The 56459-nt window shown below is 56.1% G+C and carries 54 protein-coding genes and 2 pseudogenes (1 of these 56 running past the window's edge); 26 read left to right on the forward strand and 30 right to left on the reverse strand.

Translation table 11 applies throughout. The features are described 5' to 3' along the window. The first annotated feature begins 48 nt into the window (after window positions 1–48). The 6 genes and pseudogenes from IPM21_03130 to IPM21_03155 all read left to right on the forward strand — a co-directional run bounded on the left by IPM21_03130 (window position 49) and on the right by IPM21_03155 (window position 4623). Window positions 49–1222 (forward strand): annotated as a pseudogene (locus tag IPM21_03130) (GIY-YIG nuclease family protein). Between the two features lie 266 nt (window positions 1223–1488). Beyond that, window positions 1489–1899 carry a hypothetical protein gene (locus tag IPM21_03135; GenBank protein ID MBK9162893.1) on the forward strand — a complete coding sequence of 137 codons (411 nt, stop codon included), beginning with the start codon at window positions 1489–1491 and terminating at the stop codon, window positions 1897–1899. Window positions 1900–2206: 307 nt separating this feature from the next. Beyond that, window positions 2207–2575: a DUF3037 domain-containing protein gene (locus IPM21_03140; protein MBK9162894.1), complete on the forward strand. Its 369-nt coding sequence runs from the start codon at window positions 2207–2209 to the stop codon at window positions 2573–2575. A 220-nt stretch (window positions 2576–2795) separates the two neighbouring features. Next, window positions 2796–3068, forward strand: coding sequence for a hypothetical protein (locus IPM21_03145; protein ID MBK9162895.1), 273 nt, complete (start codon window positions 2796–2798; stop codon window positions 3066–3068). Between the two features lie 104 nt (window positions 3069–3172). Next, the gene (locus tag IPM21_03150) at window positions 3173–3508 is read left to right on the forward strand and encodes a hypothetical protein (protein ID MBK9162896.1); all 336 of its coding nucleotides are present in this window, start codon (window positions 3173–3175) and stop codon (window positions 3506–3508) included. A gap of 611 nt (window positions 3509–4119) precedes the next feature. Continuing rightward, window positions 4120–4623 carry a hypothetical protein gene (locus tag IPM21_03155; GenBank protein MBK9162897.1) on the forward strand — a complete coding sequence of 168 codons (504 nt, stop codon included), beginning with the start codon at window positions 4120–4122 and terminating at the stop codon, window positions 4621–4623. Between the two features lie 165 nt (window positions 4624–4788). On the opposite strand, the gene IPM21_03160 is transcribed toward IPM21_03155, so the two are convergent. From IPM21_03160 to IPM21_03200, 9 genes are all read right to left on the reverse strand, one after another. Further along, window positions 4789–5175 carry a helix-turn-helix transcriptional regulator gene (locus IPM21_03160; GenBank protein ID MBK9162898.1) on the reverse strand — a complete coding sequence of 129 codons (387 nt, stop codon included), beginning with the start codon at window positions 5173–5175 and terminating at the stop codon, window positions 4789–4791. A 105-nt stretch (window positions 5176–5280) separates the two neighbouring features. Further along, window positions 5281–5661: a four helix bundle protein gene (locus IPM21_03165; protein ID MBK9162899.1), complete on the reverse strand. Its 381-nt coding sequence runs from the start codon at window positions 5659–5661 to the stop codon at window positions 5281–5283. A 138-nt stretch (window positions 5662–5799) separates the two neighbouring features. After that, window positions 5800–6969 carry a molecular chaperone DnaJ gene (gene dnaJ, locus IPM21_03170; protein MBK9162900.1) on the reverse strand — a complete coding sequence of 390 codons (1170 nt, stop codon included), beginning with the start codon at window positions 6967–6969 and terminating at the stop codon, window positions 5800–5802. A 94-nt stretch (window positions 6970–7063) separates the two neighbouring features. Then, window positions 7064–9004 (reverse strand): molecular chaperone DnaK, encoded by a 1941-nt coding sequence (gene dnaK, locus IPM21_03175; protein ID MBK9162901.1) that lies wholly within the window; start codon window positions 9002–9004, stop codon window positions 7064–7066. 182 nt (window positions 9005–9186) lie between these two features. Continuing rightward, a complete protein-coding gene (locus IPM21_03180) occupies window positions 9187–9618 on the reverse strand; it encodes a hypothetical protein (protein MBK9162902.1) in 432 nt (143 codons plus the stop codon). A 294-nt stretch (window positions 9619–9912) separates the two neighbouring features. Then, window positions 9913–10101, reverse strand: a complete 189-nt coding sequence (locus IPM21_03185; GenBank protein MBK9162903.1) for a hypothetical protein — start codon at window positions 10099–10101, stop codon at window positions 9913–9915. Next, window positions 10098–10358, reverse strand: coding sequence for a hypothetical protein (locus IPM21_03190; GenBank protein ID MBK9162904.1), 261 nt, complete (start codon window positions 10356–10358; stop codon window positions 10098–10100). Before IPM21_03190 ends, IPM21_03185 begins: the two co-directional genes overlap by 4 nt. A 4-nt stretch (window positions 10359–10362) precedes the next feature. Beyond that, on the reverse strand, window positions 10363–12108 hold the full coding sequence (locus tag IPM21_03195; GenBank protein ID MBK9162905.1) for an ABC transporter ATP-binding protein: 1746 nt from the start codon (window positions 12106–12108) through the stop codon (window positions 10363–10365). 9 nt (window positions 12109–12117) lie between these two features. Then, window positions 12118–12828, reverse strand: a complete 711-nt coding sequence (locus IPM21_03200; GenBank protein MBK9162906.1) for a hypothetical protein — start codon at window positions 12826–12828, stop codon at window positions 12118–12120. 69 nt (window positions 12829–12897) lie between these two features. Between IPM21_03200 and IPM21_03205 the strand changes: the two genes are divergently transcribed. Together IPM21_03205 and IPM21_03210 are read left to right on the forward strand one after the other, a co-directional pair. Then, window positions 12898–13635: an SGNH/GDSL hydrolase family protein gene (locus tag IPM21_03205; protein MBK9162907.1), complete on the forward strand. Its 738-nt coding sequence runs from the start codon at window positions 12898–12900 to the stop codon at window positions 13633–13635. Then, window positions 13629–15092 (forward strand): hypothetical protein, encoded by a 1464-nt coding sequence (locus IPM21_03210; GenBank protein MBK9162908.1) that lies wholly within the window; start codon window positions 13629–13631, stop codon window positions 15090–15092. Before IPM21_03205 ends, IPM21_03210 begins: the two co-directional genes overlap by 7 nt. A gap of 14 nt (window positions 15093–15106) precedes the next feature. Here IPM21_03210 and IPM21_03215 read toward each other — a convergent pair whose 3' ends face one another. The 6 genes from IPM21_03215 to IPM21_03240 all read right to left on the reverse strand — a co-directional run bounded on the left by IPM21_03215 (window position 15107) and on the right by IPM21_03240 (window position 21473). Beyond that, window positions 15107–16129: a hypothetical protein gene (locus IPM21_03215; protein MBK9162909.1), complete on the reverse strand. Its 1023-nt coding sequence runs from the start codon at window positions 16127–16129 to the stop codon at window positions 15107–15109. Further along, complete coding sequence (locus IPM21_03220) at window positions 16126–17874, reverse strand: carbamoyltransferase (protein ID MBK9162910.1); 1749 nt, start codon at window positions 17872–17874, stop codon at window positions 16126–16128. Before IPM21_03220 ends, IPM21_03215 begins: the two co-directional genes overlap by 4 nt. Window positions 17875–17883: 9 nt before the next feature. Beyond that, entirely contained in the window at window positions 17884–18783 is a 900-nt protein-coding gene (locus IPM21_03225) for a class I SAM-dependent methyltransferase (protein ID MBK9162911.1), read from the reverse strand. Window positions 18784–18915: 132 nt separating this feature from the next. Continuing rightward, window positions 18916–19614, reverse strand: coding sequence for a response regulator transcription factor (locus IPM21_03230; GenBank protein ID MBK9162912.1), 699 nt, complete (start codon window positions 19612–19614; stop codon window positions 18916–18918). Between the two features lie 6 nt (window positions 19615–19620). Beyond that, window positions 19621–20508 (reverse strand): HAMP domain-containing histidine kinase, encoded by an 888-nt coding sequence (locus tag IPM21_03235; GenBank protein MBK9162913.1) that lies wholly within the window; start codon window positions 20506–20508, stop codon window positions 19621–19623. Between the two features lie 86 nt (window positions 20509–20594). Further along, complete coding sequence (locus tag IPM21_03240; protein ID MBK9162914.1) at window positions 20595–21473, reverse strand: fatty acid desaturase; 879 nt, start codon at window positions 21471–21473, stop codon at window positions 20595–20597. Between the two features lie 152 nt (window positions 21474–21625). On the opposite strand from IPM21_03240, the gene IPM21_03245 reads away from it, so the two are divergent. The 4 genes from IPM21_03245 to IPM21_03260 are packed head-to-tail and all read left to right on the forward strand — an operon-like array spanning window position 21626 to window position 25111. Next, on the forward strand, window positions 21626–22561 hold the full coding sequence (locus tag IPM21_03245) for a lysophospholipid acyltransferase family protein (protein ID MBK9162915.1): 936 nt from the start codon (window positions 21626–21628) through the stop codon (window positions 22559–22561). Window positions 22562–22609: 48 nt separating this feature from the next. After that, window positions 22610–23440, forward strand: coding sequence for a nuclear transport factor 2 family protein (locus IPM21_03250; GenBank protein ID MBK9162916.1), 831 nt, complete (start codon window positions 22610–22612; stop codon window positions 23438–23440). A 30-nt stretch (window positions 23441–23470) separates the two neighbouring features. After that, entirely contained in the window at window positions 23471–24283 is an 813-nt protein-coding gene (locus IPM21_03255) for a cyanophycinase (GenBank protein ID MBK9162917.1), read from the forward strand. A gap of 27 nt (window positions 24284–24310) precedes the next feature. Next, complete coding sequence (locus IPM21_03260) at window positions 24311–25111, forward strand: cyclase family protein (GenBank protein ID MBK9162918.1); 801 nt, start codon at window positions 24311–24313, stop codon at window positions 25109–25111. Here IPM21_03260 and pta read toward each other — a convergent pair. Next, entirely contained in the window at window positions 25108–26118 is a 1011-nt protein-coding gene (gene pta, locus IPM21_03265; GenBank protein ID MBK9162919.1) for a phosphate acetyltransferase, read from the reverse strand. The two genes, IPM21_03260 and pta, sit on opposite strands and share 4 nt — an antisense overlap. 108 nt (window positions 26119–26226) lie before the next feature. Between pta and IPM21_03270 the strand changes: the two genes are divergently transcribed. The 7 genes from IPM21_03270 (at window position 26227) to lpxA (ending at window position 35099) form a co-directional block, all read left to right on the forward strand. After that, window positions 26227–26766 (forward strand): DUF1232 domain-containing protein, encoded by a 540-nt coding sequence (locus IPM21_03270; protein MBK9162920.1) that lies wholly within the window; start codon window positions 26227–26229, stop codon window positions 26764–26766. Between the two features lie 141 nt (window positions 26767–26907). Then, window positions 26908–29322: an ATP-dependent Clp protease ATP-binding subunit gene (locus IPM21_03275; GenBank protein MBK9162921.1), complete on the forward strand. Its 2415-nt coding sequence runs from the start codon at window positions 26908–26910 to the stop codon at window positions 29320–29322. Between the two features lie 279 nt (window positions 29323–29601). After that, on the forward strand, window positions 29602–32697 hold the full coding sequence (gene bamA, locus IPM21_03280) for an outer membrane protein assembly factor BamA (GenBank protein ID MBK9162922.1): 3096 nt from the start codon (window positions 29602–29604) through the stop codon (window positions 32695–32697). A gap of 190 nt (window positions 32698–32887) precedes the next feature. Then, window positions 32888–33487, forward strand: a complete 600-nt coding sequence (locus tag IPM21_03285; GenBank protein MBK9162923.1) for an OmpH family outer membrane protein — start codon at window positions 32888–32890, stop codon at window positions 33485–33487. 99 nt (window positions 33488–33586) lie between these two features. Then, the gene (gene fabZ, locus IPM21_03290; GenBank protein ID MBK9162924.1) at window positions 33587–34036 is read left to right on the forward strand and encodes a 3-hydroxyacyl-ACP dehydratase FabZ; all 450 of its coding nucleotides are present in this window, start codon (window positions 33587–33589) and stop codon (window positions 34034–34036) included. Between the two features lie 2 nt (window positions 34037–34038). After that, window positions 34039–34326, forward strand: coding sequence for a hypothetical protein (locus IPM21_03295; protein MBK9162925.1), 288 nt, complete (start codon window positions 34039–34041; stop codon window positions 34324–34326). After that, the gene (gene lpxA, locus IPM21_03300) at window positions 34323–35099 is read left to right on the forward strand and encodes an acyl-ACP--UDP-N-acetylglucosamine O-acyltransferase (protein ID MBK9162926.1); all 777 of its coding nucleotides are present in this window, start codon (window positions 34323–34325) and stop codon (window positions 35097–35099) included. Before IPM21_03295 ends, lpxA begins: the two co-directional genes overlap by 4 nt. On the opposite strand, the gene IPM21_03305 is transcribed toward lpxA, so the two are convergent. From IPM21_03305 to IPM21_03315, 3 genes are read right to left on the reverse strand one after another with little or no spacing between them, the layout of a single operon-like run. Beyond that, window positions 35096–36520 (reverse strand): FAD-binding protein, encoded by a 1425-nt coding sequence (locus IPM21_03305; protein MBK9162927.1) that lies wholly within the window; start codon window positions 36518–36520, stop codon window positions 35096–35098. The genes lpxA and IPM21_03305 overlap by 4 nt on opposite strands. A 2-nt stretch (window positions 36521–36522) precedes the next feature. Continuing rightward, a complete protein-coding gene (locus tag IPM21_03310; protein ID MBK9162928.1) occupies window positions 36523–37806 on the reverse strand; it encodes a VCBS repeat-containing protein in 1284 nt (427 codons plus the stop codon). Window positions 37807–37811: 5 nt separating this feature from the next. After that, a complete protein-coding gene (locus tag IPM21_03315; protein ID MBK9162929.1) occupies window positions 37812–39119 on the reverse strand; it encodes a dicarboxylate/amino acid:cation symporter in 1308 nt (435 codons plus the stop codon). A 228-nt stretch (window positions 39120–39347) separates the two neighbouring features. Here IPM21_03315 and IPM21_03320 point away from each other — a divergent pair, with 228 nt between their 5' ends. Genes IPM21_03320 through IPM21_03330 form a run of 3 tightly spaced genes read left to right on the forward strand, consistent with a single transcriptional unit; the run spans window position 39348 to window position 42514 of the window. After that, window positions 39348–40757 carry a dicarboxylate/amino acid:cation symporter gene (locus tag IPM21_03320; GenBank protein ID MBK9162930.1) on the forward strand — a complete coding sequence of 470 codons (1410 nt, stop codon included), beginning with the start codon at window positions 39348–39350 and terminating at the stop codon, window positions 40755–40757. 59 nt (window positions 40758–40816) lie between these two features. Further along, entirely contained in the window at window positions 40817–41524 is a 708-nt protein-coding gene (locus IPM21_03325; protein MBK9162931.1) for a rhomboid family intramembrane serine protease, read from the forward strand. A 15-nt stretch (window positions 41525–41539) separates the two neighbouring features. Next, window positions 41540–42514 carry a class I SAM-dependent methyltransferase gene (locus IPM21_03330; protein MBK9162932.1) on the forward strand — a complete coding sequence of 325 codons (975 nt, stop codon included), beginning with the start codon at window positions 41540–41542 and terminating at the stop codon, window positions 42512–42514. Window positions 42515–42526: 12 nt separating this feature from the next. Here IPM21_03330 and IPM21_03335 read toward each other — a convergent pair whose 3' ends face one another. Then, on the reverse strand, window positions 42527–43579 hold the full coding sequence (locus tag IPM21_03335) for a serine hydrolase (protein ID MBK9162933.1): 1053 nt from the start codon (window positions 43577–43579) through the stop codon (window positions 42527–42529). A gap of 68 nt (window positions 43580–43647) precedes the next feature. Next, complete coding sequence (locus tag IPM21_03340; protein ID MBK9162934.1) at window positions 43648–45636, reverse strand: DUF1800 domain-containing protein; 1989 nt, start codon at window positions 45634–45636, stop codon at window positions 43648–43650. Between the two features lie 173 nt (window positions 45637–45809). On the opposite strand from IPM21_03340, the gene IPM21_03345 reads away from it, so the two are divergent. Next, complete coding sequence (locus tag IPM21_03345) at window positions 45810–46337, forward strand: hypothetical protein (protein ID MBK9162935.1); 528 nt, start codon at window positions 45810–45812, stop codon at window positions 46335–46337. Between the two features lie 3 nt (window positions 46338–46340). On the opposite strand, the gene larA is transcribed toward IPM21_03345, so the two are convergent. The 5 genes from larA to IPM21_03370 all read right to left on the reverse strand — a co-directional run bounded on the left by larA (window position 46341) and on the right by IPM21_03370 (window position 51453). Then, window positions 46341–47603 (reverse strand): nickel-dependent lactate racemase, encoded by a 1263-nt coding sequence (larA, locus tag IPM21_03350; protein ID MBK9162936.1) that lies wholly within the window; start codon window positions 47601–47603, stop codon window positions 46341–46343. 14 nt (window positions 47604–47617) lie between these two features. Then, complete coding sequence (locus tag IPM21_03355; protein ID MBK9162937.1) at window positions 47618–48571, reverse strand: cation transporter; 954 nt, start codon at window positions 48569–48571, stop codon at window positions 47618–47620. Between the two features lie 8 nt (window positions 48572–48579). Further along, window positions 48580–49809, reverse strand: coding sequence for a FecR domain-containing protein (locus tag IPM21_03360; GenBank protein ID MBK9162938.1), 1230 nt, complete (start codon window positions 49807–49809; stop codon window positions 48580–48582). 11 nt (window positions 49810–49820) lie between these two features. Further along, window positions 49821–50855, reverse strand: coding sequence for a TerC family protein (locus IPM21_03365; GenBank protein ID MBK9162939.1), 1035 nt, complete (start codon window positions 50853–50855; stop codon window positions 49821–49823). A 106-nt stretch (window positions 50856–50961) separates the two neighbouring features. After that, window positions 50962–51453, reverse strand: a complete 492-nt coding sequence (locus IPM21_03370; GenBank protein MBK9162940.1) for a GAF domain-containing protein — start codon at window positions 51451–51453, stop codon at window positions 50962–50964. A gap of 62 nt (window positions 51454–51515) precedes the next feature. Between IPM21_03370 and crcB the strand changes: the two genes are divergently transcribed. Together crcB and IPM21_03380 are read left to right on the forward strand one after the other, a co-directional pair. Beyond that, on the forward strand, window positions 51516–51899 hold the full coding sequence (crcB, locus tag IPM21_03375) for a fluoride efflux transporter CrcB (protein ID MBK9162941.1): 384 nt from the start codon (window positions 51516–51518) through the stop codon (window positions 51897–51899). A 53-nt stretch (window positions 51900–51952) separates the two neighbouring features. Next, window positions 51953–52321, forward strand: coding sequence for a PepSY domain-containing protein (locus IPM21_03380; protein ID MBK9162942.1), 369 nt, complete (start codon window positions 51953–51955; stop codon window positions 52319–52321). 1 nt (window position 52322) lies between these two features. Here the strand turns inward: IPM21_03380 and IPM21_03385 are convergent, their stop codons facing one another. The 4 genes and pseudogenes from IPM21_03385 to IPM21_03400 form a co-directional block, all read right to left on the reverse strand. Further along, the gene (locus tag IPM21_03385) at window positions 52323–53462 is read right to left on the reverse strand and encodes a 5-(carboxyamino)imidazole ribonucleotide synthase (GenBank protein ID MBK9162943.1); all 1140 of its coding nucleotides are present in this window, start codon (window positions 53460–53462) and stop codon (window positions 52323–52325) included. Between the two features lie 8 nt (window positions 53463–53470). Beyond that, window positions 53471–53928: pseudogene (purE, locus tag IPM21_03390) on the reverse strand (5-(carboxyamino)imidazole ribonucleotide mutase). Between the two features lie 22 nt (window positions 53929–53950). Further along, window positions 53951–54163, reverse strand: coding sequence for a hypothetical protein (locus IPM21_03395; protein MBK9162944.1), 213 nt, complete (start codon window positions 54161–54163; stop codon window positions 53951–53953). A gap of 62 nt (window positions 54164–54225) precedes the next feature. Then, window positions 54226–54870: a TlpA family protein disulfide reductase gene (locus IPM21_03400; protein ID MBK9162945.1), complete on the reverse strand. Its 645-nt coding sequence runs from the start codon at window positions 54868–54870 to the stop codon at window positions 54226–54228. A 379-nt stretch (window positions 54871–55249) separates the two neighbouring features. Between IPM21_03400 and IPM21_03405 the strand changes: the two genes are divergently transcribed. After that, window positions 55250–56459 carry the 5' portion of a protein kinase gene (locus tag IPM21_03405; GenBank protein ID MBK9162946.1) on the forward strand. 947 nt of this gene lie beyond the right edge of the window, so 1210 of the gene's 2157 nt are visible here — the first part of the coding sequence; its start codon is at window positions 55250–55252; its stop codon lies off the right edge, out of view.

Consider the following 56459-nt stretch of genomic DNA (forward strand, 5'->3'; position numbering starts at 1 on the left):
CATGGCCGAGGGGCTACTGCGTTCATGCGCTATAGAGCGAGGGCCGTTATGACTGATGTCGATCTCGATGAGGTGGCCTTTGAACTAAGCGATTTGCTCGGTCGCAAAAACGGCCGTGAATTCAGCCGCCTCACCAACGCATTATCGCGGGATTCGAAGAAATCGAGCGCTTTGTCGAGGAACATGGGCGACTGCCTAGGCACGGGGATGATCTGGATATCTTCGAACGCCTATATGCTGTGAGACTGGATCGCATTCGCGAGTCGAAGGAGTGTCGAAAGGTGTTGAAAGATCGCGATGCGCGAGGTTTGCTGGGCGATCAAGCGGATGTGAGTAAACGCGAGCCTTCCGACGACGAAATACTTTCGGAGCTTGGTTACTCTGGCGGTCCCGAAAACGATCTAAGCCGCCTTGTCCATGTTCGGTCCCGCGAGGAGATAAAGGCGGCAGAGGAGATTGCAAAGCGGAATCCTTGCGAAGATTTCGAGAAATTTAAGCCGATCTTCGACGCAGTTCAGGCGGACTTAGAGGGCGGTAAACGTGAAACTTCTAAGTATGAAAATGATGCCGACGTTAGTTTGGGTGATTTTTTCATCCTTGATGGCCAAACCGCATTAGTTGCGGAGATGGGCGAGCCGTTTATTAGTACATATAATCGTCCGGACAGACGGTTAAGAGTTGTCTACGCTAATGGAACAGAGAGCGATCTGCTTCTGCGTTCGTTGCAACGTGCCCTGAATAAGGACAAAGCAAGTCGTCGGATAGTTGAACCCAGAGACGAACCTCTTTTTTCAGCCATTGAAGAGGACGGAGATGTGGCAACCGGCTACATTTACGTGCTTAGAAGTAAGTCCGAACATCCATTCATAGTCGAGCATCGAAATGTCGTCCACAAGATCGGTGTGACCGGGGAACAGTGAAAAGTCGTATCGCGAACGCGAAGCATGACGCTACGTATCTTCTTGCCGACGTGGATATTGTCGCAACCTTCAAGCTAAAAAACATAAATCCTAAGCGGCTCGAATCAATGATTCACAAGTTTTTCGGCAGTGCTCGATTGGATCTAAAGATAAAAGATCGCTTCGGTGTGGATGTCGCGTCTACGGAATGGTTTCTACTTCCGCTTTCTGTGATCGAGCAGGCTGTCGAGAAAATCACGGAAGGCACTATTGGGACCTTCCGATACGATTCCGAGAGTGCCCGACTGGTTAAGTTAGATTAATGTCGATTTGGTCTTGTCTAAGTTCGACGTGAGGACTTTACGAATTAAGAGCGTCATCTTCGGGCATCCGGCAATAAAGCGCCTAAGGCCCAACGACACATTCATAGCCCAAATAAAGCGCACCGCCAAAGAACTAGGGCTGGCGTGCCTGACGGACTGAGTGTTTGGATACCAAGGTACTAATAGCAAATTTGAAGTGGATGTTGGAAACCTACGAAGCTACCAGATTCATCGATGTGCTTCCGAGTGGTCGAACGCGGCCGATCTTGGTTGAGTGTGAGCTTGCCGATGATAGCGGTGTCTTGGTTGGCAGCTTCGTCGTTAAGGCGTTGGGATTACCCGAGGTCGAAGAGTACGGTCTTTTTGCCGAGACTTTGGGATATTTAGTCGCTGCGGAGTTGGAGATCGAAACGCCAAAACCGGCTCTTGTCCGGCTAAGCAACGAGTTTGTGGCCGCCGTCAACCCGGTACTTCGGCCTCACGGTTTAACCCTGCAACCTGGCATTGGTTTTGGAAGCGAGCATCTCGGATCAGGATTGATCGCTGCGTCATCTGACCAACATCTTAACGCCGAACAAACCGATGCCGCACTGAAAATATTTTGCTATGATCGGTTGATACAAAACGTAGATCGGCAGGAAAGGAATCCGAACTGTTTGATAAAAGCGGTCGAATAATTGCTTTCGATTTTAATGTCGCTTTTAGCTTCCTGCTCCCGGTCATCGGTGATGTTGCCGAACCTTGGGAAGTTTCAAAGCATCAAAGTAAAAGTCCGCACCTGTTCTATCGGGCGTTGAAGGGGAAGAGAGTTGACTTTAAGCCTTTTATCAAGAGCTTCGCCGATCTCTCGCCCGAGCGGGTCAACGAAATGCTGGATGCTATCCCGTTCGGAAATGGCCGCTGGGATGAGCGCATCCGGGAGCATTTCAGATCGATACGAGAAAACACCGCCAAGCTCGAAATCGAATTTGCAAGGAGCCTGTTATGAATAAGATCCCGTACACATATTGCCTAATAAAATACATGCATGACCCAAAGGTCGGCGAAATGCTTAACATCGGAGTCCTCTTGTCATCCCCGGCGGCATCGTTCATCGGCATACGCATGAATCGACACTACGAAAGACTTTCAAAGACATTCGCGGGCTTTGACGGCGAACGTTATCGCGGAATAACAGACGGAATCGAGAGTGCGGTCCAAAGACTGCAACCGAGAACTGATGTTTCCGAGCTATTTCAGGTGAGCGATAAGATCGCAACGGTCGAGGACGTTATCAATATTATTTCCCCTGACCGCGGTCTCAGTATTCAATTTGGGCCAATACTAGCAGGTCTGACAAGAGTCCGGAATTAGAGCTTGACCATATTTTGAACAGGGCGTCGCTTCGCAGTACCCGCGAAAAAGCAAAGGAGGTAGAGACGATGAACAGGTTTGGCATCACTACAAGCGATCCCTCTTCGAGAAACGTATTGATATTTATCTTGAATCAAAGACCTTTGCTTCGGAGTCCTATGAGTACAAATTCGATCACGCCTTTAAGAACGAGAATTGGCATATCCTGAAGCCCGTTACAATGGATTACGCAAGTGCTCAGACAATTCAGGATCGTGCAACAAAGGTCTTAGGTGAAGCATCGGCCCTTGAGGGCAACTCTGAAATTGGCACATATTACATTCTGCTCGGTGAACCTCAGTTGGAATCGAATAAAGCCGCATACAATAAGGCAAAAAATCTTCTCAACAAAATTCCATTAAAAAAGGAAATTATTGAAGAGGATGCCGCCGATGACTTCGCCGAAGAGCTCTCGATTTATATGCAGGACCACGGCGTAACCCGGTCGTCTTAAACACGGCAAATTCGTTCATTTTGATCGGATTTTGCCGGTTTTGGGGAGAAATGGGCTTGCGCGAATGAATTCTGAGGTTGCGCAAATGAATCCTGAGGTTGCGAATGAATGAGGTTGCGCAAATTCCTGAGGTTGCGCAAATGAATCCTGAGGTTGCGCGAATGAATTCTGAGGTTGCGCGAATGAATTCTGAGGTTGCGCGAATGAATTCTGAGGTTGCGCAAATGAATTCTGAGGTTGCAGAAATGAATTATTTGCCCTCAGAAATGAATTATGTGTGCCGGGAAATGATCTCTGCAAGCGCGGGAATCTTTGCTGCGGATGGCGCGGAGAATTTTTACTTTGACGGTTTTTGCCACAGAGTTCACGGAGAGGATCAGAGGTTCTTTTGGGTCGGGGATCGGGTTGCTTTTTGTCGGCGAGCGGGATGGAAATTGTAATTTTGGGACGCGGAAGCGGGGGAAATTTTGGGGCCCTTTTAAATTTTTTTTCGGGGGTTATTTTGGTGTTTTTTGGTGGGGATCTTGTGTCATTTTTGGCAGGTTTTGCGGCGGGCGGGAAACACAATTAGTTGTGCGGGTGGTTTCGGGTGGCCTCAACTAATTGTGTTCAGGCGGTTTAGCCGGACGGGCGAGATCGGCGGCGGAAATGGCTTTGCGGTTCGCGGCCCGGCGAGCGGGCGACGCGGCATGGGCAAAAAAAAGTTCTTGACAGTTTTTTGCGACTTGTGTAAAAAATCGAATTGGGTCTGCCGGAGGCTCCCTATCTCCTGCCAACGGCGACCGAAGTTTTACTTCTGCCATCCGTTTCAGGTGATGTGATCTCCTGCAGCTCCTAAATCAAAAAAGATAGGAGTTAGTAGAAATATGCCCCGAAAAATTGGTGGCCAACATCGCTACCTGAACAGTACCAAACTGTCATTACCTTTCAGAACAAGATAGACGGTCATGCAGCGGCCCTTGCACTTACGCCCGCACAGGTCGCTGCCGCCCAGGACCTCTGCGACGCTTTCATTACGGCCTATACGTTTCACGAATCGGCCAAGGGGACGATGCAGTCCGTTACCGTCTGGCGCGATCTGGTCTTTTACGGTGAACCTACGGGCGATCCAGCCGGAGCACCGCCGGTGTTCGCGGTGGCCGGAAACCCGACCGTTCCTCGAGGAGTTGTAACCCAGTTCTTCGAACTCCGTGACCTGATAGTCGCCGCGCCCGGTTATACCGAAGCGATCGGCGAAGATCTGGGGATCGTCGGCGCCGAAAAGGCTGACGTTATTCCCGAATTGGTCGCTCCGGAGCTCAAGCCTTCGGTCGCATCGGGCTATACGGTAAATCTTAAGGGCAGTATGCAGGGAATGACCGGCATGCGGGTCGAATACCGACGCGCGGGCGGCGATTTCACGCCTGTTGCCTTTCTGACGAACCTTCCGGGCTCGGTCCAGATCTCTCCGGCGGCTCCCGGGCAACCGGAATCCGGCGAGATCAGGGCGGTATTTATCCGTAAGAACGCCGAGTTTGGCAATTGGTCGCCAAACTATCCCGTAACCGTCTCGTAAACCCCGACCTCACCTTCCAAAAACCCCTTCCCAAGCACAAAAGGCCACATTCCACCCCCAATAACCCGCCTCCCATTTGCCGAAAGGCATTTCCCACGAGCGGTAAAGGTGTGTCTGTGGCCTTAAGTTTTTGGCTGAGATCTGAGGCGGCTCTATTGGGCGGTGTTATTCTTCTTCTGAGGGGTCGAAGCGGCGGACGCGCGAGATGGGAATGAGGGCGTCGGTCGGGCTTTCACTTCCGCGGCGGACGAACTCATCGGCATGAAGCCGGAGGTAGTCAAAGAAGCGTTCGAACTCCCGCTGCATGGCGTCCATCTTTTCCCGCATGTTGAGGATGATCTCAACGCCCGCGAGGTTTACGCCGAGGTCGCGGGTGAGAGATAGGATCACCTCAAGGCGTTCCAGGTCGCTATCTTCAAAAAGGCGCGTGTTGCCCTCCGACCGCGAGGGCTTCAGCAGCCCCTCGCGCTCATACATCCGAAGCGTCTGCGGATGTATCTCATACATCTCCGCCACGGCACTTATTGTGTATGTTTTGACACGCTTCTTCATCTTTCTTAGAGTTTCAGAGTTGCGGAGTTACAGAGTTTCGGAGTTTTCGAATTGCTTCTCACTTTCTGTTATCTTTCCGTTTGCGAGCTAAAAGTGGAAATCAGTTTACGCAACCTTCTTTTCGCTTTCGCGGAGAAACTTTGCGAGGGATAAGGTCATTTTTGACACCTCATCTGCAAGGCCATACATTTCCCGGAAATCTTCCTCGCCGCAATACCCAAGCCCTTTCGCTACATATAGATGCGATTGCACTTCGGCCGCAGAACCCCGTGCTAAATTCAGAAAATTAGCGAACTCCGAATTTGTTCTGCGTCCGTGTCCTTCAGCGATATTCGCCATTGTTGAAACCGCAGCCCGGCGGATCTGATCACGCAGCCCAAAATCTTTGGAAAAGGAACCGTCGGATGTCATCCGATAAACACCCATTGTCAATTCCAAAGCTTTTTGCCAGGCCTTAATGTCCTCAAGCCGCGCAAAGCTCGCCATAACTCCTAAACTCCGCAACTCTGAAACTTCCTACCTCTGCAACTCTGCAACTCCGTAACTCTGAAACTCTCCAACTCTGCGACTCTGAAACTTCCTATCTCTGAAACTCTGAAACTCCGCAACTCTGCAACTCCCTGATCACTCCAACCCCATAACCTTTCTCGGGTTTTCCGGGTTTAGCTTTTCAAATTGCCGGAGCAGGTCTTTTGTTTCTTCTGAGATGATCCGCGGCATGGATATTTTTACCTCTACGAACTGATCTCCCCGCAAACTTGGGTTCCTGAGCGACGGGAAACCTCTTTCGCGGAGCCGGAACTTTTGTCCTGATTCGGTTCCCGGCGGTATTTTTAGCTGGGCCTTTCCCTCGACCGTTGGGACCTCGATCTTGGCACCAAGAGCTGCTTCGCTGATCGTGATCGGGACGGTGACGTAAACGTTATCTCCCTTTCGGGTAAGGAAAGGATTTTTCCCAACGTTGGTAACGATAAATAGATCGCCGGGTTCGGCCCCGAGCCTTCCGCCGTGGCCTTTTTTAGGAATGCGGACCCGCGAGCCGGTATCAACTCCGGCCGGGATGCGGATCTTTACCTGCTCGGTCTTCGGGGTCGTTCCTTTGCCGTTGCAAAGCGAGCATGGCGTTCGGCGCCTTCCTGTTCCGGAGCAATCCGGACAATCTTGGGCAAATTGAAGCCTTCCGCCGCTTTTCATTACCTGCCCGGTGCCTTTACAGGTCGAGCATTGGACGAGCGGGCCGCCCGTGTCGCCCGCACCTTGGCATCGGGAGCATTGCTCGCTGCGATTGACGGTGATATTTGTGGTCAGGCCGGAAAATGATTCTTCAAAGCTGAGCGCGAGAGGTATCTCAATATCGCGGCCGCGTTTCGGCATCGCCCGCGGAGGTTCGGGCTGCGGCCGGGGGCCCGCTCCGCTTCCGCCAAAGAGATCTGAAAAGATATCCCGGAAGCTCGAGCCGCCGCCAGCGGTAGATTCTTGCGAAAAATCAAAGCCTGAGAAATCAAACCCCGGCGACGCTCCGCCGCCGCCGGTCGCGCCAGAGGCGAAGGGCGAATCGGCATCGAGATTTTCGTGATAGTAACCAAAGCGGTCGAAAACCTTCCGCTTTTTCTCATCCGAGAGAACGTCGTAGGCCTCCTGGACCTCTTTGAACTTTTCCTCGGCGACCTTATCGTTCGGATTTACGTCCGGATGAAACTTGCGCGCCAGGCGGCGATAAGATTTCTTGATCTCATCCGCCTTGGCGTCTTTCTTCACCCCTAAGGTCTTGTAATAGTCTTTCTTCGTGGCCATCGTAAGGTTCCGGACAAGTTTTGAGGGGCGGTGCGAGAGTTACATTCTAATTGCAAACAACTCGCCGCCGCCCCTCGCCTGGTGCCGAAGTCAATTAGTCCTTCTTTTCCTCTTCAACATCGACGTATTCTGCATCAATGACATCGCCATCGTCCGAAGATGAGGCTGTGCCCGAGTCGCCCTCAGCTCCGGCCGAAGCTGAAGATGCCTGTTCCGCATTTTCATCCGGCTGAGAAGCTGCCTGACTGTAAAGAACCTCTGCGATCTTGTGCGAGGCTGTCTGCAGGCGTTCGAAAGCACCGTTCATCGCGTCTGCATCATCGCCGCCGAGTGCGGTCTTTGAATCAGAGATGGCGGTTTCGATCTCAGCCGCTGCGGCCGCGTCAAGCTTATCTTTATTTTCGGAGAAGCTCTTCTCGACGCTATAAACAAGGCCATCGAGCCGGTTGCGGGCTTCGATCGAAGCTTTCTTCTTCTCGTCGTCGCCGGCGTGCGATTCGGCGTCCTTCATCATCTTGTCGATCTCGTCCTTCGAAAGGCCGCTCGAGGATGTGATGGTTATCTTCTGCTCGCGGCCGGTGCCGACATCCTTTGCAGAGACGTTGACGATGCCGTTGGCGTCGATATCAAAGGTCACCTCGACCTGCGGAACTCCACGCGGTGCCGGCGGAATGCCGACAAGGTGAAACTTGCCGAGCGTTTTGTTGTCGCCGGCCATCGGGCGTTCACCCTGCAGAACGTGGACCTCAACCGATGTCTGGTTATCCGATGCGGTCGAGAATATCTCCGACTTACGCGTCGGGATGGTCGTGTTCCGCTGGATCATTGTCGTCATAACGCCGCCGAGCGTTTCGATGCCGAGAGTCAGCGGAGTAACGTCCAGAAGCAGAATATCCGTCTTCTCACCGCCGAGAACCCCGGCTTGGACGGCAGCACCTAAAGCCACAACTTCATCCGGGTTTACCGACTTATTCGGGTCCTTGCCAAAAAACTCTTTGACCATTTCCTGGACCTTCGGGATACGGGTCGAACCGCCAACGAGAACGATCTCATCGATCTCCTTTGCGGTAATGCCTGCATCCTTTATCGCTTGCTCGACGGGCGGCATAAGCCGCTTTAGGACGGGCTCGACGAGGTTCTCAAACTTTGACCGCGTGAGCTTCATCACAAGGTGCTTCGGCCCGGAGGCATCGGCGGTGATGAAGGGCAGGTTGATCTCGGTTTCCATCGTGGACGAGAGCTCGACCTTGGCCTTTTCGGCAGATTCTTTGAGCCGCTGGAGCGCCATCTTGTCCGAGGTCAGGTCAATTCCCTGGTCTTTTTTGAATTCATCAATGATCCACTTGATCAGCACCTCATCGACGTCGTCGCCGCCGAGGTGGGTGTCGCCGTTGGTCGATTTGACCTCGACAACACCTTCGCCGACCTCAAGAACAGAGATATCGAATGTACCGCCGCCGAAGTCGAAGACCGCGATGGTCTCGTCTTTTTTCTTGTCGAGCCCGTAGGCTAGAGCGGCGGCCGTCGGTTCATTGACGATGCGGAGAACCTCGAGGCCCGCGATCTTGCCGGCGTCTTTGGTTGCCTGCCGCTGAGCGTCATTAAAGTAGGCCGGGACGGTGATGACCGCCTTTTCGACCTTTGCGCCGAGGTAATCTTCGGCAGATTGCTTTAGCTTTTGGAGCACTATGGCGGCGATCTCCGGCGGGCTGTATTGCTTGCCTTCTGCATCAATACGGACGTCGCCGTTCGAGGCCCTTTCTACTTTATAAGGAACCTGTTTTATCTCGCCCTGGACCTCGTCAAACTTGCGGCCCATGAAGCGCTTGATGGAATACAGCGTATTCTCAGGGTTTGTAACTGCCTGGCGTTTTGCTACCTGGCCAACGAGGCGATTGCCGTCCTTGGCAAAGGCCACGACCGACGGGGTCGTCCGGCCGCCTTCCGCATTGGTGATGACGATCGGTTCGCCGCCTTCCATAACGGCCACGACCGAGTTCGTCGTTCCTAAGTCGATTCCGATGATCTTGCTCATTTATCTTTCTCCGCTTATATAATTTCAACACGCCCAATAAATACCGCTATAAATATCCCTTGAGCCTATAAAGAATATAAAGGTTGAGTGTGTTGCTGTCAAGTTTATTTTAGGGCTGAATTGGGGCAAAGAAAAAGCCCTGCCACGATCGGGCAAGGCTTAAGTCTCATTCTGTCGCTCAATTACGGAAGGTACATCATCGGAATGGCTACGTTCTTGTCGATCCTGGCGTTGAACCAGGACATATCGCGGACGACCAGAGCACCAAAGGCCGGATCGTTAACATAAAGGGTCCCGTCTTCATCAACACCGCTAACCACGATGATATGATTTACGCCGTTCCATTGCCCGGCTGCCCAGATCGGCCCGACCGAACCGAGGTTGTTTTCAATAAAGAGCCAACTGAACGTCTGGTTGACCTGAGGAAGGGTCTCAAGCCCCATGTCGCGAGCCAGATCAATGAACTCACTGGCCTGGATACCCTGATCATCGTCATATTCCTGCGGAAGCGGATGTATGCAGGCGGCTCTTTTGTAGCCGAAAAGCATACGCGCCGAAGCGTGCCAGCAGCTATTTTGCCGTTCCTGCATGATGTGCATAACATCTAATCTCATTTGAATCTCCTGTCTGCATCCGAATAATAGAGAAGCCGAACGAAAAACATCATAACGACTTTCAGGCAAGACGCAACCGGTAGATAGAATTTGCCAAGCGGGACCGATGTAAGTTGTCGGTTGTCGGATGTCAGACCGCAGGAAGGTAGTGGTCAGCAAAATCTGGAACTTCAATTGCGGCCAGCTAAAGCTGGGACTCCATACTCTGGAACTTCATACTCTGGAACTCCATACTTCGGAACTCTGAAACTTCGCAACTCTCGAAACTTCGCAACTTCGCAACTTTGAAAACTTTTACTTCCCGTAAACGGCTTCTAGGAGGTGTTGGCGGCGGGGGAAGTGCATGAAGATGCCGATGATACCGATGATGAACCAGAAGAAAAAGTATTGGTAGCCGAAGGCGATGGCGAGGACGAAGCCCATCAGCGAGATGGATTCGCAGACGGCGCAGGCGACGATGAGGCCGGTCATTACGTAGCTCATCTTACGTTCGGCGATGGCATGTTCCTGTGCACGTTTGCGCAGAAAAAAGAGACAGCGATGTTCAGAAAGGCGAGGATGCCGAACATCAGAACTAGCAGCGGATTTTCGCCGAGCATCGGCTGGATAGGCGGGCTCAGGATGCCGGGGCGGATGACGAAGACGACTCCGAAAAACATCACCTGAGACATCAGGAGAACAAGCCAGAGGATCATCATCGTCCGGAAGCGGGCGTCAACTTCGGTTGTGTCGTGCTGCATAGCTTTAATCGGTGGCGGCGATCTCCTCTTGCAAGAGCTGCCGCTGATAGAGGTCGGCATATTCGCCTCCGAGAGCGATGAGCTCTTCGTGGGTGCCGCGTTCAATTATACGCCCGCGGTCAAGCACACAGATAATGTCGGCATCGCGGATGGTCGAAATGCGGTGCGAGGCGATGAGCGTCGTCCGGCCGGAGCGGACCTCGCGGAGATTGCGGAGGATCGCCTCTTCGGTCTGCGTATCAACGGCCGAGAGCGAATCGTCGAGTATCAAAATGCGCGGGTCGCGATAGACGGCACGGGCGATGGCGGTCCGCTGTTTCTGTCCGCCGGAGAGCGTTATGCCGCGTTCGCCGACGAGCTGTTGGTATTTGTCAGGAAAGCCGCGGACGTCCTCGGCAAGCCCGGCGATCTCGGCCGCTTTTTCAACCGATATCTTGCTCTCCGCGTCCTGCTCGGAGCCGAAGGCGATGTTTGCGGCGAGCGTATCGGAGAAAAGAAACGTCTCCTGCGGGACAAAGCCGATCGCCCTTCGGAGCTGCTCGATGGGAAAACTGCGTGCCGGCCGGCCATCGATGAAGAGCGTGCCCTCGGGTGCATCGAGGAGCCGCGGAATGAAATTGAGCAGCGTCGATTTGCCGCTGCCCGTACGCCCGACGAAAGCGGCCGTTTGGCCGGGCTCGATCTTGAGGCTAATGTCGGAGACGACGGGCCGGCCGTCATAGCCGAAGGTCAGGTTGCGAAACTCGATGCCGCCGCGGATCGCGGGCTGCTCTCGGGCTTCGGGCGAGTCCTTGATCGTCGGTTCCGTCTCAAGCACGGCGTTGAAGCGCTTGAGGCTGGCGGTGCCGCGTTGGTAAAGATTGACGACGTAGCCGAGAGCGATGAGGTACCAGATCATCCGCTGCAGATAGAGGATAAAAGCGGTGAAATCGCCGGCCGTTATCTCGCCCTCGACCGCCATCGGGACGCCGACCGCGACGATGATCACAAACCCAAGCCCGATGAAAAAGAAGAGCAGCGGCCGCATCGCCGCCGAGAACTTCACGAGCTGAAGATTGCGCGTCGCGTATTCCTCATTGAGCTGTTCGAAGGCAGCGATCTCCGTATCCTCGCGGGCATATGCGCGGACGACGCGGACGCCGGAGATGTTCTCTTGCGCCCGGGCGGTGATATCGGAAAAGAACTCCTGGATCTTCTCAAAGCGGACGTGGATCTGCTGGCCAAGGAACTTGACCGTCAGCGAAACGAGCGGCAGCGGGATGAGCATCAGTAGCGTCAGCTTAACGGAGATGTTGAAAAGGATCGGGAGCGTTATGGCGAGTGCGAAGACGGCCTGGAACGTGTAGAGGATCATCGGCCCGACGATCTGGCGGACGGCCGCGAGGTCGTTGGTCGCCCGCGCCATCAGGTCGCCGACGCGGGTGTTCTGAAAAAACTCGAGCGGCTGATGGACGACCGCGGCGTAGAAATCGCTCCTCATGTCGAACTCGATGTGGCGCGAGGTATTTATCAAGAGCCGCCGCTGCCAGAAAAGAAAAATGCCACTGATGCCATTGGCACCGAGGATGATAAGCGGATAGTAAAAGGCCTTTTCCCAGGTGACGCCCGAGCCAAGGTCATCGACTGCCATCCCGACCAGCGAGGGCACCATCAGCCCGAAGCTCATCGAGCAGAGTATGAAAAAGATGCCGGCGACGATCGGCCATTTGTAGGGGCCGAAGTAGCGGGCGAATTTGCGTATCTCTTCCATTGCGGGCGGCTACTGCTGCGGGTTTGCTTCGCGGGTCATCGCCATCTGCATTTGCTTGTAAAGCTCGGGCTCGGCGACCTGCTTGAGGTCGGGCGAGACGGTGAAAAGCGACGCATCGGCCTCGAGCTTGACCTCGCGGAGCTCGGTCTTCATCTGCAGCGTGCGTTCGCCGTCGGCGACGTTGTAGAACTCCTGCCGGATGGGCATTTTGAGCGTGGGGTCGTAGAAGACGATGACCTCAGAGGCCTCGCCGCGGTCGATGCGGACGGAGTATTTATCGAGCTCGCCCTCCTTGCCGAGGCTTTCGAATTCGGCAAAGCTCCGCTGAGAGAGCAGCCAGCTCGTTATCTCAGACATCCCGAGCTGCTGGCCCGCTGCACCCGATTCCCTTTCAGCATAAATGCCAAGTGCGGGGAAGATGATGATCTCGCGTTCACCGGAAATTACGGTCAACTGCAAGGGCGTGCCGAGGCGGTGATCGGTCCGGCGTAGCTCGCCGCTGCGGGCGATGAATGAGGAACGCTCGACATCGCCCGAGGTCATAACGATCTTTGCTTGATAGGTCGGCGGTTCGGCTATTTCAAAGGGAAATTCGCCCGAGGTTTGCGCTCCCGTAGAGGGCGAATTGGTGTTGCCGCCGCTCGGGCCGGAGCAGGCACTGAGGAGCGAAAAACAAAGTATAAATATAGGTAAGGCTTTCGCCGCGGTTGACAAATTCATGTGACTCGCGAAATTTTAACATATCGGCCGCGAGTGCCGCTTAACACGATGAGCCTTAACCGTTGGCAAATGAAATATCTCACGGCGGCGTTGCTGCTGGCACCCGTTTCGCCTGCGCTTTATGCCCAAGGGCTTTATGCGCGGTGGCGGATCGGCGTGCTGCCGCCGGCGGGCGGGCCGAACTTCGGTGTGATAAATGAAGCCGAAGGCGATGCCGAGCCAGCGAGCCTTTTGGTGATCGGCGAATCGACCGTTGCGGGGCTCGGGGCACGCGATCATGAGCGGGCATTGACGGGACAATTTGCACTGCACCTGAGCCGCAATATCGGGCGGCCGGTGGAATGGCACGTGGTCGGGAAAAGCGGCGTTACGACGCGGCGGACGATAGACGAACTCTTGCCGCAGGTGCCCGGGCGTAAGTTTGACTATGTACTCGTCGGGCTTGGCGGGAACGACGTGCTTAAGCTCTCAAGCCCGATGAAGTTTCGCCGCGATATGACCGAGTTCCTCGGCCTGCTCCATGAGCGGACGAGCAAGCCCGTCACGTTTGTTTCCAATTGCCCGATGATCGGGATGTCCACCTCGATACCGCAGCCGATCAAGGGCATTCTCTGGGAACTCTCAAAAACGCATGATGCGAACGTCCGCGAGCTGACCGCCCGGATGGAACGCGTTTTCTATTACCCGCAGCCGCGGGAGATGAAGCTCGAAGGCTTTTTCGCCGATGGCGTTCACCCCTCGGAAAAAGGCTACGCCGACTGGGCCGAAGCGATGATGGAATACTTCGCCGCGAACCACGAATGGTAGAACCCGCTTCAATTCGCGAGTTGCTTAACGAACGGGTCGAGTGGCTTGGGGTGTTTGAGGACGGGACGGTCTTGACGCTGCGGAGCGATGAGGTCGAGCTTGAAGAGGCGGCGGGGCGATGGCGGTTCGGCTTTTTTGCGAGGGATGGTTTTCGGGTCCGGCGGCTGGTCGCGGCAAGGGCGGATGGAGTGGAGCTTGAGCTTGATCTTGCCGGTGGGCTTGGGGCGGGCCGCGAGATACTGCGGCTGATACCGCGGCAGAGTGCTGCGGAGCTTGGGCTTGAGGTCGAACTGGCGAGGCTTGAGCGAGCCGGCAAGATCGCCCGAGCGGCGGCCGAGGGACGCGATGCTCGTGTCCGCAAGGTCGCACTCGCGGCTTATAACGGGAGGCTGGCGAACATCACGCTTGCCCGCGGCAAGGCGGAAGAGGCCGTGCTTGCCGACGTCACCGGCCGGATGAGCCACGAGGCACTGCTGGCGGCGGCGATCAAGCGGCTCGATGAGCTTCGGTCGCGAAAAAAGAATCCGCTTGACCGCATCGCAATCGCCGGCGAGAAGCGGCAGATCGCGAGGGTCAGGAAGCTTGCCGCTTTGCTCCGGCCCGGTTACCGCAATTCGCTCGAACTTTTGACATGGACCGACCGCGACGAGGGCGAGACAATCGGGCGGATGCAGATACCGAACCTCGCCGAGCTCTGGCGTGAAAAGCCGGGCAAGCTCGCGCTTCCGGATGAGCTTGTGCCCGGCGAGTTGGCCGCCGAGGTGCTCGAACGCTCTCCGGACAAGATCGACATCATCTATTCACGCCACGGCGAGACGCTCCGCTTCCGCGGGTTGCCGTTCTTGCGGACGCGAAGGCTTGGCGGCAAGGAGCACGCCTGGTTCGGGCTTGGGCGGCAGCGAAGGCCGCTCAATGAAGAGACGCGGGCGGCATTTCACGATACGCTCGACCTGCTTCATCGCAATCGCGACCCCGAACCCGAAACGCCGCGTCACGAGCTTTACAGCCTGCGGCCCGAGGCCTGGATCGAATCGACGCTCCGCCGCGACATCCGCCGGCTTGACGGCAATCTCATCCTCGCACCGGTCTATAACCAGTTTCGCTCGGCGGGCGAACGCATTGACCTGCTCGCCCTTCGCCGCGACGGGCGGTTGGTGATCATCGAGCTAAAGTCGCAGCCCGACCGCGACAGCGTTTTTCAGGCGGCGGATTATTGGCGGCGGATCGAGCTCCAGCGTCGCCGCGGCGTGCTCCGGGCGGCCGGGCTCTTCGGCCCGCGTGAGATCGCCGACCAGCCCGCACTCATCTACATCGCCGCACCCGCACTTTCATTTCACCGGGAGCTCGAACGCTTCGCCGCCGCCCTTCTCCCCGAGCTCGAAATGTGGCAGTTCGTCCTCCACTCCAACTGGCGCCGGGAAATAAAGGTCATCGACCGAAAAATATTGTCAGGGTGAACTGAGGGATATCGCTATGCGATGCGGAAGGTGCGGCTGTCGTTATTCGTGGCGACAAGCGAGAAAAAGGCAGAATCGGGGAGCTCAATTGGCGAGGCAAAGGCAATTGTGCCGAATTGAAACAGTGCTTTATGCCAGCGGTCTTTTGGAAACTTGACGACCTCAGTCAAGTTATCGTCGCGGTCAACGCTGAAGATGGCCGCGACATTTTCTTTCTGTGCCGGTGCGTCCTCTGCGGTCGTTCCGAAGAGAAGGTTATCGCCGACCTTGCGCGAGTAAAACACCGTTCCCGAGACCTTGCCCAATACCTTCCGCTCGCCCGAATCGCGGTCGAACCTGATGATCTCGTTCTCGCGATATTCGGCATCCGTTCCGTAGTACATCGCTTTCTCGGTAAAAAGCACGCTGACGGCTCGCCAACTTTCGTCGCCCCCCCCTATTTGCTCTACAGAAGTAAAGCCGTCGCGGCTTCTAAGCATTCTGCATTCGGGGTCGGCATCGCCTGTTAGGCAAACGAGTGAGCGGTCAAAAGGATCGAGATAAATTCCGTGGATGTGGCGTATTTCGCCTTTCCCAAACTTGTAGGCCGTTTCCAGCTCATCGCTTCCCGGGGTGAAGCGATAGATCCGCATTTCTCCGCGTTCGGCGTTGTCGAGATACTCCCCGAAATAGACATTTCCATCGTCGGCCACGGCAGCGGCGGAGCGAAGAACTCGGCACGGCCGTTCAAGTCCTTTTAGTTCGCGATACTCACCATCGGCGCTAAAAACGCCAACCGACTTGTCAAAGGTGATAAATATCTCGCCATTCGGCAGCGGGAGAAGATTGGCGACCATGAAGCGAAAGAGCCGCTGAGCAAGCCGCGAACGGCTGGCCAGTTCCTTCCAACCCGGCGCGGTGATCTTGCCTATCTTTTTGAGCTCGCCGCCGATCTCACGACATTCAAATATCTCGTTCCGGCGAGAGAGAAAGTGCCTTCCGGGTTCTGACCATTCGACAACATAGTCTTTAAGCGATCGGATTTCTTCAATCTTCATTTTGATTCTCCAGCGTCCGGTTTCTTACAAAAAAATGAGCCGATGACAAGCACATCCATTCGCGTCCGCAGATAGCACTCGATCGCCTCGGAAGGCTTGCAGACGATCGGCTCGTTTTCATTAAAGCTCGTATTAAGGATCACGGGAATTCCCGTCTTGCGGTCAAATGCCGTGATCAGGTCGTAATACAAAGGGTTCTCGATGCGGCTGACCGTTTGGAGCCTGCCGGTGTCGTCAACGTGGTTGACCGCCGAGAGCCGTTCTCGCCATTCCGGTTTGATCTTATAAACGTGGAGCATGAACGGCGAAGGATGGTCGTGTTCGAACAGATCCGTTTGCCTTTCGGCGAGCACGCTCGGAGCGAAAGGCCTGAAGGCTTCGCGGTGCTTAATGCGTGCGTTGAGAATGTCCTTCATATTCGGAAAGCCCGGATGGGCGAGGATCGAGCGGTTCCCGAGTGCTCGCGGCCCCCATTCCATACGCCCCTGAAACCAACCGACGACCATTCCGTTCTTTATCTCTTCGGACGTTCGGTCAAGCAGTTCGTCGCGGGTCAACTCTTGGAACTCAAGGTCATACTTTGCGAGTTCGTTCCTGATCTCGTCGTCGGAAAATTCGTCGCCGAGATAGGAATTTTCCATCTTCCACCGGACGCCTTCCTTTAGAACGGAGTTGCTTACAAATAAAGCGGCACCGAGTGCGAGGCCGTCGTCGCCAGCGGCGGGCTGTATGCACGTCTCGCGAAATGGCGTCTCGGTCAGCAGCTTGCCGTTGGCAACCGAGTTTAAGGCACAGCCGCCGGCCATCGACACACGCGGGGTCGGCACTTCCCTGTGTAGCAATCGCAAAAGGTGCATGTACCGATCCTCAAAGACGCGTTGGAGCCCAAAGGAAATGTCTTCGTCGCGTTTGGTGATCTCCGAATGCCGTTCACGCGGCTCGCCGAACGTCTTGATGAATAGGTCCGAGTAAAGACGATGAACGATCATCTCGCCTTTGTCGTTGATCTCCATTCCCTGATTCGCACCGAAGGGCAGGAAAAAATCGGGATTGAGGTCAAAGCCCTTCTCGGTTGGGATGACGGCACCTTCAAAAAAATCGCGATAGGTATCTTCGCCGAGCGGAGCAAGGCCCATGACCTTGCCTTCGTCGCCATACTTTCCGTAGCCGATGAACTGGCAGACGGCCGTGTAGAACGTCCCGAGCGAATGAGGAACGAAAACCTTGCGGATCGGGCGGATCTCGTTACCTTTGCATTCGGAAAACAAACACGAAACGAAGTCTCCGGAACCATCGATGGTTATCCCGGCCGAGTGTTCCCATTCGGAAGCTAAATAAGCGCTTGCTGTATGCGCGAGGTGGTGTTCGACGTTGTGCTGCTTGAACCGCAAACTCGCCTTATCGACTCCGCATTGGTCGGCGATCATGGTCGCAAGGTCGTCAAATGCTTTGCTCTTGCGGCGGATCGAAGCAAGGTTCAAAAGCTTCGAAGGGTTTCGGATGGCGAACTCAAGTTTCTTGTGTAGATTGGCGGACGAGTCACGACCAACGGCAACATGCTCTACGTCGGAAAGGCTCAGCCCTGCGATCTCAAGACAACGGGTTATCGAAAGTGCGGGAAATCCGGCGAAGTACTTAATGCGGTTAAGGCGCTCTTCGGCGATGGCCGCAACCGGAATGCCATCGACGACGACGGATGCAGATGACCCCGCATGATTTGAATTTATGCCTAGAATTACGCTCATGAAATTAGTTCAGTTCTTAGATGAGTAAAGATAAACGCTATCGGCGCCTTTCGCCAATGTCGGCACTTTCTCGCTCAGCCTCCGAAGTGCTTCAGAGGTTCGTACCAAAGCGCGATAATGCGTTGGGAACAGATCGGCATCGCTTGCTTGAAGGCCGAGGCCGAAATAACAATCGGCGGTCAGCTTTGTGGGCCCGATCAATCGTTCGAAGACCGAAAGGATCTCGGCCGGTTTCCAGTAACGAACATCAAAACCTTCGCCCTCGGCGAAACCGCGACGCCAAAAGTTGTAGAATTGCCGAAGCCCGTAGACGTTTGGCATCTGGATCAGTGAGTTACCGCCGGGCTTCAACACTCTCGCCGCTTCCTCGATGGAGATCTTCGCATTCGCCTTACTCAAATGTTGATAGACGCTGTAGCAAAAAACCGTATCGAACGCAGCGGACCGAAACGGAAGAAAACGGCAGTCACCAACGACGAAATCGGCCTCGATCCCAAGTTGTTTACAAACCCTTTTCGCGGCGAGCACGGCACGCAAACTCGGATCGATCCCGACGGGACGATAACCCAATTGCCCCGCGGCCACACACCAGCGGCCCCAGTTGCAACCGATGTCAAGAAAGGTTGCTCCGTTTCCTTCCGGAAGCCGGAGATGCGGAATCGGATAACGCTCTAGCCGGTTCTGAACCGAGAAGTAGAGGTTGCCGGACGTGTAAGGAACCTCGCCTTGAACAAACGGGTCGATAGTTCCAGCATTGTCTGTTGAGCGATCCGCATCGGTTAACAGTGAATTGTCCTTGATAGCCTCGAACGTACGCTTTATGTAGTCGTGCGTGCTCTCAGCCTCTTCGATCAATAATATCGGGACACCGGAAATGACCGGGTAAACATGGCCATTCTCGCAAACCAATCCGTTGTCACAGCTCCTTAGCGAGCCGTGATCGCGTGGACAACTGAGATGTTCGAAAAGCCAGCTATTCACCTTTCACCGATTTGTGGGCTACGAGATAAGTCGCTATTTTCGCAGAGTGTGCCGCCAATGTCACGACTCGGGCGGGTTGAAGCGGTAGCCGATGCCGCGGACGGTCTGGAGGATGCGAGGATTGTTCGGTTCGTCCTCAAGATAGCGGCGGAGGCGGACGATGAAGTTGTCGATGGCGCGGGTGTCGGTATCGGCGTGGAGTTCCCAGACGTCATCGAGTATCTCGCGGCGTGAGACGGCCCGGCCAGCATTTTCGATAAGGTAGCGAAGCAGCTTTGCCTCCATCAGGGTCAGGCGTTCGGAGCCGCCGCCGTGGCGGAGCTCGAGATTGTCGAGATCAATGATGCGGCCATTGATATTGTATTCCTCTGCGGCGCGTTTTTCGCCCTCGGCCTGCCAACCGCTCCGGCGGATCAGCCCGCGGATGCGTGCGAGAAAGACATTGAGGTCAAAGGGCTTCGGCAGGTAATCATCGGCACCGGCCTCAAAGCCCTTGATCACATCTTCAGGACGGCCGAGAGCCGTCAGCATCAAAATTGGCGTAAAGTCGCTCCGCTCGCGAAGAGTTCGGGCGACTGTAAACCCATCAATGCCCGGCATCATCACATCAAGTACGATCGCATCAAAGCTGCCGCCGGTGATCTGTTCGAGCGCCGTTTCGCCATCGGCGGCAACGCTCGCTTCAAAGCCCTCGGCCTCAAGGTTGAACCGCAGCCCGTTGGCAAGGTGCTCTTCATCTTCGACGATAAGTATCTTCATTTAGTTTCAGCGGCCGGAAAGCGGACAAGAATGGTCGTCCCGCGGCCCTCGGCCCTTGCTCTGGGCACGTGTGCTGCCGCCGTGTTTTTTTACGATAGAACGGACAAGATAAAGCCCGAGCCCGGTGCCCTTGATCGCCTTTGCGCTTTTATCCCCGACGCGGTAAAAGCGGCGGAAAATGCGTTTGAACTCCGTGGCGTCAAGCCCGATGCCTTGGTCGCGGACAAAGACGTCAACCATTCTTCCACCCTTCGAGGGGCGAATGCGGACGGCAACGCGACGCTCATCGGGCGAATACTTTATTGCGTTGTCTAGAAGGTTGAGGAAAACGGTCTGGATCGCCGCGGGGTCGCCGGTGATAAAGAGCGGCGAGGCCGGCGCCGAAATGCGAATTTCGCCTTCATCGAGAGCATAGCGTTTGGTGACGGCCTCGGCAGCTTCGCGGACGGCCTCGCCGACATCTATACGTTCGCTGACGGTGAGGGCCTCTCGCGTGCGGGCACGGCTCGCCTGAAGCACCTCATCGACCGTATGCAGGAGCCGATCGCTATCCTTGAGCATAATGTCGTAAAACTCTGCTCGCTGCTCGGGCGAAATGTCGCGGCTGCGAAGCGTATCGAGGTAGAGGCGGATCGAGGCGATCGGCGTTTTCAGCTCGTGCGTGACGGCATTTAGAAAGGCATCGTGCTGCTCATTGCGGCGGATCTCGCGGACAAGGAAGATGGTATTAAGGATGAGGCCGGTGATGATCAGGGCAAAAAAGATCACCCCGAGGATCATCATCACGACCTCGCGAAAGCTCAAGATTATCCAGCCGACATTGAGCGCAACGGTAAGGGCACTAAGGCTAATGCCGAGAACAAGGAAGAAAATGGCTGACTTTCGCCGCTGCATCGCTAAAAGCCCAAGATTAGAAGCGAAAAGGGCAAAAGTAAAAGCCGTGCTTCTACCTTTGCCCAATTATCGCGAGTGTTTGGTGGTTAGGCCGCGTCCGTTACGGGGTCGAGCTTGACCTGTTTTCGCTCTTCCTGCTTCTTCGGGTCGAAGGCGTAGATGTCCTTGGCGAGCCCGACCATTTCAAGCAGGCGGATCTCGATCCAGTTGATATCAAACTCATACCAGGCAAGGCCGTGTTTTGCTGAACGCGGATGAGCGTGGTGATTGTTGTGCCAGCCTTCGCCCCACGTAAGGGCGGCAACGAGTCCGTTGTTTCGCGAGTCGTCACGCGTTTCAAAGCGGCGGCTGCCCCAGAGGTGCGTTGCCGAATTAACAAGCCAGGTGAAATGCCAGCCAACCACAGTACGGAGAAAAATGCCCCAGAACACCATCCCGATACCGCCAACCGCAAACAGGCCGACGGCGAGTGCGATCACCGGGATCCAGTAAAAGCGATTGAGCACGCGATGAAACTTGTCATCGATCATGTCCGGGCAATAGCGCCGCATCGTCTCTTCTGTCTGGTTCTGCGAGGTGCCGCGAAAGATCCAGCCGATATGCGACCAATAGGTGCCATGCCGCGGGCTGTGCGGATCATTTTCCTGATCGGTAAAAGCGTGGTGAATGCGGTGCGTCGAGACCCAGCTCAGCGGCCCTGACTGAAGGGCGAGCGTTCCGAAAACGGAGAGAGTATATTCAACCCACTTTGGCGTCTTGAAGCCGCGATGCGTCAACAAGCGGTGATAGCCGATGCCGATGCCGAGGCTTCCCGCAAACCACCAGATAAAGGCCGCGACGCCGAGGTTCAGCCAGCTAAAGGTGAAGAGCGCCGCAATGGCTCCAATATGAAAAACGACAACAAAGAATATCGTTGTGAGGTTTAGCGAGCGTTCGCTCGCCGGATTTAAAGTTGCTGTTCCCATCGATCCCCCGAAAAATAAATTGCGGCGGGAGAATTGCCGCACTCTTAGGCTAACACCTTTCAGAGCCGGCGATTGTAAGAGTTTTGTAAGAGAATCGGAGCAAGTTTTTTGGATGGCTTGCTTTCCCTTAAGGTATTGAACAAAAATGGCTTATGGCCCGAAAGGGAAAACTGCAGATATATACCGAATTCGCGGTCGCAAAGAGCATTTTTACGGCCCTTTCGCTGCTGCCGCGGGCTTGGGCAGTCGGGCTCGGGATCGCGGTCGGGCGGCTCGGGTTTCGCGTGCTCGGCGGGCTGCGGCGGGTCGCAATCAGAAACCTCGAACTCGCATACCCGGAAATGTCGGCTGATGAAAGGCTGAGGACGGCCCGCGGAACTTTCGAAAGCCTCGGCCGAGTGCTTGGCGAGGCTAGCCAGTTAAGAAAGATCACACCGGAGAACATTCGGGACATCGTCGATTTCGACCTTGGGCCGGAGATCGATGAGCTTTATCGAAAGGTAAAGGCCGAGAAACGCGGGATCTTGATAACCACCGGGCACATGGGCAATTGGGAACTGCTAGTGCAGGGCTTTGCGATAATCTACGAGCCGATCAGCTTTCTCGCCCGCCCGGTCGATAATCCGCTGATAGAGGAGATGGCGAATTCGCTTCGAACGCGGTTCGGCGCTCGGCCGATCAACAAGAGCAACTCAGCGATGACGGCCATCTCGATACTCCGCGAAGGCGGATTTCTTGGAGCACTCGTCGATGTAAACTCCAGCCGGCAAGGCGGTGTATTTGTGCCGTTTTTCGGCATTCCGGCGTGTACATCGAGCGGAGCGGCCCTGATGGCGATCCGCTCAGGAGCGTTGATCTTCCCTTGCTTTTGCGTTTACGACAGCGAGGCTGGCAAATACAAATTCGTCCACGGCGACCCGATCGAGCCGACGATAACCGGCGACCGAAATGCCGATGTGCTCGTGACCACCGAGGCATTTACCCGCGAGATAGAATCCATCATCCGCCGCTATCCGGACCAATGGCTCTGGATTCACAAACGCTGGAAGACGCGACCGAAAGGCGAGCCCGACCTTTACGGCAGGTAACGCCGAGCCCTTTTCAGAAGCGAGAGTTTCGGCTAAGATTCTCGGCAAATGAAAAAGCTCACGATCTTAATATTTATCCTCGCAAGTTTTGCGGCGGCGGCTTCCGGCCAGGGCTCAAAGGACGCAGGCGATCTGTTGAAACTGCTTGGCGAGTTCCTCGACGGTGCCGGCCGAAATGATGCCGCTATTCACGACCGCTTTTGGGCGGATGAATTGATCTACACCCGCGGTGTTGGCCAGCGGATCGGGAAAGAGGAATTGATGCGCGGCGTCCGCTCCGCCCCGCCCGCAAAGCCGACTGACGCGGTCACGCTCTACAACGCCGAGGACGTGCGGATACAGATCCACGGCAACACCGCAGTCGTCGCCTTTCAGTTGGTCGGAAAGACCATCAACGGCGGCAAAACGACGGTAACGAACCACTTGAATACCGGCACATTCGTGAAACGCGATGGCCGCTGGCAGGCCATTGCCTGGCAAGCGACGCCGATGCGAAAAACTGACGCCGAGGCAAAGGCCGAAGTTCTCGCGGCCGAGAAAACTCTCCAGGATGCCATCGCAAAGAACGACGCAAAGACGGTCCGCGAACTCGCCCATCCTACATTCAACTGGACACACAGCACCGGGCAAGCGACTCCACTCGAACCGTTCATCGAGACCTATTTATCCGGCAAGGTTCGCTTTTCGAACGTCGAATATCGCGATCTGGCGGTCAGCGTTTATGGCGATACGGCCGTCGTCCGCGGCGTCTCACCGCGGGTGCTTAACCGCGAGAACTCGCCGGCCGAGCGGTTTGTTCTGCATTACACAATTACGTTCATCAATTCCAACGGCCGATGGCTGGCGGTTGCTGCTCACTCGAGCCGATCTGAAAAATAACTACGTCACAAAATGAAAACGCAGAAACGGATGAAGAATATTTTCGCGGGCCGACTTGTGCTCGTCGCGGCCATTGTTTTTTTGTTCTCGCTTGACCAGTACGGTCAACAGCGGCTACTCGTCATCGGCGGCGGTGAACGGCCGGCGGCCGCGATGAAGCAATTTGTCACGTGGAGCGGCGGCGAAAAGGCCGAAATCCTGGTCATCACATGGGCGAGCGGAGTTCCCGATGAGAGCTTTGAATCGCTCAAAAAGCAGTTCACCGATGCCGGTGCAGGCACAGTGCTCGATGCTCCGCGGCGGCCGCTCGATGAGAAAGGAAGAGTTGAATTCATGCGAATGCTTGAGCAAGCAAGCGGCGTTTTCTTCTCCGGCGGAGACCAGAACCGAATCATGGATGTGCTTGCCGATGAGCCGCTCTTAGCAGGCCTGCGGGCGAGATTCGCAACAGGTACGCCCTTTGGCGGGACGAGCGCCGGAGCGGCCGTCATGTCAGACCCGATGATGACTGGCGATGCGGATCTGAAGCTGTTGGACGGCAAGCAAGTTGGCGTGAGGAAAGGCCTTGGGCTCGTGCCGAATGTGATATTCGATCAGCATTTCCTCGTACGCCAACGGCATAACCGGCTCTTCGGACTCGTGATGGAGAATCCGCGGATGCTCGGGATCGGTATCGACGAGGACACGGCCGTCCTGATCGAGGACAACCGTCGGCTGCAGGTCGTTGGTAAAACGCAGGTGATGTTCGTCCATTCGCCGAACGGCCGGCAGCCTTTTCACGTCAGTTTTCTGAATTCGGGCGAGCGTTTCGACCTTCGCGAAAGGCGGCCCGCGGGGCGATAGGCCGGTTTTCAAAGAGAGGATAAAGAGATGAAAAAAGCATACCTTGCCGCGGTGGCACTACTTTTCGCCGTTAGCTGCGGAACGCCGGCCGCGGATCCGTTTGCCGGGCAGTGGCTCGACCTGACGCACGACTTTGACGAGAAGACCGTCTATTGGGTGACTGCCGAGCCTTTCAAGCGTACGACGGTTGCGGAAGGAACGACGGACAAGGGCTTTTACTATTCAGCATACAACTTCTCCGGAGCCGAGCACGGCGGGACGCACCTCGATTCGCCGATCCATTTTGCCGAGGGTAAGAAGACCGCCGACCAGATCGAGATCAAGGAACTGATCGGGCCGGGCGTCAAGATCGACATTGCCGCCAAGGCCGAGGCCGACCGCGACTACTTGATCTCGACGGAAGATATAAAGGCGTGGGAAGCAGCGAACGGGCAGATAACCGAGGGCTCGATAATTCTCTTCAGGACCGGTTTTGCGAAACGCTGGCCGGACCTCAAGACCTATCTCGGCACCGACCAAAAGGGGCCGGACGCCGTCAAAGACCTTCATTTTCCGGGACTCGACCCCGCGGCCGCGAAATGGCTGGTCGAGAATAGAAAGATCAAGGCCGTCGGCATCGATACGGCAAGCATCGACCGCGGGCAATCAACGACCTATGAGGCCCACGTTGCGCTAATGACGAACAACATACCGGCATTTGAGAACGTAGGCGATATGAGCCGCCTTCCCGCGAAAGGCTTCCACGTTTTTGCGTTCCCGATGAAGATAAAGGGCGGCTCGGGCGGGCCGCTCCGCATTGCTGCATTTCTTCCGGAAAAACAGCCCTAGAAGTTCGCAGCCTTACGGGCCTGCGATTGGACGGCGGTGATGGCTACGGCATCGACGATGTCTTCGGCCTTGCAGCCGCGGGAGAGGTCGTTGCATGGGCGGTCGAGGCCTTGAAGGATCGGGCCGATGGCGGTCCCGCCGGTGAGGCGTTCGGTCAATTTGTAGGCGATGTTGCCGGCGTTGAGGTCGGGGAAGATGAGGACATTGGCACGGCCGGCGACCTCGGAGCCCGGAGCTTTTGACTCGGCGACCGAAGGAACTATCGCGGCATCGGCCTGCAGTTCGCCATCGATGATCAGCTCAGGAAGCCGGGCTTTAACGGTCTTGGTCGCGGCGATCACCTTATCTAGCAGCTTGTGCTCGGCACTGCCTTTTGTTGAGAACGAGAGCATTGCGACACGCGGCTCGGCCTCGAGCAATGCCCGGCACGAATCAGCCGAAGCCATCGCGATCTCGGCGAGCTGCCCCGCATCGGGATCGATAACAACGCCGCAGTCTGCATAGATCATCGCTCCGCCCGCGCCAAACTTCACGTCCGGCACGACCATCAGAAAAAAGCTCGAGACGGTCTTGAAGCCCGGCTTTACGCCGATGCACCTGAGCGCGGCGGCGACCGTGTGCGCCGTCGTATTGGTCGCACCGGCTACAGAGCCATCGGCCCGTCCCTCGCGGACGAGAAGATTTCCGTAATAGAGCGGATCCTTGACGGCCTGCTCGGCTTCTTCGAGCGTTATGCCCTTTGAACGGCGAAGTTCGTGGTAAAGCCTTGCGAGCCGCTCGCGGTCGTCGCTCTTGCGGTGGTCGATCAGCCGTATGCCGTTGAGATTTGCTCCCGTGTCGGCGGCGAGCTCGCGAATGCGTTCTTCATTGCCGAGCACGGTGATGTCCGCGATCCCATCGCGAACGCACATTTCGGCGGCGGCGAGCGTTCGGGCATCTTCGCCTTCGGGGAGGATGATGTGCTGGCGGTCGGCCGCGGCACGGCGGCGGATCTTTTCGAGGATCATATCCGTTTACAGGCTAACGCTTGCGAATTTAGCATACAACCCGGCGGCGGGAAACTTGCACAAACCGACTCGGCTGAATAGACTTGGGCTATCCCCGATAGGATCGTTATGAGCAAGAGCAAAACCATCTCTGCCGACGAGGCACGACCCGTTAAGCGGAAGCGCGAGGCCAAGGGCCGGATGCGCAATTTCCTTATGTTCCTGCCGAACATGGTCGTCCTGCTCGGCCGGCTCCTAAAGGATGCGAGGGTTCCGACCGGGGAAAAAGCACTCTTCCTGGCCGCGATCGTTTATGTGATCTCGCCCATCGATCTGATACCGGACATTTTCCCCTTCATTGGCCAGGTAGATGATATCTACGTGGTCGCTCTCTCCTTACTGCGTTTGGTCAATCGGACGGACGAAGAGGTCGTCCGGCGACATTGGACAGGCGGCGGCGACATAGTTTCGCTGGCGGATTCCATCGCGAGCATTGCCCCGATGCTCTTGCCGAAGCGTGTTTCGCGAGTGCTCACCTCGCGGGTCGAACTCGCCGAGAGCGGAAAGCTGCTCGGCAACATTGCTAACCGAAATGCCCCGGTAATGGTCGAGCTGCCGGAGCCGGACAGCCGGCCGGTGGTCGAGTCCGGTTCGCGAATGCCCAGCTAGATCAGGAAAAATAAATCTGGATTTACCCTTTGTTTAAGACTATTAAGGGCTAGCTCGTTGAATTTAATCCAGTAAATGATTGCCGATCCCGCCGGTCCATCCGCTATAATTGCGGGTACCGATTCGGCCGAGGCCTATCTTATGTTCGAACGCTATTCAGAACGTTCACGCAGGGTGATCTTTTTTGCCCGTTATGAAGCACTTCAATACGGGTCGCAGGTCATCGCCCCCGAGCATCTCTTGCTCGGCCTCATGCGTGAAGATAAAACGGTCGGCGCACGATTCTTCCCTTACCGAAGATCGATCTCCGTTGAAGCGATTCGCCGCGATGTTGAGGAGCGGATCGCCATACGCGACCGCATTCCGCAGTCGGCCGAGCTTCACCTTTCGCCCGAGGCAAAGAAGGTGCTTTTCTGGGCGAGCGAGGAAAGCCGCCACTTAAAAAGCACAAAGATCCGCCCCGAGCATCTGCTTGCCGGCCTGCTCCGCGAGGAGAAGACCGTCTCGGCGGAGATACTTTTCAAATACGGCGTTCGGGTCGAGGATGTCCGCGATGAGATCGTCCGACAGACCTCCAAGCCGATACCCGCACCGCCGGCCGCCACTCAAGGCCAGCCGGGCGAGCAGAAACAAGCCGGACTCGCCGAGTATACGCGGGACCTGACAGCCGAGGCACAGCAAGGCAAGCTTGACCCGCTGGTCGGCCGCGGTCCCGAGACCGAACGCCTTATCGAGATCCTCTGCCGCCGAACGAAGAACAATCCCGTGCTTATCGGCGAATCCGGTGTTGGCAAGACAGCGATAATCGAAGGGCTTGCCCAGCGGATCGTTGACCGAGCGGTCCCGACCTTTCTTGAAAACAAACGCATACTTTCGCTCGACCTTTCAGCACTGGTCGCCGGTACGAAGTACCGCGGGCAGTTTGAGGAACGCCTCAAGAAAGTGATGGCAGAGGTGCGGCAAGAGCCCGAGGTCATCATCTTCATCGACGAAATTCACACACTGGTCGGAGCAGGCTCGGCCGAGGGCACGCTCGATGCGGCAAACATCTTAAAACCGGCACTTTCACGCGGCGAGATGCAATGCATCGGCGCGACAACGCCCGCCGAATACCGCAAATCGATCGAACGCGACAGGGCGCTCGAGCGGCGATTTCAGGCCGTTCAGGTCGATCCGCCGAGCGAGGCCGACGCGCTTGAGATCATCCGCGGCATCGTTGACCGCTACGAAGCATTTCATCAGGTCCGCTACACGCGTACAGCCATCGAGGCGGCGGTTTCGCAGTCGAACCGCTACATCACCGATCGCTTTCTGCCGGACAAAGCCATTGACCTGCTTGATGAAGCAGGCTCGCGTGCCAAGCTCCGCTATCAGCAGGAAAGCTCGGCTGAGCCTTCGTGGAAAGAGGCGGTCGAAAGCTGGAAGCGCGTCGCTGCGAATGAAGATCAGCTTATCTCGTATGAGCTTCGCAACATCGAGCAATCGCTCGGTGCGGTCGAGGTGACAAAAGACGATGTTGACGATGTTGTCGCCCGCTGGACCGGCATTCCGGTAGCGTCGATCCGTGCAGAAGAATCGAAGAAGCTGCTTGAGATCGAGGCCGAGCTTCACAAACGCGTCATTGCCCAGCGGCCGGCCATTTCCGCACTCGCGAGGGCGATCCGCCGCTCGCGTGCGGGGCTCAAGAATCCGAGCCGCCCGGTCGGTTCGTTCCTTTTCCTCGGGCCGACAGGCGTCGGAAAGACCGAGGTCGCAAAAAGCCTTGCCGAATATCTTTTCGCCTCGGAGCGTTCGCTCATCCGCTTTGATATGAGCGAATTTATGGAAAAGCATTCGGTCTCGAAATTCATCGGCTCGCCTCCCGGATACGTCGGGCATGAAGAAGGCGGACAGCTCACTGAAAAGCTTCGCCGCTCGCCTTACTCGGTAGTGCTCTTTGACGAGATCGAGAAAGCGCATCCGGACGTAGCGAACCTTTTGCTGCAGGTCTTTGAGGACGGAACGCTGACCGATGCCCAGGGGACGGTGGTCGATTGCCGCAACGCGATCTTTATAATGACCTCGAACATCGGCGCCCGTTCGATACAGAAACGCGGAAAACTCGGCTTTCAGGCCGGCGTGGATGCTTCGCGTGAAAAACTCGAGGAACAGGTAATGAGCGAGGTAAAGCAGGCATTTGCGCCGGAGTTCATCAACCGGCTTGACGAAGTAATAATCTTTGACGAGCTCACCGATGCCGACCTTGAAATGATAATCGAGCTTGAGATCGGACGGCTCAATTTACGGCTGGCCGGCCGCGATATGACGCTTCGGCTGACGGACGAGGCCCGCCGCTGGTTCATCGATAAGACCTGCGCCGACCGCACTTACGGTGCGAGGCCGCTGAAGCGTGCGATCCAGCGATACATCGAGGACGAGCTTTCCGAAGCTCTCATCCAGGGCGAGATCTCGGAGCTGAGCGACGTTGAGGTCGCGGTGAAGGATGGCACGCTGAACATCCGCGAAGTTCTGCCCGCCGGGCTTGAAGAGCAGTTTCAGCGAGCCGGAAAGGCATAAGCCATTGCTCAGCAATAACTCAGTAAAGCCCAAGCTTTCGTAAAAGAAACGCTTGGGCTTTCGATTTTCCGTGCGATTCCCTGTATAATTCGGGGTTTTGCCGACGCTATGCGATGAAGGCAACCTGATACTGCCCGGTCGAATCATACGACGCGTATTTTACCGTCATTGAAAAGCCGTCAGCGATTGGATATTCTAGCGAATTAAATTGTTAGTATGGCGGCTTCTGCGGGCCCAAAAAGCCTGCGAGATCGCATTATTTAAGGAATTCCTATTTTTATGCAGAAAGTGAGCGCGTTCGGATTGGCTCTATTAAGCCTGACATTCATGGCTCTCCCGCTCAGAGCTGCCGCAGGCGACGAGACACGAGCGGAAACGCCTGTTCCCGCCGTGGCCAACGAACAGCAGATCGTCGAATCGGTAGATATTCAGGGAAACCGCCGTCTTCGCGATGAGGACCTGCTTTATTACATTCGCACACGCCCCGGCGATGTTTACGACCCGGCGGCTCTTGAACGCGATCTACGCGAACTTCTCTCGCTCAACTTTTTTGATAAAACAGCAACCCGCGTTCTGACGACCGACGGTGTTCGCGGCGGCATCAACGTGATCTTTGAGGTCCGCGAGTGGCCTATCATCCGCGACCTTCAGTTTCGCGGGCTCAAGGCCGTGCAAGAATCCGACGTGCTCAAGGCTTTTCGCGAACAGCGGGCCGGTATTTCGAAGGAAGCCGTTTACGACCCCGTAAAGGCACGTGGTGCGACCCGCATCCTTCGCGAACTGCTTGCCTCCCGCGGCTACCCGAACGCGACCGTAAAGATAGAGGAAGAAGAGGTTTCGGCCACCTCTATCGCCGTCACGTTTGCTATCGAACAAGGCTTCCGCTCGCGGATCGTTGAGATAGCCTTTGAAGGCAACGAGAACTTCAAGGACGGCGAGCTGCGAAACGCGCTTGAGCTTGTAAGAGAGACCGGCCTTATTTCGCGCTTTCAAGGACAGGACATTCTTGATATGCAGAAGCTGCAGTTTGACCTGCAGAAGAATGTTCGCTCGTACATGTTCTCAAAGGGCTATTTTCAGGCCCGCATCGGTGACCCGGTCGTCGAAGGCCTCGGCGTAAAGCGGACCAGCTTCATTCCGTTCATCGTTCTGCCGCTTCCGCTTATTTCATCAAAGGACGACACACTCAAGATCACCGTGCCGATAACCGAAGGCAAGATCTTCCGCGTTGGCGAACTGAAAGTCGAGGGCAACTCGATCTATTCCGAGGAGCAGATCCTTGGGGCGGTCGGGCTGAAAAAAGGCGAGATCGCAAATGGCAAGCGTCTGCAGGACGCGGTTTACGAAGACCTCAAGCAGGTCTACGGAAACCAAGGCTTCGTTAATTACAACGCCGAGTTCGAGCCGAATTTCCGCGACAACCCGGACAATCCGAACGAGGGTATCGTCGATATCACGATTCTCATTGAGGAAGGAAAGCAGTTCTCGCTCCGTCGGCTCGAATTTACCGGAAATACGTTTACTCGCGATCGAGTGCTCCGCCGTGAATTTCTTTTGAACGAAGGCGACATCTATAACCAGCGGGCACTTGAGATCTCGCTAGCCCGTGTCAACCAGACGCAGTACTTCGACCCGATCGACAAGGACCAGGACGTAGAAACGCGGACGGACGAAGACCAGGGCGACGTTGACCTCGTCGTCAAGGTCAAGGAAAAAGGCCGCCAGCAGATATCTTTCAACGGAGGCGTCTCGGGCATCGGCGGCTCATTCTTCGGGCTTGAATATTCGACCAATAACCTCGCCGGCCGCGGAGAGGTTCTTTCGCTCGCTTTCGGTGCGGGCAACCGCCAGCAGAGCTTCCAGCTTTCTTATCAGGAGCCGTACTTCCGCGACCGCCCGATCTCGGTCGGCGCCTCGCTTTTCGCCTCGCGATACAAGTTCTTCGGCGAGGGTACGTTCCTGACGCAGAATGCGAACGTACTCGAGGATCTCTTTAACCCATTTGGCCAGGTCGTTACTGATGAGAGTAATCTCTTTACCCAGACAACTATCGGTGGTTCGCTCTTTGCGACGGCACCGCTTTCCGAACTCTTTTTCAAGAAGCGACCGTTCTCGACCTTCTCGCGCGTCGGGCTTTCGTATTCGCTGACGAGCACTTCGATCTCCGATCCGCCGATCAATGAGTCGGCAGACCCGGCGGCACGGATCCCGATCATCTATCGTCAGCCGGGCATTATCACCAGCCGCGTGACCGGATCTTTTGTTTACGATACGCGGCAGCCGGCGGCAAATGGCATCGACACAAACAGCGGCACCCAGCTTTCGCTTTCGCTCGCATTTGCCGGCCTCGGCGGCGACGTGCGGACCTATCAGCCGAACATCACATTTTCAAAGTTCATCCCGGTCCGCCGCAAGAACAGCCGAAATCCGGAAGTGTTCGCATTCCGCATCCTCGCCGGAACGGTCGGAAGCTGGTCGACAAGCCAGGCCGTCCGCGACGCAAACTCGATCTCGTTCATCGGCGGCGTGCCGATCTTTGAGCGTTACTTCCTCGGCAGCGAAAATGACGTCCGCGGCTATAACTCGCGAGCCATCGGGCCGATCGCACCGTTCGATACGTACGTGACGACGCGGAACGTTTCCGTCGCGACCAACCCTGTTGGCACGCCGACACCGATCACGGGCTTCCCGACCGGTTCTCCGATCCCGAGTCAGATCGCCGCCATCGGCCAGTTGACCGGCCCGGACGGAGCGAACCCTGCACTCTTTTCACGCAATTTCCGCTTTATCGGCGGCGATACGCAGTTGCTCGGCAACTTTGAATACCGCATTCCGATCTTTGGCCCGGCGACGCTGGCGGCATTTGCGGATATCGGAACGGTCTTTAACCTTCGGAAATCGGGAACTCAGCGGATCAATAGTGAATTTTTAAACGACGACGTTTTCCTCGGGGCTGGCCGCATTACGGCACTCGGGCTGATCAATACGCCCGTACTCGAAAGCAGCTTTGGCAGCATTCTTTACTACCGCGGCCGTGTGATGACGAAGACCGACTTCGTTAACGAATTCTGCCGCGGTAACCGATTCGGCTGCCCGACCTCGCTTTCACCCGAAGTGCAGCAGTTTTTCCTTCGCGGCGAGGCCCAGCAGAATTCGCTGCTTCGCGTGGATGATGCCGCATTCAGCAAGATCGGCGACTTTAAGGCAACGGTCGGGCTTGAACTTCGCGTTCAGGTGCCGGTGGTCAATGTCCCCTTCCGGTTGATCTACTACTACAACCCGAACGGTAAGTTTGGGTTTACGGAAGATCTGCCGGGAATTTTTCTACCGGGACAACGGAGCGGTTTCAGGTTTACGGTCGGCCGCACATTTTAACCCGGCAGCTTAGGCGGCCGTTTTCGCGAGGCGGCCGTTGTTTGACTTAGCATTCGCGGATAAAATATCATCGTAATTCTTTTTGCCTGCAAGCGATCACGTTAGCAACGCATAGGGCCTGTTTCGTTTCTAAGTATTTTACAGAAGATCAGGACGACTTCAGGGAAGTAAGTAGGAGTTAGTTTAAGCAATGAAAAAAGTACTATTTTTAGCAGTAACGTTGGTTTTTGCGGGTGTATTCGCCGCTCCGGCCTATTCGCAGGGCACGACGGGAGCAGCAGCGGGCAGCAAGATGGGCTGGATCGATACCCGTTTCTTTGGCGATGAGAAAGAAGGCATCAAGCGGCTGGCCGCAGCCTACCTCGCTCTTGAAAAAGAGGCACAGCCGAAAGAGCAGGAACTCGTCGGCATTCAGAACCGCCTTCAGGCGATCGCGACCGAGATCAACACTATTCGGACTGCCGCCGCTGCCCCGAACGCACCGCCGTTCAACCCGCGGACCATCACCGATAAACAGGACGAAGCCGCTCGGCTTCAGCGTGAAGGCGAGTTCAAAAAGAAGGAATTCGACGCCTTTCTCGAAAAGCGGTCAGGCGAGCTCCTTGGCCCGGTCAATCAGGACATCGTCCAGCGAATCAGTGATTTTGCAAAGCAGAAGGGATATACTGTCGTTTTCGACATCTCGAAAATGGCGGAGGCCGGTGCGATCTTGCACCTCGACCCCTCGACCGATATCACGAAGGAATTCATTACCTTCTACAACGCACGCCCGGCAACGGCTCAGCGGTAGTTGGCTTCGGCTTTGACCCTGAAAACGTAAGCAGCAGGCGGCCGGCGGGAACTTGCTCCTGTCGGCCGTTGGCTTTTATTATTAACAGTGCTTTCCCCAATGGCCATTTACGATTCGATAGCGATCCAAGAGATACTTCCGCACCGTTATCCCTTCTTGCTCGTTGATAAGATCATCGAGCTTGAGCCCCGCGTCCGGATAGTCGGCATCAAGCAGGTAACGACGAACGAGCAATTCTTCCAAGGCCACTTTCCGGGCGTTCCGGTAATGCCCGGAGTTTTGCAGATCGAGGCACTTGCGCAGGTCGGTGCGATCCTTGCCCTTCGCGAGTTTGAGGACCGCGACGAAAAGATCCCCTATTTCAGCGGCATCGAGAATGCGAAGTTTCGTCGCCCGGTCGTCCCGGGCGATACGCTCCGGCTTGAGGTCACGGCCCTCCGGATCGGGTCGCGCATTCAGAAGATGCGGGGCGTGGCGACCGTTGACGGAAACGTCGCGACCGAGGCGATAATCACAAGCGTGATCGCACCGCGAACGCCTAAGGAGTAACCATGGAACCGATACGGGTAGAGGGAATCGAGGCCGTTTATCTTTTTGCCGCCATCAATGCCGCGGTCGGTTTTGTGCTCGGGCTCATCCCGCTCGGTTTCGGATTTTTCCGGGGGCGGGCCAAGCTCGGCGTACTCGGGATAGTTTCCGCGACGCTCGGCGGTGCGATCCTCGGGCTCTTTCTTGCTCTGCCGGCGGTTGTCATCTTTACGTGGCTCATCATCCGCAGCGATAAGAGCACAACGCCCGACCCGGTCGAATCCGACACAGAAAACCCGACCGACCTATGACCTTCATCCATCAAACGGCGATCGTCGCCCCTGAGGCCGAGCTCGGTGCGGACTGCTACATTGGGCCGTTTTGCACGGTCGGCGAGGAAGTTCGGCTTGGGGAAGGTGTCCGGCTTGATTCACATGTGGTCGTCGGCGGGCGAACATCGATAGGCCGCGGAACCCATATCTTCCCTTTTGCTTCCGTAGGGCTCGCCCCGCAGGACCTGAAATATGGCGGCGAAGAAACCGAGACCTCGATCGGCGAGGAGAACCAGATACGGGAATTCGTTACGATCCATCGCGGCACGGCCGGCGGCGGCGGGCGGACACGCATCGGCGATCGCAATCTGCTGATGGCACAGGCCCACGTGGCCCACGACTGCCAGGTCGGGAACGATGTGATAATGGCGAACGCGGCCACGCTCGCCGGGCACGTTGAGATCGCCGACCGGGCGAACGTCGGGGCATATTCGGGTGTGCACCAATTTTGCCGCGTCGGCCGCGAGGCGTTTGTCGGCGGGTATTCGGTGGTGGTTAAGGACGCTCCGCCTTTCGCCATAATCCAGGGCAACCATGCCAAATGCTTTGGCCTCAATCGCGTCGGTATGCGGCGCCGCGGCTACGCAAAAGAGGTCATCGAAAATCTGAACCACGCCTACCGGCTGCTGCTTTCCTCAAAGCTAAACACCACGCAGGCACTCGAACGCATCCGTGAAGAGATCAGCGGTTGCGAAGAGGTGGACCTCCTGGTCGAGTTCATCGAATCATCAAAACGCGGGGTCGTGCTCTAAACAAACATCTTGCCTGGGTTTAGGATGCCTTTGGGGTCGAAGGCATTTTTGATCGCTTGCATTATCTCGAGCGTCGGGCGGTCGATGGCGTAGTGCATGTATTGCGACTTGACGTAGCCGATGCCGTGCTCGCCGGAGATGGTGCCGCCGAGTTCAACGGAGAGCTGAAAGGTCTCGGCGACGCACTCGCGGGCTCGGGCGATGGCAGCGGGATCGTTGCGGTCAACTACGAAATTGACATGGATGTTGCCATCGCCGGCATGGCCGAAATTGGCGACGAAGGTGTCGTGCGTTTTGCCGATCTGCTCGATGCGGGCGACGAGTTCAGGCACCTTTGACCGCGGCACGACGACGTCCTCGTTTATCTTCAGCGTGCCATATTTCATCAGGCTCGGGCTGATCGCCCGGCGGACGTCCCAGAGCTTGTCTTCCTCTTCTTTCGAGCGGGCACGGAGGACGTCGAAACCGCCATTCTCCGCGATGATCTTCTCGATGATGATAGCCTGCCGCCCGACCTCCTCGCGGGATCCATCGACGGCTACAAGCAGTATCGCTTCGGCCTCTTTCGAGAGCCCGAAGGCGAAATTTTCTTCGACCGCCGCGACGCAGAACTTGTCGATGACCTCCATCGCCATCGGTAGGATGCCGAGCGGCGTAAATTTGGTGAGCACCTTGCAGGCCGCCTCCATCGAGGTGAAATTTGCACGAACGGTCGAGGTCGCCTCGGGCATCGGCAGAAGCTTCAGCGTCGCTTCGGTGATGATGCCGAGCATGCCTTCCGAGCCGCACATCAGGCTCGTAAGGTCAAAGCCGACGACGTTCTTAACGGTCCGCCCGCCGGTGCGGATGATGTCACCCTGGGCCGTTACTACCTCGAGCCCGAGAACGTGGTGCTTGGTCACGCCGTACTTCGGCGTCCGCATTCCGCCGGCGTTTTCGGCGATGTTTCCGCCGATGAATGAATCCTTATAACTCGCCGGATCGGGTGCGAACATCAGCCCGACCTCGGCCGCGGCTTGCTGCACTTCAAAGGTAGTGAGTCCCGGCTGGCAGGTGATGTAGAGGTCATCGGCGTTTATCTCGATGATCTGCTTCATCCGGTCCGTGCCGATGACGATGCCGCCTTCGACCGGAACCGCACCACCCGTGTAACCGACGCCGCCGCCGCGTGCCGTAGCGGGAAAGACGACCTCGTTTGCGAGCTTCAGTATGGCAGCCATCTCGGCGGTCGTTGCGGGAAAGACGACGGCTTCGGGCGGAAACTTCTCCTTTACCGCGTCCGCGCCATAGGGCTCGACCCGTTCAGGATCAACGACGACATTCTCTTCACCGACGATTGCCCGCAGGCGGTCAAGAACATCAGGCCGCGACGCATTGGTCGTCGTGCGGCCGGCGGATTCAAAATGGATAGACTCGAACATACCTAAAAATCCCCTTGCAGGCCGAATGTCTCTATCCGCGGTTGGCCAGTTGAACTTTGCAGAATGAAAAAAACACGCTGGCCGTCGATGGCACGAGTTACGGCCGGGTCCGTGCGGCCGTCGCCGTCATAATCGCCGAGCTTTACCACATCGCTTGAAAGTCCCCACGGGATGACAGACATCGACCCGTCGGAGCTTCGGCGGATGTAGAAGAAACGCTGGCCGCTCTGGTTGCGGATGACCAGAAGATCGGCCTTTCCGTCGCCGTCGAAATCGCTCCGGCCGGTGAAAAAGGCGTCGTTGCTTAAGCCCCATTGGATAACGCTGACGGATCCGTCCGAACTGTTCCTGACCCACCAATATCGCAGGCCGCCTTCGCTTCGGGCGATGGCGAGGTCTGCCGTGCCGTCACCGTCAAAATCGTTCGGGGCAGGAACATCGCCGGGCTGTCCCCAATATTCATAGCGAACGGAGCCGGTCGAGCTTTCGATAATGTACCAAACGCCGCCGCGGAAAACAGCGATATCAAATCGGCCGTCGCCGTCGTAATCCGCCGCCGCGAAGAAGTCGCTGAGCGATGAACTGCCCCATTGCGTCGTTTCGAGTACGTTCGTCGAACTCGGCAAGATCCGCCAGAAGACCTCCGAGGCGTAACGTGCGGTAGAGAAATCGGAGCGGGCATCGCCGTCCCAATCGACCGTCAGCGAGACCGAGTCGCCCGGTTCGCCGAGCCGCTGTTCGAGGTAACCGCCGTCGGTGCTGCGAAGAGCGAAGAAGGTGTTCACCGAGTTGCGATAGACCTGCAGGTCGGTCCGGCCGTCACCGTCGTAGTCGTTGTAAGTGCCGTTCGCGAGTTTAAATTGGCCTCGGATCTCGCCCGCGGGAAACCCCGCCGACGATATCTGTGCATACCAGCGGTTCGAGCGGAACTCACCAGCAACGTCACCGCTGCTTCCAAGACTAAGCCCGAAGCTGCCGCTTTGATCGGCAAGTGGCAAAGAGAACACCGGCGCCGCCGTCTGCCCGACAGCCGTATTTCGATGGAGTGTGAAAGAGGTCCCAGCAGCCACGCCGGAATACGAACAATCAAGGTTGAAACCGGTGCCCTGAGCATCAAGCACAGCGGAGCAAAATCCTCTGCCGAAAGATGCACTGACCGGAACCACCTGAAGGCCTGAAAGCGACGCAACGAACTTCTGCTGGGCGTGAACGCGTCCAACCGAGATCGTCACAAAAGCAAAAACCGCAACGGCCCAAACACCGGACCGGATCACTGATTTCAACATACTACTTAGATCACTTCTTCTAATCGATCATCCCAGTTTTGCTCTTTGGGCTCGCCGAGCCGGCCCAGCGACTTAGCAACGATCATCGAGACCGTAGCGTCGCCGGTGACGTTGATCGTTGTCCGGCACATATCGAGCGGCCGGTCGATGGCGAAAATGAGAGCAAGGCCGACCTCGGGAATTCCGGCCTGTGCGAGAACGATGACAAGCATCACCATTCCCGCTCCGGGAACCGCAGCACTGCCGATAGAGGCGAGCGTTGCCGTAAGGATAATGCCGAGCTGTGTTCCAAAGCTCAGGTCCATCCCGAAGGTCTGGGCGATAAAAACGGCTGCGACGGCTTGGTAAAGACTAGTGCCGTCCATATTTACCGTCGCGCCGATCGGAAGCACGAAGCTCGCGACGTCATCATCAACGCCGAGGTGCTCGGTAACGCGCTCCATCGTCACCGGAAGCGTGGCCGCACTTGAGCTCGTCGAAAATGCCAGAAGCTGCGCCGGGGCGATTCCCTTGAGGAAAAACGCTGGGGACTTTTTGGTAAATGCCCAAACAAGAAAAATGTAAAAGCAATACAGTAGGGCGAGCCCTAAGACGACCGACATCGCATACCAAAGCAGTGCGAAAAAGAGATCCGGCCCCGGAGCCTCAGCAATGATCGCCGCGAGCAACGCAAAGACACCGAATGGAGCCGCCAGCATTATCAGGTCAATCATCTTGAGCACAACTTCATTGAGCCCGTTAAAGAATCCTTTCACCGGAGCCGCCTTGTCGGGCGGTATCAATATCAGCCCGATGCCGAAAAACAATGCAAAAATGATCACCTGCAGCATGTTGCCGTTTGAGCTAGCCGCGGCAATGATATTCTCCGGCACCAGGTCTTCGAGTGGCTTTAGCGGGCCTGTCTCTTTCTGCTTTTCTGCGGCGGTGATGCGAGCTCCTGCATCTTTCTCATAACTTGCAAGAAGTTGGGTGCGGGTCTCTTCGCTGACTGCACTTCCGGGCTTAACGATGTTAACGATGGCGAGCCCAAGACTGACCGCGATCACGGTCGTCGCGATATAGATCGCGATGGTCCGCACGCCCATCTTTGAAAGTTGTGTGATGTTGTTAAGGTCGGCAATGCCGGAGATCAGCGAACCGAGAATGAGCGGGATCGCGATCAGCTTCAGGGCATTGATAAAGATCGTTCCGAACGGTTTTATCCAGTCAACGATAAAACCTTTTCCCCATTCGAACTGGATAAGTAATGCCGCGAAAGCCACGCCCGCAGCCATACCGAGCAGTATCCGCCAGTGCAACGCAAGTTTTTTCATGTAGGGAAGTTTCGCCTTTTTTGCTCGCCAAATCAAACAACATAAGTTCGGAAGCCACGCACCGCATAGACAGGAGCTACTTCGTTGCAACTTATGTTGCAAACTGCATTAGGTCCCGAAGTAAATCTTCAAAGCGCGGACCGTAAGCCCCTTTTAAGCTTGTAGTCACCGGGCTTTTCTCACATAATTCGAGTGCTTCAACAGATTTTCTCGCGACCGGAGAGTTAAATGAGCAACAGTGAAAAAGAGCAGATACCGCCCGATGACTACGAGCAGGAACTAACGACTGACCTTGACGACGACACACCGGACAAGCCGAAGGGCATGCCGCTGCACACAAAGATCCTGATCGGCCTCGTGGTCGGCGTCGGTGGAGGGCTGCTCGCCAATTGGATCTGGGGCGGCGACCACAGCGGCGTTGTCTGGACGGTTGAGAACATCACCAGGCCGGTCGGGCAGCTTTTCCTCAACCTTCTTCTGATGATCGTTGTGCCGCTGGTTTTCTCGTCGCTGGTCGTCGGCGTTGCGGGGATCGGCGATATCCGCAAGCTCGGCCGGATCGGGTTCAAATCATTCGCCTATACGCTCATCATTTCGGCCATCTCGGTCGTTATTGGGCTGACGCTGGCGAATACGATCAGGCCCGGCGAACGGATCAGCCCCGAGACTGCCGCGGCGCTGAAAGAAGAATTCAGCAGCGGAGCCTCAGCCGCCACCGAGGCCCAGCGAAAAGCGGCCGAGACAGCAAAGGCGGATACGCCGTTGATGCAGGCCGTGAAGACCATCGTCCCGAGCAACGTCTTCAATTCGATCTCCGCAGCGAGCCCGAACATGCTCCACATAATGTTCTTTGCGCTCATCATTGGGGTCGCTATAACGCTCCTGCCTTCAGCGGTCTCGGCTCCGTTTGTGAATGTCTGCGAATCGCTTTTTGCGATTACGGCAAAGATCATTGATATCGTGATGAAATTCGCTCCATACGCGGTGGCGTGCCTACTTTTCAACAACATCGCGCAGTTTGGGCTCGAGCTTCTTCAATCGCTCGGATGGTTCGTCGTTACGGTGCTCCTCGGTCTCTCGATCCATTTCTTCGGCGTCTATTCGCTCTCGATCTATTTCCTTTCGCGGCTCAATCCGCTGGATTTCTTCCGGCGCGTTCGGACGGTGATTTTGACGGCTTTCTCAACCTCATCTTCGAACGCGACACTGCCGACCGCACTTCGCGTTACGCATGAGAACCTCGGAGTGCCAAAAGAGATCAATAGCTTTGTGCTTACGGTCGGAGCGACGGCGAACCAGAACGGAACTGCTCTCTACGAGGGCGTGACGGTGCTCTTCCTCGCACAGCTTGCCGGTGTTGATCTGACGATTTCACTGCAATTGATGGTCGTTTATCTCGCCATCCTTGGCGGCATCGGGACTGCAGGCGTGCCGAGCGGCTCGATTCCCTTCATCATCGGCATTCTCTTCATGATCGGCATCGATCCGGCACTGATCGCAATCATCCTCGGCGTTGATCGCCTATTGGATATGTGCCGTACAACGCTGAACGTTGTTGGCGACATCACGGCCGCAACTTTCGTCGCCCGGAGCGAAGGATACGAGCTGTTGCAGACCCGCGAAGATATTGGAGCTTGATAGGTTTGAGTGTAGTATTGCGGGAACACCTCTAAATTTTTCGGCGGAGGACTGGGCTTATGTTTCCGATCGGCGATGACAACAGTGATATAAAGATAGTTCCTTTTGTGAACTATCTTTTCATCGGGCTCAACGTGCTTGTCTTTGTGCTGCTGCAGCAGCTCGGGTCGAGCGAGTCGTTCACGTACGCCTGGTCGCTGGTGCCGCAGGAGATAACGACGGGAGTTGACCTGAGCGGTGTACAGGTCGTTCGCGACTCGATGGGAAACTCGGCCGAGATACGGCATTATTCGACGCCGCTGTCGGTCTATTTCAATTTCATCAGCTCGATGTTCATGCACGGCAGTATCGGACACATCGTCGGAAACATGTTGTTCCTTTTCGTCTTTGGCGATAATCTCGAGAACCTGATGGGCCACGTCCGGTTTGCCGCTTTTTATATCTTTTGCGGCATCGCTGCGGCTCTTGCCCAGGTCGCGATGGACACCTCGTCAGTAATACCGATGCTCGGAGCCTCGGGGGCGATCTCCGGTGTGCTCGGCGGCTACATACTCCTTTTTCCGCAGCGGCAGGTGCGGGCCGTTATCTTCAACTTCCTCACGACGGTGCCGGCCTTTGTCGCACTCGGTATCTGGATCGTCTACCAGATCGTTCTCGGAGCATTGACACCGGCGGGGACGGGCGGCGTCGCCTATGCGGCACACATCGGGGGCTTCATCGCCGGACTTGCACTTGTCAAGGTCTTCACCATTGGCCGCAGGGTCTGAGCGGCCGCAATCGTTATGAGCTTCGCATGCCGGGTTTGCGGCAACGCATCAGGAAACGCCGAGCACACTGCTCGCGAGATGATGTTTGGCACTCGCGACGAATTCGTTTATTGCGAATGCTCGAAATGCGGGACTCTTCAGATCAAGGAAATACCCGAGCTCGCGAAATACTATCCCGATAATTACCTGTCGTTTAACTCTGAAACGCCGGTCGGCCGGACGGCGATCCACCGATTTGCGGCACGGGTGATCGGACAACATTTTGTAGAAGGACGCGGGTTTGCCGGCAAGCTTTTGTCCCGAATGCGGCCCGGTTTTGCCGGGAACTTCCCGGCGACCCTGCGCGATCCTGAGCTCAGACTCACCTTTGATTCGCGGATACTCGATTTCGGCTGCGGCAAGGGGCAACTGCTTCAAACGCTGCATTATTTCGGCTTTCGCGACCTGACCGGTGCCGATGCATTCATCGAAGGCGACATCGAGCTGCCCACCGGGGTTCGCATTCTGAAGCGGCCGCTCAGCGAACTCGAACCTGGATTTGACCTGATCATAATGAGCCATTCGTTCGAGCATTTGCCCGATCCGAAGGCGGCATTGCGTGATGCGTTTCGGCTGCTCCGGCCGGACGGCCACCTTCTGATTGCGATGCCGGTGATCAACTTTGCTTGGGAGAAATACGCAACGGACTGGGTTCAGCTCGACGCTCCGCGGCATTTGTATCTTTTTACTGAACGGGCTTTCACTGACCTTGCGAACGACGCCGGATTCTCCGTCGCTTCCGTCCGCTATGAATCGAAGGCGTTTCAGTTCTGGGGAAGTGAAATGTATAGGCAGGATATTCAGCTAATACCAGACGGGGCACCGGGCGTGATCCATCCGCCGGATATTTTCACGGACGCTCAGATGGCCGAGTGGGAACGCGAAGCGGCAAGGCTGAATGCGGAAGGCCGCGGAGATACCGCGACCTTCATACTCAAGCGGCCCGAATAGAAACATGGACCGTCACTTTTTTCCAAGCAGCAGCTGCAAAAATTCGCCATCGTCAAAGCGTCCTTGCCTTGCCTGCCGCACGACAACCATCTTTTCCGACGGGATGATGTAGAGCCGCTGATTGCCGGCTCCGGCGGCGACGTAGATGTCCCGAGGAAGGTCGTTGCCGAAGCCGCGTTTACTTATTGCGGTGGTGTTTGCCTCGCGGTCGCCAAGTAATCGGCCAAGACGGCCGCGATTTTCGGCGACATTTGCATTGCTTTCGCCGGACCGATTGAGCCAAAACGTAATGCCGTAGTTCGGATTGGCCTTCGAGCCTTTGGTCAGTTCGTCAAGCAGGCTTTTCTTGATGATCTGTTTCCCGTTCCACTTGCCGCCATCGAGAAGCAGCCTGCCAAACTTGAGCCATTCTCCGGCGGTCAAGTACGCCCCCGAAGGCAGGTTCGGCTGGCCTGCCTGCATTGTCCAGCGGGCATATTTCAGCCCGATCGGATCGAAGATCCGGCGCTGCATGTAGGCCACAACGCCTTCCTTCTTCGGTTCGAGCTTTCGGCGAAGAGCCTCGCCAAAGACCTGGAACGGCACCGGGCCATACTCGAAGGTCGTGCCGGGCTCGAACTTGGAGCCAAAGCCTGCGGCCTCGGAATATGAGGGTGGACGGCCGATCGGGCCCGAGTCCAGCCCGCCCGTCAGCGTCAGCAATTCGCGGTAGGTCATCCGTGACTTTCGTGGATCCGAACGCCATTCCGTAAGCACCTCTGAAACGCGTTCGTCGAAGCCCTTTATCAAGCCGTCCTCGATCGCAGCGGCGAGCATGACACCGACGAAAGACTTCGTACCGCTAGCCAGAAGGTGCGGAGAATCGGCCGAATGGCCGTTGTGATATTCCTCGAATACGACCTTGCGATCCTTATAAACGATCAGCGAAAGACCGCGGGCGTCGCTCGAGTAATCAGCAGCCTTCCGATAAGGCGAGTCCGCTTTCGAAGGCCGTGACTGTGCTGCGACGCCGCATGCCGTAAGTGATAGCAGTGAAAGTAGTGCAACAATATAAACTCTTCGCATAATTACCTCCGGAGACAAAAATAGCCGGCAGCCAAAGTAACGCGTCGGCCGCCGGCTTACGGACAACATTATTGCCGCTGAAATTCAGGTGTCCCGAGAACGAGGCTTACTGCTTTGAAGACCTCAGGCTCGCCCGAGGGCTGCATCAACCTCACTCGTCGGTTCATTCCGCCGCCGGGCATTCCCGCCGGCCGCATATTTATATCGCCTAGATCGAGATCGTCCGCTTCGTTGCCTGCCGCTACTTCGGGAAGCGGCTGTGCGGCCTGCTTCTCGAGCGATGCCCGGGTCGCCGGCGAGACCTCGTCGTACAAGATCTTCCCGATAGCGTTCTCAAGTATTTCGCCTCGGCTCGCGGCGTAGTAGCCCCGCAGGTCCACTCGAGTGCCGGGAATACGGTTGCTTGAAACCGCGACGGCAAAGTTCAGCCGCTCAAGAAGTGCCCCCGTGTTGACCCAATCTTCGGCGGTGTCCGGATAGCCGGTCGGAGCCTGATACCCATACGGCACCTCGCCGAGCTTATTGAGCATTCCGATCAGTGCCGGGTTCGCATTCGTTTCGGCACCGAGTGCCCGCAGCGTGCTGACGGCGAGTTCGAAAGGAGTTTTGATCTTTGCCCGATAGTTTTCAGGGGCGAAGAATTCTTTGTCCGTAAAAAGTGCCCGGAGCGTCGCCTTGATGTCTCCGTTCGATTTGGTGAAGGCGGCGGCAACCCGCCCGACCATCGCCTCGCTCGGGTCATCCCGGACAAACTTAACCGCAAGCTTTCTTGCGATGAACTTCGCGGTCGAAGGATGCTTCACGAGGATGTCGAGCACTTTGAGCCCGTCCTTCATTCCACCCTCGTCGATCTTTTGACCGAGCACGGTTTTGGTGCCCTTCTCGTGCGAGCGTTCGTTGAAATAGAATTCGCCGCTTTCGATGTCGTCCGGAACTCCGGCCATCCGTTGCAGCCGTTCGATCTGCCGGTTCTCTTCTCCGCGGATCATATTTGCGGCGGCACGCCGATAGCCACGCGGGTCAGCAATGGTCCAACCGGTGAACGCCTTTGCGACCTCGACGATGTCCTGCTGAGTGTAGCCGCCGCCAACGCCAAGCGTGTGCAACTCGAGAAGCTCGCGGGCGTAATTCTCATTCAGCCCACGCCGCATCTGATTTCCGGCATTGCGGGCCTGAGCTATTCGGCGATCGAGCTCGGCATCCGTGATTCCCTGTCGCTCCTTGATCTGTTCGCGAAGCCGCAGCGGGACGTTGCCGCTGCGGATCGCTCGCTGAAGCGGGCCATTTCCGCCAGCACGCTGCTGAGAATTTGGTGAGACCGATTCGAAATTATCGAGGAAGAAAAGCATCGCCGGATGCTGTGCCGTCCCTGCTAGAAGATCACGGAAATTGCCAAGAGCATGCTTGCGGAGAACGTCACGCTCGTAGCTCGGGATGTACCATCGGACGGCCGCCTTTCCGGCAAAGACGTTGAAGTGGTTCTGCCAAAAATCGACCATCACTTCCTCAAGTTGCCGTTCGGAATAGGCGGCACGGACGACGCGATTGCCGACTATCTGCGGGAGAAGCTGGCCGGCGGGCCTGAGGCCGTATTCGGCATAGATCTCACGAAGCTGGCGCTGGCGTTCGCGGCGATCGGCCTCGGTCGGTTCTTCGTTCATCGCGGCGGTCCCATTGGCAGCCTGCTGACGCCGATTGCGGCCCTCGAGCTGTTGAAGAAGCGCTCCGGGGTTCGGATATTTGCCGAAGATCTCCGCGGTGGACATCCCAAAAATATCGAACCGTCCGACACGAGCATCCAATTTCGAGTCATCGATCGCCGCCGCATTTAGCTGCTGTTCGATGAATTTTGAAATGCCGATCGCTTTTACACGTTCCACATCGCCGGGACGGGGGCCATAAGTCAGCCGATTGAGGACATGAAGGATCTTTTGCTCCTCCGTCAGAGCCTTTGCCTTTGCCGGCCCTGCCGAAAACGCCCAACCGGGCAAAATGAGGACGGCGAGCAGGGCAGAAACCATAGCTCGTTGAAAGATCTCTGTTAAATTAAACCGCATAATTCTCCCCTAAGTAATAAGAGGTGGTGTTGCAAGGTTAGATGCGTTTGCGGCCCAAAAGGCCGAGTCAAGGTTGGAGCGTGCGGTAAAATGCCGTCAAACGATGCAACAACTTTCGTATCGCCGACATCTAACTTTTCGTTTTATAGGACCTTTTCGGTTAAAATCTCATTATGCTTAAGCGTATTTCCAAAGAAATCGGTGTGACCGCGTTGTTCGCCTCTCTTGTTTTTACTTTCGCAGTCACTGCCCGTGCTCAAAACGATTCGGTCTTTTCCGACCCGAACGTCGAATATAGCTTTGACGTTCCCGACCCGCGTTGGAAGATGACGGCCAAGCCCTCGGTGACGAACCCGAACGTTGAATTCGTGTTTATCGACCGGCTCGAGGGCCATCTTGAGGTGCGAAAGCTCAACGTTGCCCAGAATGTGCTGGTATCGGACGTTATAAGGGAAGAAGAGCAGAAGCTTCAGTTTCTTCCCGGCTATGTCGCCGGCCGCGAGGAGAACTTCGGCGGAAAGCTTAATGGAGCTATTTTCAACTACGAGTACGTCCGCGCAGGGCGGCCGATGGCAGGACGGTTCTATTTTCTGAGGTCCGGCGGCAATGTTTACGTGCTTAGGTTCACCGGTTTTCGCGACAAGCTCCGATCGATCCGGACACAAACCGATATTATCGCAAGGACTTTCGGCGTCAAGTAGTTATTACTCTTGATCTCTCGGGCGAACGTAAATACGCGACCCGTCCCGGATCAAACAGCCATTCTTGAGCTCGGCAACCTCCTGCACGAGCTTTTCGGGTCGCAGTTTTTTTATCCCCATTCGAGCAAGATCGTCACCAGCGAGTCCTGTGACCATCCGTACATCCAACCTTTCGGCAATTGTACGGAGGCTCCAAGCGGTTTGCCCGTTGACCTGATAGCTCTCGGCCAGGCGATCTGCCAGCTCTTTGCTATCAGGCGAATCGAACCACTTTAAGAGATCGGACCGTCCCAGGCCGTCGCCACACTCGGCAATGAGATAGATGCGGCCGCCGGGTTTGCAAGCCCGCGAAGCCGCCTCTAGAGCTTTGTGGGCCTGAATTAGGTTTATGTCGTAAGGAGCGCCGCCGCAGCTTACGATCACCGTCTCGTACTGCTCGTCGATCTTGCGAGTGTGGGCCGCGGCAAAACTCTCGCAGGCAGCGGCATGAGAATCGAACAGGTCGCCGCAGACGAGATAGGTCACCTCACCTTGCGAATTGACCATCGTGTGAACGGCGAGATCGACGCTCACTTTCGAGGCAGCCTCAACGAACGCCTCGTGCACGGGGTTGCCTTTCATGCTTCCTGGGGCGACGCCTTCGGCCCGCGTCCGACGCTCGAAATCGAACGCAAGGCGATGCGTCGCGTTGATCGTTCGATTTGACGCGAGGCCGGGGCAGATCAGCTTTCGCCCGCCGGTAAAGCCCGCGAAATAATGAAAGCCGACGCTTCCGATCGTAATGACGCGGTCGAAGTCCTTTAGCGCGCGGTTCAATTCCACCGGCGTACCGTCGCTCAGTTCGCCAACGTTGACGATCTGCATTAGGTCTCGCGGCGAGTGGTCAAGCGTCTTTACCCGCTGGGCAATGAAAGGCGTAAGAATCTCCGCCTTTTCCTGTTCTGTGACCGCCCGATGAATGCCCGTTGCGAAGATCGCGGCGATATCAAATGGCATTGTCCCATTGGCGATCAGCCGCCTAACAAGTAGATTGATGATCTGCCCCGCACCGGCGGCTCGGGTCGCATCGGGGACGACGAAGAGTACGGACTCGCACGGCGCGACTATTTCCTCGATCCGTTTTGTATTGATAGGAACCTCAAGAAGCTCGCCGATCTGATGGTCGGATAAAGGCTTCGCTTCCCCGGCTGCGGTGATCACGTCGAATCTGTCGGGGATCTCAAGGCTGATGGTCTCGCGGCCATATTGGAGGTCGATCGTCGGCATGGTTCTTCTCGTTCTCAGCGGTCGGCCGAAGCGGCCGATTCGAAGCAATTTCCGCCCATCGCGCAAACGAAGACCTTGTCGGTCGAATGGTCCGCGGTCTCGAGCTGGATGGTAAGGTGCGAGATGCCGAAGCGTTCCTGGAGCAGATCGCGAATCTCGAGCAAGAGCTCTGTCTCAGGGATCGAACGGTCATGAGCGACATGGGCCGAAAGGGCCTCGATCCCGGATGAAATGGTCCAGACGTGTAGGTCATGAACATTGAGCACCGCCGCGGGCTCTGCGATAGCGGTTTCTACCTCAGTCAGGTCGATGTGTTTCGGAGTGCTTTCGAGCAGAACATCCACCGAATCGCGCAAGAGCCGCGACGCGTTGAAGATGATTATGCCGCTGATGATGACGCTGGTCAGGGCGTCAGCCCAAAGGAACCCGAAGGCTAGGATCAGAACGCCGGCGGAGACAGCTGCCACGGAACCAAGCATATCGCCCATGACGTGGAGCCACGCACCACGGAGGTTCAGATTGTGCTCGTGTTCTGCATGAAGCAGATACGCCGCAATGATGTTAATGATCAAGCCGCCCGCAGCGATGACGGTCATCTCCAAACCGGCGACCTCGGCCGGGGAACGAAACCGCCCGATCGCTTCCCAGACAATGTAGAACGCAAGCACGATGAGGACGACGCCGTTGACCAGAGCAGCGATCACCTCAAGGCGATAGTAGCCGTATGTTTTTTGCGGGGTTGCAGGACGCGAAGCGATGCTGAAAGCGGCGAGCGAAAGAGCGAGAGCTCCGACGTCGGTCAGCATATGGCCGGCATCGGCGAGCAGTGCGAGCGAATTGGCCCACCAGCCGCCGACCGCCTCTGCAACCATGTAAACGGCAGTGATAACAAGTGCTATCCGAAGCCGTGAAAGAGCCTTCGGGCTGATGCGGTTGCTGCTGTGCGAATGGTCGTGCGTTCCGGACATTTGTACAGCTAGTACCTCCGGAGCACGCGTGAATTTCTGAGCGAAATCACGAACCCGGCGCGGTTGCCGCGGTCGTCGTTGAACTCGACATTGACCTCGCTCGAACCGGATGAGATCTGTAGGCGGAATGTGCCGTCACTGCCGGCGTAAACCTCACGGCCCTGTGAACGGACGAGCAACCCGGGTAACGCTTTGCCAGAGATTATGTAAACGCTTCCGCCAACGCGCTCGACGTTCCATTCCTGAACATCGATGGAGGCACTTGATTGGCCGCGGACAACGCTGAATCGGCTCGGCTCCGACCATTCGCTCATCTGGCCGGAACGGGCAGTGGACCTTACACGCCAATAGTATGTTCCCGGAGCGACGCCGGCCAAACGGAAATCGCGAACACCAAGTCCCGACCTATCGACCATTATCGAATCAGGAGCAAAGTAAGGCGAGCGGGCGAGCTGAATGTAATATGCACCCGAGCCCGAATCATCCTGCCAGACGAACGTGGCGGAGGCTCCGCCGCCGGGATCGACGATTTGGGCGCCGTTAGCAGGGCTGGTCAGCCGCGGCGGCAGTATCAACTTTTCACGGTCGGATATCTTGCCCTTTTCGACACGGGCAAACTGATTTTCGGCGATCGTGGTCTGATTTCCGCTAACGGTCGTATCTACACTACCGCGGCTGATCCTGATCTCACCTCCGCCCGATGCACGGTCCGCATTGAAGCTTGCGTCGGTCTGAGATTTCAAGCGGGTCTCAGAATCCATCATCTCGACCACGTTCTGGGCATCGGCCGGCTGTTCCTCGGTTCGGACATTAAGTTGGCCATCATCGAGAGACACTCGGACATTCCTTCCACCGAATAGCGAACTGCTATCGCGAATCACGACCGTACTATTGGGGCGGACCGTGTACGTTGATCCGTCGATCATCCGCACGACTGCTCGGCCATCGGCCTGTGTTTGAATGGTGTCGCCGGGAGCGGCATAGGTTTGCCGGGTCACGACGATCGTCTCACGCGTCGCCGCCCGTATCACCCTTACGTCACCTTCAAACGAGAAAATTATCGCCGAATCCCGGGGGCTTTCTGAGATCTCGGTCTGAACCAGCCAATCACTCTTCATCGCCCACCAGGAAACGCCTAGAAGGCCAAACGCAAAGACAGCAAAGATAACGATTCCTCGGACAGAACTACTCTGTATCCGCCACCAATCGATATATATCTTGCTGTACTTCTTATCCATGGCCACAGGAGTCAATCGTCAGAGTCTGTTTCCGTTTCCTTTCCTTCTGGTTTGGACGGGAATATAAGCGACGCAGCGATCGAGACGACGATCGCGGAAACCACGACGCCGAGCGATATATTTATCATCTCGTCCTTAAACTCCCCGTCGACCATTCGCTGTGCGAACGCTCCAATTATCGTCGTGTTGTTGGTCAAAGCCAGTGTGATCGAGGCCATAAGCGGCAGCATCATCTTGACACCTATAAATGTAAGGATAAAGGCAAGGCCGATCTTGAGAAAATGGAACCTGTCGGCGACATCGGCGAGCAGAAAATAGAATGTCCGAAGCCCCAGGATCGCAAATATGTTTGAAGTATAAACGATGTAACGGTCGGTCGTGATACCGAATATTGCAGGAATAGAATCGACCGCAAAGATCAGGTCAGTGAACTCGACCACTATCAGGACCAGGAGCAAGAGCGTTCCGACACGTGCTCCGTCCTTTAAGATAAAGAACTTGTCGGCGTGATATTCCTTGGTAATGCGAATATATCGCGTTGCAAAGCGGACGATGCCGCTTTCGGTCGGATCAAAGTCCTCGTCGTCGCCCTTGAACATTTTCAGGCCCGTGTAGATAAGAAAAGCTCCGAAGACGTAAATGATCCAGTGGAACCGCTCGACGAGTTCGGCCCCAACGAAGATCATTATCATGCGCATTACAAGCGCACCCATGATGCCCCAAAAGAGCACGCGATGTTGGTATTCCTTCGGGACGCGAAAATAGCTGAAGATGAGCAGGAAAACAAAGAGATTATCGATCGAGAGCGAAAGCTCGATGAGATAACCGGTGAAAAACGTTTGGGCGTGGCGAATACCAAACTGCGACCACAGGAAGACATTGAACCCAAGGGCGAGCGACACCCAGACGGCCGCCCAGGCAAACGTTTCCTTCCGGCTCGGGACGTGAGACGTTCGGTTAACTATCCCGATATCGACAAAGAGAGCCGTTAGAACAATGCCGAAGAAAAGTAGCCAATGCCACGTTTGATAATCGATTGCTTCCATAAAGGTCGCGAGCAAAAACGGCCGAAGCCCTCCGCCCAACGGGAAATGTCGATTCTACCCGAATTTCTTCGTGCGAGCTATGTGTCAATGGCCCGGAAAGCCGTGTTTACGCGAAACGGCAATGACGTTCGATGATCCGGACAATGGCATTGAGGCCGGCCGAGTCGTCCTCAGACAAATCCGCCAGCCGGTCGCTGTCAACATCGAGCACGGCTGCGACACGATCTTCGGAAAAGATCGGTACAACTATCTCAGAGCGGGCGGCCGAGCTACATGCTATGTGGCCGGGAAAAGCCTCGACGTCTGGGACGATGACCGTCTCGCGGGTGGAGTAGGCGTGCCCGCAAACCCCGCTATCAAAAGCGATACGCGTACAGGCGAGCGGCCCTTGAAACGGCCCGAGGACAAGCTCGCTTTCTTTGGCGATATAGAAACCGACCCAGAAAAAGCCGAATGCTTGTTTCAGGACCGCGGCAACATTTGCGAGATTTGCGATCGTGTCCGTTTCGCCGGCGATGAGAGCCTCGATCTGCGGAGCGAGTTCGGCGTAAATCGTCGTCCGGTCGGCGGACTTTGAAAATGCGATACTTTCAGCCATTATCGAGTAGTTTAAGCGGGTGGGCGGCTGAGAACAAAGTCCGCTGACAACGGCGAACACCGATGGAAACGGCAACCAAGATATTATTTATCGGAGCAGGTGGAGCACTCGGTGCTGTCGCTCGGCACCTTATAAACATCTCGCCGATCGCCGGACTTTTCGAAAAGTTTCCATTTCCTACATTTTTCATAAACGTCTCCGGATCGTTTCTAATCGGGCTGCTTTTAATATTGCTCACCGATAAATGGGAGATCAGCGAACACCTGCGGATGGCGGTTATCGTTGGCTTTCTTGGGGCATTTACTACCTTTTCAACTTTCGAGATGGAGATCTATGGCCTCATCAAAGAAAGGCAGCTCCTGCCTGCCTTTCTCTACTTCTTTTTTAGCGTCTTCTTTGGCTTCATCGGCCTCGTCGCCGGCATCACCCTAGCTCGAAAGTTCTGACATGTGTCTTTTTGTAGTTATTAAGGCGACTGTTCTGACGAGGAGACGACAAAATGAAAAAGGTAGCAATATTGTTTCTTTTGGTGATGGCTGCTTCGACGGTTCTTGTCGCTGCGGACCGTGCGTCGATCATAGAAGCCCATCTTGAAACGCCGGAGCAGGACAACCGCGGCCGACGCGGCCGAGGGCGCGGACGGGATGATTCGAACTCAAATTCGAACCGTTCGGGCGGTAGCGTTGCCTCGGCCGAAGCCCGCAACGCCGCACTCAAAGCCGTGCCCGGCGATATCATCAAAGAAGAATTTGAGCGAGAGAATGGCCGTGCGATCTACGAGTTCTACATTCGCAAGACCAACGGCAGCGTTTACGAAGTCTACGTTGACGCTGAGACCTTAAAGGTGGTCAAGATAGAGCTACGCTGAGTTAACTTCGAACGAGTGCGGCCCGTGCTTGAACGGCTCGCGTCAGTGCACTATTTACCGAATCCGCGACCGCGGTCAGGTGGCCCATTTTTCTTCCCGGGCGAGGGTCTGCTTTGCCGTAAAGGTGAAGCGAGACGCCCGGAACGGCCAGTGCGGCCGCCCAATCGGGTTCGCCCGCGGACCAGATATCGCCGAGCAGATTTGCCATTGCCGCGGGCCGGAGAAACTCGGTCGAGCCAAGCGGAAGCCCGCAGACCGCCCGCACCTGCTGTTCAAATTGCGACGAGACACATGGGCCAAACGTCAGGTGCCCCGAGTTGTGGGGCCGCGGAGCGATCTCGTTAACTAGCATTTTACCATTGCTTGTCAAGAAGAATTCGACGCACATCGTACCAACGTAGCCGAAGGTCTCCGCGATGCTTTGCGTGATCTCGACCGCCTCAGAATAGGCCGCTTCTGAGACAGCGGCCGGAGCGAACGAGACATCGAGAATATGGTTGCGGTGCTCGTTTTCTATCACGCCATAATGGGCAAAGCCGCCGTCCTGCCCGCGGGCACAAACGACCGATACCTCTTTCTCAAATTCGATGAAACTTTCAAGGATCGCCTCGCTGCCATTCAACCCGGCAAAGGCCGCATCGACCTCGCCAACCGAGACGAGCTTCCGCTGTCCCTTGCCGTCGTAACCAAAACCGGCGGTCTTGAGCACGGCCGGCGTGCCAAAATCGAGTACGCCGCGGTGAAGATCATCAAGCGTCGTTATGTGGCGAAAAGGAGCGACAGGAAAGCCATTCGATGAAAGCCACGTCTTCTCGCGGAGCCGATTCTGTGTGGTGTGAAGCACCTCGCCCTTTGGATGCACAGCGACAAATTCAGCAGCCGCCTCAACGGTCGCGGCCGGGACATTCTCGAACTCAAAAGTAACAACATCCACCGCCCGGGCGAATTCGCGGACCGCATCGAGATCGCCGTACGACGCGGCCGTTTCAACATCGGAAATGTGCCCGGCGGGCGTATCGGCATCCGGCGAGAATGTGTGCACGCGATAGCCCATCTTTCGGGCCTCAATGGCAAACATCCGGCCAAGTTGGCCGCTGCCAAAAACGCCGATGGTAGAGTTTGGAAGTATCGTAGCTGGCATCAGGAAGGCTAACTCAACTTAGATCGCAGCACGTCCTTGGTCTGCTTTGACCGAAAGGCGTGGAGCTTCTTGCGGAGCTCGGGGCGTGAATTTGCGAGTATCGAGACCGCGAGCAGGGCAGCGTTTTTGCGCCGGCCTGGCCGATTGCGAGTGTGCCCACGGGCACGCCCGCGGGCATCTGAGCGATAGAGAGAAGCGAATCAAGCCCCTTCAATGCTTTGCTTTCAACCGGCACGCCGAGCACCGGCAGCACCGTTTGCGAAGCACACATCCCCGGCAGGTGCGCCGCTCCGCCGGCACCGGCTATGATGACCTCAATTCCGCGATCCTCGGCCGATTTTGCAAACTCGAAAAGCAGGTCCGGCGTACGGTGAGCCGAGACGACCTTCGATTCGTGCGCGACGCCGAATTCTTCAAGGGTCGCGGAAGCGATCTCCATCGTCGGCCAGTCGCTCTTGCTGCCCATTATGATCGAAACGATCGGGGTTTTAGTTTTCGCCGGCATAGATCCTTATGACGATTCCGCCCATGTGGGCTTCGTCTGCCCAGCATTTTACTCCATTTATGTAACAAATGTGGCTATCGCGGGATTCGCTCGTGTCCGCGTACCAAGCGACGAATCCGCCCGAGAAAGATTCATTCCCGAAGCCGAGCTTGCGGCCTGTCTCGTCTACCGCCGTTGCACAACAGTCAAAGCAAATATAGTCCGTGTACCGCACATTCGGCTCGACCTTCGCGGAACAAATCGGGCAAATTTGCTCGTTCATTTCGATAGCTCAAGGTTGATGACCGACTCAAACTTGCCCCAAGCCGCAATGGTCGAACGCCAATAGACGACCTCGCCGGTCTTGCTTATGACAATGTTCTTCGGATAGCCGCTAAATACGAATTGCTTCAGAGCCGCCTCGGCCTCGACCGCCTGCAAATAGTTAAATTTCTCTTTCGATAGAAACTTGCGGACGTCGCCGGCCGTGTCGGCAGTCGCGGCAAGAAAGACGACATTGTCGTTCGCCGCAAACTTTGACCTCAACTCGTTCAGCTTCGGTTTGTGGGCGAGGCAAACCGGGCATCCGATGAACCAAAAGTTGAGGACAACGACCTTGCCGCGGAGTTCGCTCATCGCGATGCGGCCACCGTCGACGGTTTGAAATGTGACGTCCGGCACCTGCATTCCCTCCTGCGGGATCTTTTGCAGGCGAAACTCGACCGTCCCGTCCTCGAGCGTTCGCATTAGCGTTCGGTCCGGATAGTGGAAATTCGCCATCCGGATATCAACGAACTCGTCGTTCGAGATCTCGCCACCGTTGTGATCCAGAAACACCGTCCGAGGGCCTGTGACACCGATTCGCTGTGCACAAAGATCAGGGCCCGCGACTTGAACGATCATCGCTACGAGCATCACTGTCATTAGTTTTACGCGGTGCACCAGCATTTGACTAGAAAATAGGAGAGATGAGCGACGAAAGCAAATTTGGGAAGATATCGGTCGGATTTCATTGTCGACTGTTCGGATGAGCATAAAGTTAAAGCATGCTGCTTTACCGTTAGATCTTTGTCTAATTAGATGCCCCTTTTTCGCCCAGAATCTCGTTTAGCTTTGTAAGTAGAACTAGTTTATAGGCTCAGACCGCAGCGTCTGACCAATTGATGAAAGGCTTGACCCCAGCGAGGGGCGGTATTACCATTAGGCAACTCTTTCAATTAGTAGCGTTGATCCGGGAGATCTATTTGTGATCGGCAACACCATATCGCACTATCGCATCACGTCGCAGCTCGGTGAAGGCGGGATGGGCGTTGTATATGAAGCTGAGGATATCAACCTCGGCCGCCGGGTCGCGCTTAAATTTCTTTCGCCTTCGATGGCTAAGGACGACAATCTCCTTCAGCGTTTTCAGCGCGAAGCTCGTGCTGCTTCTTCGCTTAACCACCCGAATATCTGCACTATTCACGGGATCGAGCAGGATGAAAACCAGCATTTCATCATCATGGAGCTTCTTGATGGCGAATCGCTAGCGGACCGAATTCGCAAAGGGCCGATAGACATCGACTTGGTCCTACAGCTTAGTGTCCAGATCGTCGATGCTCTTGAATCCGCGCATTCGAAAGGTATCGTTCACCGGGACCTGAAACCGGCTAACATTTTCGTCACCTCCCGAGGCGAAGCAAAGATACTCGACTTCGGACTTGCAAAGATAGATCGACAGAAATCAGATGCGGCTTCCAATGTCCCGACTGCCATTGCGGATGAATTGACGTCTGCAGGTTCGACAATGGGAACCGTCGCATATATGTCACCGGAGCAGGCTCGCGGTGAGGTCACGGATACGCGGACCGATCTTTTTTCGGTCGGTACGGTAATATATCAAACCGCGACGGGCGTTCTACCCTTTCAGGGCGACACCTCGGCCATGGTCTTTGATTCGATCCTAAACCGCGACCCTATACCAGTAGCACAGGTCAATCCGTCGCTTCCGGCCGAACTGGACCGAATACTGGGGCAGTCACTGGAAAAGGATCGCGAACTGCGATATCAGAGTGCAACCGATCTGAAGACGGCCCTCAAACGGCTGAAACGCGATCTCGACTCGGGCCGGCATTCCTCCGAAACAAATGCAATTCACAGCACACGCGCGCCGCAAATGGTCCATGATCACTCGATCGCCGTGCTTTATTTCGAAAATCTGAGCGGTATGAACGAAGATGAATATCTTCGAGATGGCATTACGGAAGACATTACGACCGAACTTTCGAAAATAAAAGGCCTCCGGACGTTTTCGCGAGCGATGGTGCTCAAATATCGCGATAAATCTGTCACGGCAGGGCAGGTCGGAAAGGAATTGGGAGCTTCCTACGTACTGACCGGGAGTTTGCGGCGGGCCGGGGCTCGACTTCGCATCAATGCTCAACTCGTTGACGCAGCAACGGACTTTCCGCTTTGGTCCGAACGGTATGACCGCGAAATGGAGGACGTTTTCGAAGTGCAGGACGAGATCGCGT

The organism is Acidobacteriota bacterium (assembly GCA_016716435.1).
Classification (GTDB): domain Bacteria; phylum Acidobacteriota; class Blastocatellia; order Pyrinomonadales; family Pyrinomonadaceae; genus OLB17.

What these genes read in the sequence shown, in the direction of transcription:
- IPM21_03245 (MBK9162915.1), top strand. Translation starts at nt 21,626, where the DNA reads ATGGCCCGAAAGGGAAAACTGCAGATATATACCGAATTCGCGGTCGCA.
- IPM21_03305 (MBK9162927.1), bottom strand. Translation starts at nt 36,520, where the DNA reads ATGTTCGAGTCTATCCATTTTGAATCCGCCGGCCGCACGACGACCAAT.
- IPM21_03345 (MBK9162935.1), top strand. Translation starts at nt 45,810, where the DNA reads ATGCTTAAGCGTATTTCCAAAGAAATCGGTGTGACCGCGTTGTTCGCC.
- IPM21_03360 (MBK9162938.1), bottom strand. Translation starts at nt 49,809, where the DNA reads ATGGATAAGAAGTACAGCAAGATATATATCGATTGGTGGCGGATACAG.
- IPM21_03315 (MBK9162929.1), bottom strand. Translation starts at nt 39,119, where the DNA reads ATGAAAAAACTTGCGTTGCACTGGCGGATACTGCTCGGTATGGCTGCG.
- IPM21_03190 (MBK9162904.1), bottom strand. Translation starts at nt 10,358, where the DNA reads ATGCAGCACGACACAACCGAAGTTGACGCCCGCTTCCGGACGATGATG.
- IPM21_03195 (MBK9162905.1), bottom strand. Translation starts at nt 12,108, where the DNA reads ATGGAAGAGATACGCAAATTCGCCCGCTACTTCGGCCCCTACAAATGG.
- IPM21_03240 (MBK9162914.1), bottom strand. Translation starts at nt 21,473, where the DNA reads ATGGGAACAGCAACTTTAAATCCGGCGAGCGAACGCTCGCTAAACCTC.
- IPM21_03355 (MBK9162937.1), bottom strand. Translation starts at nt 48,571, where the DNA reads ATGTCCGGAACGCACGACCATTCGCACAGCAGCAACCGCATCAGCCCG.
- IPM21_03335 (MBK9162933.1), bottom strand. Translation starts at nt 43,579, where the DNA reads ATGCGAAGAGTTTATATTGTTGCACTACTTTCACTGCTATCACTTACG.
- IPM21_03340 (MBK9162934.1), bottom strand. Translation starts at nt 45,636, where the DNA reads ATGCGGTTTAATTTAACAGAGATCTTTCAACGAGCTATGGTTTCTGCC.
- IPM21_03385 (MBK9162943.1), bottom strand. Translation starts at nt 53,462, where the DNA reads ATGCCAGCTACGATACTTCCAAACTCTACCATCGGCGTTTTTGGCAGC.
- IPM21_03380 (MBK9162942.1), top strand. Translation starts at nt 51,953, where the DNA reads ATGAAAAAGGTAGCAATATTGTTTCTTTTGGTGATGGCTGCTTCGACG.
- lpxA (MBK9162926.1), top strand. Translation starts at nt 34,323, where the DNA reads ATGACCTTCATCCATCAAACGGCGATCGTCGCCCCTGAGGCCGAGCTC.
- dnaJ (MBK9162900.1), bottom strand. Translation starts at nt 6,969, where the DNA reads ATGGCCACGAAGAAAGACTATTACAAGACCTTAGGGGTGAAGAAAGAC.
- IPM21_03365 (MBK9162939.1), bottom strand. Translation starts at nt 50,855, where the DNA reads ATGGAAGCAATCGATTATCAAACGTGGCATTGGCTACTTTTCTTCGGC.
- IPM21_03295 (MBK9162925.1), top strand. Translation starts at nt 34,039, where the DNA reads ATGGAACCGATACGGGTAGAGGGAATCGAGGCCGTTTATCTTTTTGCC.
- IPM21_03210 (MBK9162908.1), top strand. Translation starts at nt 13,629, where the DNA reads ATGGTAGAACCCGCTTCAATTCGCGAGTTGCTTAACGAACGGGTCGAG.
- IPM21_03325 (MBK9162931.1), top strand. Translation starts at nt 40,817, where the DNA reads ATGTTTCCGATCGGCGATGACAACAGTGATATAAAGATAGTTCCTTTT.
- IPM21_03260 (MBK9162918.1), top strand. Translation starts at nt 24,311, where the DNA reads ATGAAAAAAGCATACCTTGCCGCGGTGGCACTACTTTTCGCCGTTAGC.
- fabZ (MBK9162924.1), top strand. Translation starts at nt 33,587, where the DNA reads ATGGCCATTTACGATTCGATAGCGATCCAAGAGATACTTCCGCACCGT.
- IPM21_03145 (MBK9162895.1), top strand. Translation starts at nt 2,796, where the DNA reads ATGGATTACGCAAGTGCTCAGACAATTCAGGATCGTGCAACAAAGGTC.
- IPM21_03285 (MBK9162923.1), top strand. Translation starts at nt 32,888, where the DNA reads ATGAAAAAAGTACTATTTTTAGCAGTAACGTTGGTTTTTGCGGGTGTA.
- IPM21_03310 (MBK9162928.1), bottom strand. Translation starts at nt 37,806, where the DNA reads ATGTTGAAATCAGTGATCCGGTCCGGTGTTTGGGCCGTTGCGGTTTTT.
- IPM21_03235 (MBK9162913.1), bottom strand. Translation starts at nt 20,508, where the DNA reads ATGCAGCGGCGAAAGTCAGCCATTTTCTTCCTTGTTCTCGGCATTAGC.
- IPM21_03180 (MBK9162902.1), bottom strand. Translation starts at nt 9,618, where the DNA reads ATGAGATTAGATGTTATGCACATCATGCAGGAACGGCAAAATAGCTGC.
- IPM21_03250 (MBK9162916.1), top strand. Translation starts at nt 22,610, where the DNA reads ATGAAAAAGCTCACGATCTTAATATTTATCCTCGCAAGTTTTGCGGCG.
- crcB (MBK9162941.1), top strand. Translation starts at nt 51,516, where the DNA reads ATGGAAACGGCAACCAAGATATTATTTATCGGAGCAGGTGGAGCACTC.
- IPM21_03320 (MBK9162930.1), top strand. Translation starts at nt 39,348, where the DNA reads ATGAGCAACAGTGAAAAAGAGCAGATACCGCCCGATGACTACGAGCAG.
- dnaK (MBK9162901.1), bottom strand. Translation starts at nt 9,004, where the DNA reads ATGAGCAAGATCATCGGAATCGACTTAGGAACGACGAACTCGGTCGTG.
- IPM21_03155 (MBK9162897.1), top strand. Translation starts at nt 4,120, where the DNA reads ATGCAGTCCGTTACCGTCTGGCGCGATCTGGTCTTTTACGGTGAACCT.
- IPM21_03200 (MBK9162906.1), bottom strand. Translation starts at nt 12,828, where the DNA reads ATGAATTTGTCAACCGCGGCGAAAGCCTTACCTATATTTATACTTTGT.
- IPM21_03230 (MBK9162912.1), bottom strand. Translation starts at nt 19,614, where the DNA reads ATGAAGATACTTATCGTCGAAGATGAAGAGCACCTTGCCAACGGGCTG.
- IPM21_03205 (MBK9162907.1), top strand. Translation starts at nt 12,898, where the DNA reads ATGAAATATCTCACGGCGGCGTTGCTGCTGGCACCCGTTTCGCCTGCG.
- IPM21_03255 (MBK9162917.1), top strand. Translation starts at nt 23,471, where the DNA reads ATGAAGAATATTTTCGCGGGCCGACTTGTGCTCGTCGCGGCCATTGTT.
- IPM21_03330 (MBK9162932.1), top strand. Translation starts at nt 41,540, where the DNA reads ATGAGCTTCGCATGCCGGGTTTGCGGCAACGCATCAGGAAACGCCGAG.
- IPM21_03160 (MBK9162898.1), bottom strand. Translation starts at nt 5,175, where the DNA reads ATGAAGAAGCGTGTCAAAACATACACAATAAGTGCCGTGGCGGAGATG.
- IPM21_03150 (MBK9162896.1), top strand. Translation starts at nt 3,173, where the DNA reads ATGAATGAGGTTGCGCAAATTCCTGAGGTTGCGCAAATGAATCCTGAG.
- IPM21_03215 (MBK9162909.1), bottom strand. Translation starts at nt 16,129, where the DNA reads ATGAAGATTGAAGAAATCCGATCGCTTAAAGACTATGTTGTCGAATGG.
- larA (MBK9162936.1), bottom strand. Translation starts at nt 47,603, where the DNA reads ATGCCGACGATCGACCTCCAATATGGCCGCGAGACCATCAGCCTTGAG.
- bamA (MBK9162922.1), top strand. Translation starts at nt 29,602, where the DNA reads ATGCAGAAAGTGAGCGCGTTCGGATTGGCTCTATTAAGCCTGACATTC.
- IPM21_03165 (MBK9162899.1), bottom strand. Translation starts at nt 5,661, where the DNA reads ATGGCGAGCTTTGCGCGGCTTGAGGACATTAAGGCCTGGCAAAAAGCT.
- IPM21_03400 (MBK9162945.1), bottom strand. Translation starts at nt 54,870, where the DNA reads ATGACAGTGATGCTCGTAGCGATGATCGTTCAAGTCGCGGGCCCTGAT.
- IPM21_03275 (MBK9162921.1), top strand. Translation starts at nt 26,908, where the DNA reads ATGTTCGAACGCTATTCAGAACGTTCACGCAGGGTGATCTTTTTTGCC.
- IPM21_03220 (MBK9162910.1), bottom strand. Translation starts at nt 17,874, where the DNA reads ATGAGCGTAATTCTAGGCATAAATTCAAATCATGCGGGGTCATCTGCA.
- IPM21_03370 (MBK9162940.1), bottom strand. Translation starts at nt 51,453, where the DNA reads ATGGCTGAAAGTATCGCATTTTCAAAGTCCGCCGACCGGACGACGATT.
- IPM21_03140 (MBK9162894.1), top strand. Translation starts at nt 2,207, where the DNA reads ATGAATAAGATCCCGTACACATATTGCCTAATAAAATACATGCATGAC.
- pta (MBK9162919.1), bottom strand. Translation starts at nt 26,118, where the DNA reads ATGATCCTCGAAAAGATCCGCCGCCGTGCCGCGGCCGACCGCCAGCAC.
- IPM21_03185 (MBK9162903.1), bottom strand. Translation starts at nt 10,101, where the DNA reads ATGAGCTACGTAATGACCGGCCTCATCGTCGCCTGCGCCGTCTGCGAA.
- IPM21_03270 (MBK9162920.1), top strand. Translation starts at nt 26,227, where the DNA reads ATGAGCAAGAGCAAAACCATCTCTGCCGACGAGGCACGACCCGTTAAG.